The sequence below is a fragment of the Bacillus sp. LSHTCR4 genome (assembly GCF_057197025.1).
In genome coordinates this window covers 1,741,579-1,798,292 of sequence record NZ_JBXUNO010000001.1, presented here as the reverse complement: position 1 = coordinate 1,798,292, position 56,714 = coordinate 1,741,579, and the positions used below count along the sequence as shown (strand labels likewise).

At 34.0% G+C, this 56,714-nt stretch carries 63 protein-coding genes and 2 pseudogenes (1 of these 65 running past the window's edge); 44 read left to right on the top strand and 21 right to left on the bottom strand.

From position 1 onward, the window contains the following. Positions 1-57: 57 nt before the first annotated feature. The 3 genes from AC2CGR_RS09265 to dltD all read left to right on the top strand — a co-directional run bounded on the left by AC2CGR_RS09265 (position 58) and on the right by dltD (position 2,704). Positions 58-522 (top strand): helix-turn-helix transcriptional regulator, encoded by a 465-nt coding sequence (locus AC2CGR_RS09265; protein WP_061687061.1) that lies wholly within the window; start codon positions 58-60, stop codon positions 520-522. 37 nt (positions 523-559) lie between these two features. Beyond that, complete coding sequence (locus AC2CGR_RS09260; protein WP_484480762.1) at positions 560-940, top strand: ammonia permease; 381 nt, start codon at positions 560-562, stop codon at positions 938-940. A gap of 582 nt (positions 941-1,522) precedes the next feature. After that, positions 1,523-2,704 carry a D-alanyl-lipoteichoic acid biosynthesis protein DltD gene (gene dltD / locus AC2CGR_RS09255; protein WP_087963915.1) on the top strand — a complete coding sequence of 394 codons (1,182 nt, stop codon included), beginning with the start codon at positions 1,523-1,525 and terminating at the stop codon, positions 2,702-2,704. 38 nt (positions 2,705-2,742) lie between these two features. On the opposite strand, the gene AC2CGR_RS09250 is transcribed toward dltD, so the two are convergent. After that, positions 2,743-2,967, bottom strand: a complete 225-nt coding sequence (locus AC2CGR_RS09250) for a hypothetical protein (protein ID WP_000558703.1) — start codon at positions 2,965-2,967, stop codon at positions 2,743-2,745. Between the two features lie 140 nt (positions 2,968-3,107). Between AC2CGR_RS09250 and AC2CGR_RS09245 the strand changes: the two genes are divergently transcribed. Continuing rightward, positions 3,108-3,596, top strand: a complete 489-nt coding sequence (locus AC2CGR_RS09245) for a hypothetical protein (RefSeq protein WP_087963916.1) — start codon at positions 3,108-3,110, stop codon at positions 3,594-3,596. Between the two features lie 38 nt (positions 3,597-3,634). Here the strand turns inward: AC2CGR_RS09245 and uptA are convergent, their stop codons facing one another. Together uptA and AC2CGR_RS09235 are read right to left on the bottom strand one after the other, a co-directional pair. Next, on the bottom strand, positions 3,635-4,240 hold the full coding sequence (gene uptA, locus AC2CGR_RS09240) for an undecaprenyl phosphate transporter UptA (protein WP_016717719.1): 606 nt from the start codon (positions 4,238-4,240) through the stop codon (positions 3,635-3,637). A gap of 233 nt (positions 4,241-4,473) precedes the next feature. Beyond that, positions 4,474-5,238 carry a DUF1836 domain-containing protein gene (locus AC2CGR_RS09235; protein WP_000447235.1) on the bottom strand — a complete coding sequence of 255 codons (765 nt, stop codon included), beginning with the start codon at positions 5,236-5,238 and terminating at the stop codon, positions 4,474-4,476. 259 nt (positions 5,239-5,497) lie between these two features. On the opposite strand from AC2CGR_RS09235, the gene AC2CGR_RS09230 reads away from it, so the two are divergent. Together AC2CGR_RS09230 and AC2CGR_RS09225 are read left to right on the top strand one after the other, a co-directional pair. Further along, complete coding sequence (locus tag AC2CGR_RS09230) at positions 5,498-5,947, top strand: hypothetical protein (protein WP_000914477.1); 450 nt, start codon at positions 5,498-5,500, stop codon at positions 5,945-5,947. Continuing rightward, on the top strand, positions 5,935-6,243 hold the full coding sequence (locus AC2CGR_RS09225; protein ID WP_000447759.1) for a YxcD family protein: 309 nt from the start codon (positions 5,935-5,937) through the stop codon (positions 6,241-6,243). The genes AC2CGR_RS09230 and AC2CGR_RS09225 overlap by 13 nt, the downstream gene beginning before the upstream one ends. Before the next feature lie 24 nt (positions 6,244-6,267). Here the strand turns inward: AC2CGR_RS09225 and AC2CGR_RS09220 are convergent, their stop codons facing one another. The 4 genes from AC2CGR_RS09220 to AC2CGR_RS09205 form a co-directional block, all read right to left on the bottom strand. Continuing rightward, the gene (locus tag AC2CGR_RS09220) at positions 6,268-7,503 is read right to left on the bottom strand and encodes an NAD(P)/FAD-dependent oxidoreductase (RefSeq protein WP_087963917.1); all 1,236 of its coding nucleotides are present in this window, start codon (positions 7,501-7,503) and stop codon (positions 6,268-6,270) included. Next, on the bottom strand, positions 7,500-7,832 hold the full coding sequence (locus AC2CGR_RS09215; protein ID WP_131102380.1) for a (2Fe-2S)-binding protein: 333 nt from the start codon (positions 7,830-7,832) through the stop codon (positions 7,500-7,502). The genes AC2CGR_RS09220 and AC2CGR_RS09215 overlap by 4 nt, the downstream gene beginning before the upstream one ends. Then, a complete protein-coding gene (locus AC2CGR_RS09210; protein WP_000182227.1) occupies positions 7,829-8,101 on the bottom strand; it encodes a (2Fe-2S)-binding protein in 273 nt (90 codons plus the stop codon). Before AC2CGR_RS09210 ends, AC2CGR_RS09215 begins: the two co-directional genes overlap by 4 nt. Positions 8,102-8,176: 75 nt before the next feature. Beyond that, positions 8,177-9,838: a sigma-54 interaction domain-containing protein gene (locus AC2CGR_RS09205; protein WP_087963919.1), complete on the bottom strand. Its 1,662-nt coding sequence runs from the start codon at positions 9,836-9,838 to the stop codon at positions 8,177-8,179. A 180-nt stretch (positions 9,839-10,018) separates the two neighbouring features. Between AC2CGR_RS09205 and AC2CGR_RS09200 the strand changes: the two genes are divergently transcribed. From AC2CGR_RS09200 to AC2CGR_RS09170, 7 genes are all read left to right on the top strand, one after another. Beyond that, positions 10,019-11,194 (top strand): NAD(P)/FAD-dependent oxidoreductase, encoded by a 1,176-nt coding sequence (locus AC2CGR_RS09200; RefSeq protein ID WP_270185073.1) that lies wholly within the window; start codon positions 10,019-10,021, stop codon positions 11,192-11,194. Further along, on the top strand, positions 11,191-12,228 hold the full coding sequence (locus tag AC2CGR_RS09195; protein ID WP_270185074.1) for a proline racemase family protein: 1,038 nt from the start codon (positions 11,191-11,193) through the stop codon (positions 12,226-12,228). The genes AC2CGR_RS09200 and AC2CGR_RS09195 overlap by 4 nt, the downstream gene beginning before the upstream one ends. After that, complete coding sequence (locus AC2CGR_RS09190) at positions 12,225-13,166, top strand: proline racemase family protein (RefSeq protein ID WP_071725684.1); 942 nt, start codon at positions 12,225-12,227, stop codon at positions 13,164-13,166. The genes AC2CGR_RS09195 and AC2CGR_RS09190 overlap by 4 nt, the downstream gene beginning before the upstream one ends. 1 nt (position 13,167) lies before the next feature. Continuing rightward, a complete protein-coding gene (dapA, locus tag AC2CGR_RS09185; protein ID WP_270185075.1) occupies positions 13,168-14,085 on the top strand; it encodes a 4-hydroxy-tetrahydrodipicolinate synthase in 918 nt (305 codons plus the stop codon). Positions 14,086-14,103: 18 nt separating this feature from the next. Further along, a complete protein-coding gene (locus AC2CGR_RS09180) occupies positions 14,104-15,588 on the top strand; it encodes an aldehyde dehydrogenase family protein (protein ID WP_270185076.1) in 1,485 nt (494 codons plus the stop codon). 113 nt (positions 15,589-15,701) lie between these two features. Beyond that, positions 15,702-17,192 (top strand): alanine/glycine:cation symporter family protein, encoded by a 1,491-nt coding sequence (locus AC2CGR_RS09175; protein WP_270185077.1) that lies wholly within the window; start codon positions 15,702-15,704, stop codon positions 17,190-17,192. 102 nt (positions 17,193-17,294) lie between these two features. After that, a complete protein-coding gene (locus AC2CGR_RS09170) occupies positions 17,295-17,663 on the top strand; it encodes a carboxymuconolactone decarboxylase family protein (RefSeq protein WP_484480761.1) in 369 nt (122 codons plus the stop codon). 166 nt (positions 17,664-17,829) lie between these two features. Here AC2CGR_RS09170 and AC2CGR_RS09165 read toward each other — a convergent pair whose 3' ends face one another. Together AC2CGR_RS09165 and AC2CGR_RS09160 are read right to left on the bottom strand one after the other, a co-directional pair. Then, positions 17,830-18,126 (bottom strand): P-loop NTPase family protein, encoded by a 297-nt coding sequence (locus AC2CGR_RS09165; RefSeq protein WP_000398676.1) that lies wholly within the window; start codon positions 18,124-18,126, stop codon positions 17,830-17,832. Positions 18,127-18,187: 61 nt separating this feature from the next. Continuing rightward, positions 18,188-18,829 carry an HD domain-containing protein gene (locus AC2CGR_RS09160; RefSeq protein ID WP_000875117.1) on the bottom strand — a complete coding sequence of 214 codons (642 nt, stop codon included), beginning with the start codon at positions 18,827-18,829 and terminating at the stop codon, positions 18,188-18,190. Positions 18,830-18,934: 105 nt separating this feature from the next. Here AC2CGR_RS09160 and AC2CGR_RS09155 point away from each other — a divergent pair, with 105 nt between their 5' ends. From AC2CGR_RS09155 to AC2CGR_RS09140, 4 genes are all read left to right on the top strand, one after another. Next, a complete protein-coding gene (locus AC2CGR_RS09155) occupies positions 18,935-19,438 on the top strand; it encodes a GNAT family N-acetyltransferase (protein ID WP_001181846.1) in 504 nt (167 codons plus the stop codon). Between the two features lie 224 nt (positions 19,439-19,662). Beyond that, on the top strand, positions 19,663-20,328 hold the full coding sequence (locus AC2CGR_RS09150; RefSeq protein ID WP_087963926.1) for a lytic polysaccharide monooxygenase: 666 nt from the start codon (positions 19,663-19,665) through the stop codon (positions 20,326-20,328). 161 nt (positions 20,329-20,489) lie between these two features. Then, on the top strand, positions 20,490-21,419 hold the full coding sequence (ppaC, locus tag AC2CGR_RS09145) for a manganese-dependent inorganic pyrophosphatase (RefSeq protein ID WP_001992310.1): 930 nt from the start codon (positions 20,490-20,492) through the stop codon (positions 21,417-21,419). A 109-nt stretch (positions 21,420-21,528) separates the two neighbouring features. Beyond that, positions 21,529-23,175 (top strand): M3 family oligoendopeptidase, encoded by a 1,647-nt coding sequence (locus AC2CGR_RS09140; RefSeq protein ID WP_270185079.1) that lies wholly within the window; start codon positions 21,529-21,531, stop codon positions 23,173-23,175. A 19-nt stretch (positions 23,176-23,194) separates the two neighbouring features. Here the strand turns inward: AC2CGR_RS09140 and AC2CGR_RS09135 are convergent, their stop codons facing one another. Further along, the gene (locus AC2CGR_RS09135) at positions 23,195-23,392 is read right to left on the bottom strand and encodes a DUF4017 family protein (protein WP_087963928.1); all 198 of its coding nucleotides are present in this window, start codon (positions 23,390-23,392) and stop codon (positions 23,195-23,197) included. Positions 23,393-23,553: 161 nt separating this feature from the next. Here AC2CGR_RS09135 and AC2CGR_RS09130 point away from each other — a divergent pair, with 161 nt between their 5' ends. Further along, on the top strand, positions 23,554-24,759 hold the full coding sequence (locus AC2CGR_RS09130; protein ID WP_270185080.1) for a peptide ABC transporter permease: 1,206 nt from the start codon (positions 23,554-23,556) through the stop codon (positions 24,757-24,759). A gap of 20 nt (positions 24,760-24,779) precedes the next feature. Then, the gene (locus AC2CGR_RS09125; protein WP_087963930.1) at positions 24,780-25,229 is read left to right on the top strand and encodes a DUF6884 domain-containing protein; all 450 of its coding nucleotides are present in this window, start codon (positions 24,780-24,782) and stop codon (positions 25,227-25,229) included. 68 nt (positions 25,230-25,297) lie between these two features. Here the strand turns inward: AC2CGR_RS09125 and AC2CGR_RS09120 are convergent, their stop codons facing one another. The 4 genes from AC2CGR_RS09120 to AC2CGR_RS09105 form a co-directional block, all read right to left on the bottom strand. After that, positions 25,298-26,128 carry a DUF4352 domain-containing protein gene (locus AC2CGR_RS09120; protein ID WP_087963931.1) on the bottom strand — a complete coding sequence of 277 codons (831 nt, stop codon included), beginning with the start codon at positions 26,126-26,128 and terminating at the stop codon, positions 25,298-25,300. A 453-nt stretch (positions 26,129-26,581) separates the two neighbouring features. Next, entirely contained in the window at positions 26,582-27,034 is a 453-nt protein-coding gene (locus AC2CGR_RS09115; protein ID WP_000877590.1) for a hypothetical protein, read from the bottom strand. 140 nt (positions 27,035-27,174) lie between these two features. Beyond that, entirely contained in the window at positions 27,175-27,531 is a 357-nt protein-coding gene (locus tag AC2CGR_RS09110; RefSeq protein ID WP_033691758.1) for a hypothetical protein, read from the bottom strand. A 129-nt stretch (positions 27,532-27,660) separates the two neighbouring features. After that, positions 27,661-28,284, bottom strand: coding sequence for an acetylglutamate kinase (locus tag AC2CGR_RS09105; RefSeq protein ID WP_484480760.1), 624 nt, complete (start codon positions 28,282-28,284; stop codon positions 27,661-27,663). Between the two features lie 1,057 nt (positions 28,285-29,341). Here AC2CGR_RS09105 and recQ point away from each other — a divergent pair. The 3 genes and pseudogenes from recQ to AC2CGR_RS09090 all read left to right on the top strand — a co-directional run bounded on the left by recQ (position 29,342) and on the right by AC2CGR_RS09090 (position 32,790). Then, positions 29,342-31,459: pseudogene (gene recQ / locus AC2CGR_RS09100) on the top strand (DNA helicase RecQ). Between the two features lie 25 nt (positions 31,460-31,484). Further along, the gene (locus tag AC2CGR_RS09095) at positions 31,485-31,868 is read left to right on the top strand and encodes a gamma-glutamylcyclotransferase family protein (protein ID WP_087963936.1); all 384 of its coding nucleotides are present in this window, start codon (positions 31,485-31,487) and stop codon (positions 31,866-31,868) included. Positions 31,869-32,046: 178 nt separating this feature from the next. Further along, entirely contained in the window at positions 32,047-32,790 is a 744-nt protein-coding gene (locus tag AC2CGR_RS09090) for a class I SAM-dependent methyltransferase (protein WP_087963937.1), read from the top strand. A gap of 21 nt (positions 32,791-32,811) precedes the next feature. Here the strand turns inward: AC2CGR_RS09090 and AC2CGR_RS09085 are convergent, their stop codons facing one another. Next, entirely contained in the window at positions 32,812-33,678 is an 867-nt protein-coding gene (locus tag AC2CGR_RS09085) for a CPBP family glutamic-type intramembrane protease (RefSeq protein WP_087963938.1), read from the bottom strand. A gap of 365 nt (positions 33,679-34,043) precedes the next feature. Here AC2CGR_RS09085 and AC2CGR_RS09080 point away from each other — a divergent pair, with 365 nt between their 5' ends. The 9 genes and pseudogenes from AC2CGR_RS09080 to AC2CGR_RS09040 all read left to right on the top strand — a co-directional run bounded on the left by AC2CGR_RS09080 (position 34,044) and on the right by AC2CGR_RS09040 (position 41,418). Beyond that, entirely contained in the window at positions 34,044-36,113 is a 2,070-nt protein-coding gene (locus AC2CGR_RS09080) for a HelD family protein (protein ID WP_484480759.1), read from the top strand. A gap of 71 nt (positions 36,114-36,184) precedes the next feature. Beyond that, the gene (locus AC2CGR_RS09075) at positions 36,185-36,505 is read left to right on the top strand and encodes a DUF952 domain-containing protein (RefSeq protein ID WP_270185084.1); all 321 of its coding nucleotides are present in this window, start codon (positions 36,185-36,187) and stop codon (positions 36,503-36,505) included. A gap of 181 nt (positions 36,506-36,686) precedes the next feature. Next, a complete protein-coding gene (locus AC2CGR_RS09070) occupies positions 36,687-37,034 on the top strand; it encodes a PadR family transcriptional regulator (RefSeq protein ID WP_087953458.1) in 348 nt (115 codons plus the stop codon). Then, positions 37,021-38,031, top strand: a complete 1,011-nt coding sequence (locus tag AC2CGR_RS09065; protein ID WP_270185085.1) for an HAAS signaling domain-containing protein — start codon at positions 37,021-37,023, stop codon at positions 38,029-38,031. The genes AC2CGR_RS09070 and AC2CGR_RS09065 overlap by 14 nt, the downstream gene beginning before the upstream one ends. Positions 38,032-38,065: 34 nt before the next feature. Then, positions 38,066-38,578, top strand: a complete 513-nt coding sequence (locus AC2CGR_RS09060; RefSeq protein WP_484480758.1) for a GNAT family N-acetyltransferase — start codon at positions 38,066-38,068, stop codon at positions 38,576-38,578. Positions 38,579-38,740: 162 nt separating this feature from the next. After that, positions 38,741-39,518, top strand: a pseudogene (locus AC2CGR_RS09055) (serine hydrolase). Beyond that, positions 39,515-39,892: a hypothetical protein gene (locus tag AC2CGR_RS09050; RefSeq protein WP_087963941.1), complete on the top strand. Its 378-nt coding sequence runs from the start codon at positions 39,515-39,517 to the stop codon at positions 39,890-39,892. The pseudogene AC2CGR_RS09055 and the gene AC2CGR_RS09050 overlap by 4 nt, the downstream one beginning before the upstream one ends. Before the next feature lie 26 nt (positions 39,893-39,918). After that, on the top strand, positions 39,919-40,335 hold the full coding sequence (locus AC2CGR_RS09045; RefSeq protein ID WP_061687947.1) for a GNAT family N-acetyltransferase: 417 nt from the start codon (positions 39,919-39,921) through the stop codon (positions 40,333-40,335). Positions 40,336-40,611: 276 nt separating this feature from the next. After that, entirely contained in the window at positions 40,612-41,418 is an 807-nt protein-coding gene (locus tag AC2CGR_RS09040) for a GH25 family lysozyme (protein WP_087963942.1), read from the top strand. A gap of 66 nt (positions 41,419-41,484) precedes the next feature. Here the strand turns inward: AC2CGR_RS09040 and AC2CGR_RS09035 are convergent, their stop codons facing one another. Further along, a complete protein-coding gene (locus tag AC2CGR_RS09035) occupies positions 41,485-41,697 on the bottom strand; it encodes a DUF3006 domain-containing protein (protein WP_000820165.1) in 213 nt (70 codons plus the stop codon). A gap of 2 nt (positions 41,698-41,699) precedes the next feature. Beyond that, the gene (locus AC2CGR_RS09030) at positions 41,700-43,085 is read right to left on the bottom strand and encodes an S-layer homology domain-containing protein (RefSeq protein ID WP_087963943.1); all 1,386 of its coding nucleotides are present in this window, start codon (positions 43,083-43,085) and stop codon (positions 41,700-41,702) included. A gap of 430 nt (positions 43,086-43,515) precedes the next feature. On the opposite strand from AC2CGR_RS09030, the gene AC2CGR_RS09025 reads away from it, so the two are divergent. The 9 genes from AC2CGR_RS09025 to AC2CGR_RS08985 all read left to right on the top strand — a co-directional run bounded on the left by AC2CGR_RS09025 (position 43,516) and on the right by AC2CGR_RS08985 (position 50,562). Further along, on the top strand, positions 43,516-43,923 hold the full coding sequence (locus AC2CGR_RS09025) for a GNAT family N-acetyltransferase (protein ID WP_087963944.1): 408 nt from the start codon (positions 43,516-43,518) through the stop codon (positions 43,921-43,923). Positions 43,924-43,936: 13 nt separating this feature from the next. After that, entirely contained in the window at positions 43,937-44,290 is a 354-nt protein-coding gene (locus AC2CGR_RS09020) for an MmcQ/YjbR family DNA-binding protein (RefSeq protein ID WP_000648514.1), read from the top strand. A gap of 21 nt (positions 44,291-44,311) precedes the next feature. Beyond that, positions 44,312-45,019, top strand: coding sequence for a class I SAM-dependent methyltransferase (locus tag AC2CGR_RS09015; RefSeq protein WP_071715675.1), 708 nt, complete (start codon positions 44,312-44,314; stop codon positions 45,017-45,019). 65 nt (positions 45,020-45,084) lie between these two features. Next, a complete protein-coding gene (locus tag AC2CGR_RS09010) occupies positions 45,085-45,471 on the top strand; it encodes a ribosomal maturation YjgA family protein (protein ID WP_087963945.1) in 387 nt (128 codons plus the stop codon). Further along, positions 45,446-46,234 carry a phosphotransferase enzyme family protein gene (locus AC2CGR_RS09005; protein ID WP_240687569.1) on the top strand — a complete coding sequence of 263 codons (789 nt, stop codon included), beginning with the start codon at positions 45,446-45,448 and terminating at the stop codon, positions 46,232-46,234. The genes AC2CGR_RS09010 and AC2CGR_RS09005 overlap by 26 nt, the downstream gene beginning before the upstream one ends. Beyond that, on the top strand, positions 46,231-46,734 hold the full coding sequence (locus AC2CGR_RS09000; RefSeq protein WP_087963946.1) for a DNA topology modulation protein: 504 nt from the start codon (positions 46,231-46,233) through the stop codon (positions 46,732-46,734). Before AC2CGR_RS09005 ends, AC2CGR_RS09000 begins: the two co-directional genes overlap by 4 nt. Positions 46,735-46,880: 146 nt before the next feature. Beyond that, the gene (locus AC2CGR_RS08995; RefSeq protein ID WP_087963947.1) at positions 46,881-47,561 is read left to right on the top strand and encodes a formylglycine-generating enzyme family protein; all 681 of its coding nucleotides are present in this window, start codon (positions 46,881-46,883) and stop codon (positions 47,559-47,561) included. An 85-nt stretch (positions 47,562-47,646) separates the two neighbouring features. Next, positions 47,647-48,840: a macrolide family glycosyltransferase gene (locus AC2CGR_RS08990; protein WP_270185091.1), complete on the top strand. Its 1,194-nt coding sequence runs from the start codon at positions 47,647-47,649 to the stop codon at positions 48,838-48,840. A gap of 354 nt (positions 48,841-49,194) precedes the next feature. Next, a complete protein-coding gene (locus tag AC2CGR_RS08985) occupies positions 49,195-50,562 on the top strand; it encodes a lytic polysaccharide monooxygenase (RefSeq protein ID WP_484480757.1) in 1,368 nt (455 codons plus the stop codon). A 130-nt stretch (positions 50,563-50,692) separates the two neighbouring features. Here the strand turns inward: AC2CGR_RS08985 and AC2CGR_RS08980 are convergent, their stop codons facing one another. The 3 genes from AC2CGR_RS08980 to AC2CGR_RS08970 all read right to left on the bottom strand — a co-directional run bounded on the left by AC2CGR_RS08980 (position 50,693) and on the right by AC2CGR_RS08970 (position 52,221). Next, positions 50,693-51,127: a GNAT family N-acetyltransferase gene (locus AC2CGR_RS08980; RefSeq protein WP_087963950.1), complete on the bottom strand. Its 435-nt coding sequence runs from the start codon at positions 51,125-51,127 to the stop codon at positions 50,693-50,695. Positions 51,128-51,233: 106 nt separating this feature from the next. Next, a complete protein-coding gene (gene rpiA / locus AC2CGR_RS08975) occupies positions 51,234-51,896 on the bottom strand; it encodes a ribose-5-phosphate isomerase RpiA (RefSeq protein WP_131102364.1) in 663 nt (220 codons plus the stop codon). A 4-nt stretch (positions 51,897-51,900) separates the two neighbouring features. After that, positions 51,901-52,221, bottom strand: a complete 321-nt coding sequence (locus AC2CGR_RS08970; RefSeq protein WP_029438605.1) for a 2Fe-2S iron-sulfur cluster-binding protein — start codon at positions 52,219-52,221, stop codon at positions 51,901-51,903. A gap of 142 nt (positions 52,222-52,363) precedes the next feature. On the opposite strand from AC2CGR_RS08970, the gene AC2CGR_RS08965 reads away from it, so the two are divergent. Together AC2CGR_RS08965 and clpP are read left to right on the top strand one after the other, a co-directional pair. Further along, a complete protein-coding gene (locus AC2CGR_RS08965) occupies positions 52,364-53,050 on the top strand; it encodes an RNA polymerase subunit sigma-70 (RefSeq protein WP_087963952.1) in 687 nt (228 codons plus the stop codon). Between the two features lie 21 nt (positions 53,051-53,071). Continuing rightward, positions 53,072-53,653, top strand: a complete 582-nt coding sequence (gene clpP / locus AC2CGR_RS08960) for an ATP-dependent Clp endopeptidase proteolytic subunit ClpP (RefSeq protein ID WP_071725649.1) — start codon at positions 53,072-53,074, stop codon at positions 53,651-53,653. 46 nt (positions 53,654-53,699) lie between these two features. Here clpP and AC2CGR_RS08955 read toward each other — a convergent pair whose 3' ends face one another. Further along, on the bottom strand, positions 53,700-54,557 hold the full coding sequence (locus AC2CGR_RS08955; RefSeq protein ID WP_071725648.1) for a glycine betaine ABC transporter substrate-binding protein: 858 nt from the start codon (positions 54,555-54,557) through the stop codon (positions 53,700-53,702). A gap of 171 nt (positions 54,558-54,728) precedes the next feature. Here AC2CGR_RS08955 and AC2CGR_RS08950 point away from each other — a divergent pair, with 171 nt between their 5' ends. Both AC2CGR_RS08950 and AC2CGR_RS08945 read left to right on the top strand, forming a co-directional pair. Further along, a complete protein-coding gene (locus tag AC2CGR_RS08950; protein ID WP_087963953.1) occupies positions 54,729-55,934 on the top strand; it encodes a quaternary amine ABC transporter ATP-binding protein in 1,206 nt (401 codons plus the stop codon). Further along, positions 55,927-56,714, top strand: partial view of an ABC transporter permease gene (locus AC2CGR_RS08945; protein ID WP_001084762.1) — the 5' portion only. The gene runs 49 nt beyond the window's last position; only the first 788 of its 837 coding nucleotides appear in the window; the start codon lies at positions 55,927-55,929; the stop codon falls past the right edge of the window. The genes AC2CGR_RS08950 and AC2CGR_RS08945 overlap by 8 nt, the downstream gene beginning before the upstream one ends.

Genomic DNA, 56,714 nt, shown 5'->3' with positions numbered 1-56,714 from the left:
AGGTATAGTGTAAAATTACACTAAATAAAACATAAGTTACTTTCGGGGGTGAAGGAATTGAATAAAGAGCTTACAATCGAACTTATATCAACAAAAATAAAGTTAATTCGTACGGAGAAAGGATACACACAGGATAAAATGGCTGAAGTTCTTGGTATTTCAAAAAAAACGCTCGTTCAAATTGAGAAGGGACGAACAAATGCAGGGTGGACCAATACCGTAGCAATTTGTGCATTGTTTAGGGATAGCGAGGTTTTACAGTCTAGTCTAGGAGATGATCCATTAGTAGTCATTGCAACTTTAGCGCATAAAAACATGAACAACACCAAACAGAAAACACTGGGAGGAAAAGTCTGGTGGAAACAGATTCAAGAAAAAGGGAACTTTCGTTTACAACAAAATCTAATTAGTCAGCATTATCGTATTTTAGATAAACAAGATTATCGTTGGTTTAACTCGTTTGATTTAGAAGAAGCACTCAGTCACCTTGAAAAATTAGTAGCAGATTCAGAAAATCAATAGACTACCATGACCCAAAATAAATTGGAGGAAGTTACATATGCTCATATTAAGTCTTCTTTGGATACTATACACACCTTATCTCGTATTATGCGGATTTGCGGGTGGGATTTATTTAATAATATCAGGAGTCAAATATCATAAATTACTCGTGAGTATTATGGGATTACTCAGTGTTTCCTTTGTCATACTGCCTTATATTTTTTGGGGGCTGGGCGTTGAGGGTAGTCAGCATCTTGATATCCCAACCGAGCTATACTGGATTCTATTTTCTTTAACTGGGCTACTATCAGGGTTTATAGGTTTACAGTCAAAAATTAAAGGCATACGCAATATGGGATTTATTATTTTTACTAGTGGAATAATTGGAGTCTTTTTCTATTATTTAATGTCTATACCTGGTTCTATGTATATCAGATAGTTTTTTCTAAATTCGACTTATCTACTACTATATGATACTGAATTTAAAAGGATAGTAATAAAAAGGAGATGCTATAGCGTCTCTTTCCAACCACTTGGCCACTTGTCTAAGTGGTTTATTTTTTATAAAAAACGGTTTATAGATAAAGCGGCTAAACCTTTACATAACAAGCCCGGATGGTCGAAGGATTAATAAGATTTGTTGAATATGGGGAGTTAGAACAGAAAGCGAGGTTTTGCATATAATCATGATGTTGATTATAGTGGACGTATTTTATCTTATTTTGAATTTAATGTAGCACCTGATAGATTATAGACATTTTATATACTTTTTCATGTCTTAAAAATAAAATTATTAGTAAAATTGCAGTGTGAAATTTATGTAGAATCTTGTATAATTAACGTGTTTCTATGGAAACATTTTCTTGTGCTATTTATATAGGACTTAATAGAACAAGGAAAGAAATACATACATGTATATAATAAATAAATAGAATGGAACATGTATAGAGAAAAAGGAGAAAAAAATGACGTGTCAAAAACAAGGGTTACAATGTAATAGCGATAGGCAGAGGAACGAAAAATGAAAATGAAGCATGCCTTTGGTCCCATAATTTTAGCTTGTGTGCTTTTTTTCATTATCGTACTCATCCCATCACAAAGTTTAGTATCAATGATTAGTGATAAGAAAGTAGAAGATGCGGCAACTTCCTTACAAAAAGAAAAATTACAAAGTGTATTCTTGCAACAGAAGATGTTAGAGAATTCGCAGTATTTACCGATGTACGGTTCATCTGAATTTTTACGAATGGATGCATATCATCCATCAAATTACTTCAAAGTGAACCCTGTAGGCTTTACGCCATATTTAATCGGAATTGGCGGTACACAAAGTTTAGCTCATATATTAAATATGACGTCTACTATGGATGAGTTAGAAGGTAAAAAAGTAGTCTTTGTTTTATCGCCACAATGGTTTACAAAGACTGGGGTTTCACAGGGGGATTTTACGAACAATTTCTCCAAACAACAAGCATATCATTTTATCTTTAATGATAAAATAAATGTAGAAATGAAGAAGCAAATTGCAAAACGACTATTAGATTATAAAGTTGTTCAAGAAGATGATATATTAAAAAATTCATTAGAAGGTATTGTATATAATGATACGAAACATAATATAAAAGCGGGTTTAGTTAAACCACTTGCTTATATGCATCGAAATATTTTAGATCATAGAGATTTATTTAACTCTATATTTAAGATTGAGCCGATGAAAGAAAAAACAAATGTGGGACTACGTTCAATTTCTTGGGTAGATGCACGTAAACATGCGGAAGAAGAAGGGAAAGCGGAATCTACTACAAACACATTCGGAATTGAAAATCCGTATTACTATAAACATAATTTAAAGAAAAAATTAAAAGGTTTAAAAAACTTTAGAGCAAATGAATCGTATGAAGAATCACCAGAATATGATGACTTACAAATTGTTTTAAATATTTTTAAAGAGAAAAATGTCAAGCCGCTCTTTATTTCTGTACCTGTAAACGGACCATGGTATGATTATGCTGGCTTCCCTAAAGAACGCCGTGAAGTATATTATAAAAAAGTTCGGGAACAAGTTGAGAAAGCAGGGTATCCAGTAGTCGATTTCTCTGGCCATGAATATGATAAGTATTTCTTAAAAGATACAATTCATTTAGGGTGGAAAGGCTGGATTTACTTTGATGAAGCGGTGCAAAACTTTTATACTGAGAAATAAGTGTGGAGAAAAAGGAACGGCTATAAGCTGTTCCTTTTTTAGTATAGAGGATTTTGATGTGGGCAATTCGGAAAGGCATGTATATCTTGAATTTGTCTAAAATCATAATGTTTCATTGCAAACTGCGCTTGATAAAGGTATTCATATACATACAATTGACCATCATGCGCTGAACATAATACACCAGAGGTTCCTTGCCCATTAATAAAGGAAATACCGATAGGGCGTCCGATTAAGTATTGTATTTTTTGTTGCCAATGCATAGGGTAATCACTCCTTTTTGAGATAATATACGAAATGGATGAGTGAATTGTAGCTTATCCACATAATTATGAAGGCTTTTTATACAATTTCTAGAAGATATTAATTTGAATGAATTACAAGTGCGAGAAAGGAAGAAAGAATGAGGAAAGAGAACATTTTGGAAGAAAAATTACATGTAATAGAATGGTGTCAAATATTACAGCAAGTACCTGATGATATATGGTTTCAGGCATTAAGAGAAGGTTCATGGGCAATTGCGGATGTGATTTCACATTTTATCGTTTGGGATGTGTTTTTAATACAGGATAGAATTCCATACTTTATAAGTAGACAATCTGTACCAAATGTTCCAATAGATGTTGAGGATATGAATAAGGGAGCAATTAAATATGCAAGATCTGGTATTTCAAAAGAAGAACTATTAAATCAATTTAGTGTTACTCGTAAACAGTTAGTGGATGGAATTGGGCGAATTCCCACCAAATATTTTTATAATGACTACCAATTTGGCACTAAAAAAGTGAAATTAAATCATTACTTTTCATCACTCATTCAACATGACTTAAAGCACAAAGAAGAAATAATACAATTTCTAATAAAAAATCAAGCCTATAATAAAAACCGCTAACATTCGTAATGAATGTATAGCGGTTTTTATTTATATTTTTACGCAAGATTTTTACGCTTTTTTGTCCATTTTTTTATAACGAAGTATAAAAGAATAAGTATGACGCCACCTATTGCGAATGATTTCACATATGGTCCAGCAACATCGTTAATATTCTCCCAATTCTCACCTAGTTTTTCACCTAAATAAATGAAAATGATAGACCAAGGGATGATTGCGAGTGCTGTTAACGTAGTGAAACGTAGGAATGACATTTTTGTAATACCAGCAGGAATTGAAATCGCATGACGAACTACTGGAATGAAGCGCGCTGTGAAAATCACGCCAGTCCCGTAACGATTAAACCAATCTTCAGCTGCGTCTATTTGTTTTTTATGAATAAAAATATATTTTCCGTAACGTTCTAAAATAGGGCGTCCACCGTATCGTCCAATCCAATAAATAAAGATTTGAGCAATAACACCGCCAATCGTACCAAATACAACTGCGCCTAAAAATGAGATACTACCATTGAATACTAAGTACCCCGCATAAGCAAGGACAATCTCACTTGGGATAATTTCAATCATAAGTCCAAGCATAATGCCCCAATAACCTAGCCCTTCAAAAAATGTTAATACTGAATGAATAAAACTACTTACCATTGTTGCACCTTCTAATTTATGAATTTTTGAATATATGCCCCTTTATTTAACTACGTAAAAGGTTCACTATATGTAGATTATACCTTATTTATATAGGGGATTGCTATTTCAATTCTTTTATGTCCTTTATAAGTATTATAGTAAAGTATATAAGTTCAATTTTCATGAAGAGATAATGAAAAGTTTATTAAAAATTTCTCATAAAAAAATAGAAGCATTTCTGCCCCTATTTTTTACGGTTTCACATCTAAGTTCTGTAAAAATAAAGTTGCTGTTACGTAACGTTTCGCTAACATTTGTACATATGCGGTATGTACAGAGAGTGTGGCGATAATAATGGCGTTACGAATTGCTTCGCGTTGTTCGTTATTAACTTGATCGAACTTGCTTGCAATTTTATCAGCTCTTTCTTTTACGATGTTTTCAATTGTATGGATTGTATCTGTTGCATTTAATTGTAAGCAATTTCCTTGATTGAGTTCTTCAAATAGAGAAGAGTATGCTCCATATAAATGAACAGGATTGATTAAATCATCACTTCGATCGGCTGGGTCATTTACGATAAGGCGCAATAGCTTACGAATGGATTCAAAATCAAGTGCTGTTTTTAAATCTTCAACAATGAATAGTAAGGCTGCTTGTTCAATTGAATATTTTTTTCCTTTTTGAGGAGAGCCAATCATTTCTTTTATATCTCGTTTCACCCAGTTTTGCATGGCCGTTACTGAGAAACTTGTATTTTCAATTTGATTTCCAAGCGCAACGATTTCATTTAATGAAAAACCAACGTCCGTATCTTCAATCTTAATTAGTTTTTCAAAAATAGGTGAAAGTGCGGTAGTAATAAAAGCAGTTACGCTTTGTCCGCTTTCAATATCTTTTTTATGTGACTTTGCCCACGCTTCTTGTAAAATACCGAGAGGCTTTTTCGTATTCCATCCTCTTAATGATAGAAGAAGGGTAGCCATTTCGTTTCGTGTGAGATGAAATGTTTCCATCTTTTCACCTCCATAAATAATAAAAAGTTCTTATGAACCTATAATATGTTTTGTTTCATTTAAAGTCAATTCTGTTTTGCTTAATTTTTCCTTTGTCACCAAACTGTCGGAAGTAAATAACACTTGCATATTTCGACAAAAGTTCATATAATAAGTTCATAAGAACCTTTAAAATGTTTTTAAAAACAAATCTATCATTCTGAATTTACTAGAAAGGTAGATTTCACATATATCTATATAAAAGGAGAATGGATATAATATGTTGAAAAAACTTGTAGCAGTCATGACAGCATTCATGGTTATCTTTGGAGCTAGTAGCTTCATGTTTGTAGATCACGCAGCAGCGAAGAGTTACAAATCTGGTAAAAAATCATTTACACCAAGTTCAGGTCAAAAGTCAAAAGTTGATTTAAACAAAAAAGATTCAAATGTAAATTCTCAAAAAACGACTCCAGATTCAAAAACAAAAGCAACAAATACAGCACCAAAAAGTAATAAAGGAAGCTTTATGAAAGGTTTATTACTAGGTGGTCTTGGTGGTTTACTAATGGGTAGCTTATTTGCAAATATGGGAGCTCTTGGTTCTGTATTAGCGTTTATGGTAAATATGTTAGTAATGGCTGGTATTGTAATGTTAGCAATTCGTGCATTTAAATACTTCAAAGATCAACGTAAGAAAAAGGAAGATGAAGTAGCATGGAAACGATAAAAATTTCTGAACAAGAACTGATCAATGCCCTTTGCGTATATATCGCTGAAAAAAGACAAGTTGGTCCGGAAGAAGTTTTAGTTGAACTTATGTACGACGATGACTATGGTTTCTCTGCTGAAGTAGAGGTAAATGGTCGCCAGCAAATTTTAATTCAAGCGAACTTAATCGAAGCACTACGCTTATTGCTTGACAGAGAATATAATGTTAATTCATTTGCGGCAAGATTACAACTTGAATTAGATGATGAAGAAGGCATTTACGCATTGGCGAAATTTAATAACTCAGATGAGTAGAAAAAAGAGCTGTTGAGAGTATTCTCAACAGCTCTTTTTAGTATGTGCAAATGCAAGGGAATAATCACGCCAAATTTCATTCATCTTCCTTCTACCGACATCAACACCCTGGTTAAATTGAATGGCAGCTTCTTGACGTACGGCATGTACATGTTGGATTGCTTGTTGCAATTGTTGTTCAACTGAATGGGATTTTTTATTTGCCTGTTTTACAATTGAATATCCAGCAACAGTACCTTGTGCCATTGCAATTTTCCCACTTTCAATACCAGTTATATTGCCGGCTACAAATAAACCAGTAAGAGGGGTTTCCATTGTTTCAGAATGGAGAGGAACGTGCCCGCCTAATTCCGGAATGTAACGGAAAGGACAGCCAGCTACAGCGGCTAGTTCAGCAAGAGGATATAAGCCACCTGCAATACAAACGAAGTCTGCCTCATATATTTGTTCCGATCCAGTGATGATGTTTCCTTTCGTATCAATATTAGCAACGCGTACACCTTCAACTTGATCTGTTCCGATAATTTCAAGAGCTGCTTTTCGAAGGTGAAGAGGTGTACCGTTTATTTTCATTCCGCTGTTTGGATAGAAGGTTAATCCGGCTTTTCGAATCCAGTCATATTTCATAAAATGGCTACCTATGCGTAGAAAAGCAGAAGGAGCGAGATGAGCCGCATTTAAAAGAGAGTTTAAAACTTCTTCTGGTTCTCCAGCCTTTTGACTTAATTCACTTTTTTCAGGAAGTACGATATGTTCAACTTTAATGCCTGCTAATTGTAATTCATTTAAGATAGCGAATGACAAAATATTAGCGCCAATAATTACTCCTTTTCTCCCAACTTGAACGCGATGTACATTTGTCATTACTTGTGCTGCCCCAATCGACATAACTCCAGGAAGTGTCCAACCAGGGAGGGGGATAGAGTACTCAGCAGCACCAGTAGCAAGTAAAACGAACGATGCTTCTAACGTACCGATATTCGTATGTACGAACCAAGAACTTTCATCTTTTTCTAAATTATAGACGGAAATACCGCATTGAATATCAACTGAAAGTGATTCTGCTTCTTCACGAAGTCGCTTCGATTCTTCTATTCCGTTCCACCATTCTCCAGAAGGCTCTTGATGCAATTGTCCGAGCAACCTTCCGCCAGGTTTCATAAATTCATCAATAACAAGTACGTTTAGTCCAAAACGAGCACAAGAGATAGAGGCTGATAAACCCGCTGGTCCGGCTCCGATAATTATGACATCATTCATCGCTTTTTCACCATCTCTCTTACGATATTTGGATGCTGTTTTCCGCTATCAACTACCATACCTTTTTCTACAACAGTTAAGCATGCTCGTACGTTCGTTTGATTATTTACTGTGACGCGACATTCAGAACAATGACCAATATTGCAGTAAATACCTCGCGGCGTCCCGCTATCTTCATGCACTCTTAATGTTCTTATTCCGTTTGCAAGTAAAGCGGCAGCAATCGTTTCATGTTCATATGCTTCATATTGTTGACCGTTAAATTGAAAAGTGATGCGATTACTATTATTTAAATTTCCTAAAATAGGGTGATGTATAATTCTACTCATTTACTTTCACCTACCGATCCAAAAGTAACTGCTCGTACCGGTGGTTGATATTTCAATGGAATCTCCTTTGTAGTTACGCCTGGATTTGTATTTTCAATCATTCGATCTATCATCATTCTACATGTGCGGCCACCGCAAAATCCCATGCCAGCACGTGTTCTTAGTTTTAATTCTCTTGCCGAGCATTTATATTCAGCAATTGTCGATTGAAGTTGTTCGTATGTAACTTCTTCACATCGACAAACAATTAAGTGATCTTTATTCGTCATATGAATTCCTCCTCTAGTTCGGTTTGCACAAATTAAATAATGCAAAAACTATGCCAATATAGAGGAGGGAAACGGTTATTGCAACCCAAGTTTTTTTAAACGGTTATATAAAGTGGCTCTCGTAACACCAAGCTGTTTCGCACATTCTAATTTATTCCCATTTAAAATGCGTAAAGCCCTCTCAATGACTTTCTTCTCATGTTCATCCATCTCTTCTTGCAAAGAGAGGATTGTATGGTTGTTGCTGAGTAATAGGGAATGGGCCATATGATTGTCTAACGTTTCAGTTGTATGAAATGGTAAATATTCTTGTTTTATAATACCGTCAGTCGCAAATACGACAAGCCTTTCGACAACGTTACGAAGCTCGCGAATATTACCTGGCCAATTGTAATGAAGCAGTTCATGCATAATGCTGGAAGGTAAATCACGAATTGGTCTGTTATAGTTGATTGAAAAATCGTTTAAGAAAGAATAGGTTAACTCAATAATATCTTCGCGTCTTTCGCGTAGTGGTGGAATATGCAAGCTAACTACATTTAGGCGATAGTATAAATCTTCTCGGAACGTACCTTTTCTCATTTCTTCTTGTAAATCCCGATTTGTTGCAGCGATAATGCGGAAATCAATATGAATCTCTTTTTCTCCACCAACTCGGTAATACTTTCGCTCTTGTAGTACACGCAAAAGCTTTACTTGCATATCGAGCGGCATTTCTCCAATTTCATCAAGAAATAATGTGCCGCCTTGCGCGAGCTCTATTTTACCCTTTTTCCCTTTACTATTTGCACCAGAAAACGCCCCGCGCTCATAGCCGAATAACTCACTTTCAAATAGCGCTTCTGGAATGGCGCCGCAGTTAATTGAAACGAAAGGTGCTTTAGCTTCCTCACTTGCTTCATGAATCGCTTTCGCAAATACTTCTTTTCCAACACCACTTTCGCCGAGTATTAAAACAGTTGATTTCACCGAACAAACCTTTCTGGCTAATTGTATTGTTCTTTGTATTACTGGGCTCTTTCCATTCATCGCAAGAAAAGGATCTGATTCATCTTTATACTTTGCTACTTCTTGTTCTAATCGGTGCATTTCATGTGACATATTAAACAGTTTTTCATTTAAAGCGACTTGATTTGTAACATCTGTTTCTGAAACGACAGCTCCTATAATTTCATCGTTACAATAAACTGGATTTGAGTTAATTAATACGAACAAATCTGGCCGTGGTTGATGGAACTGAGCGATTATACTTTTTCCGTCATGTAATGATTGCAAAATTTCCAAATCTTTATAGTCAAAAAAACGCGTGATAGGTTGTCCAATAATTTCATTATGATTGACTGAAAAAATCTTTTCGGCGCCATCTGTCCAAGTACGAACATGTTCTTTCTCATCGATGACAGTAACGGAAGAATCAGTTGTTTGTATTACGGCGTTATAAAAAGATTGCAGTTCATTGTACGATTTAACAAGAAACGGAATGATTTGCTGAGCTGTTATACAGCATATAGGCTCTTTATTTTCGTTCATTATGATAACGACTATTTCATTAGAAAACGCGTCAATTAATGCGGTGAATGAGTCATCTTCATATATTACTGCACAGTTATATTCTTCTGCAGTAGAAGGGCGATAATAATACTTTTCGTTAACTTGCTGGATGTGTTGCAAGCTGCATGTATGATCAATGGATAAAATGTTTAGAAATTCTTTTATTGTGGGAAATGAGAATGCCATATTGTCCTCCTGTTATGTATAAAATTTTTGACAGTGATAAAAAAATAATACACCTATTTGCGATGAATTTAAAATATTTTTACAAATAAAAATATTTTTTATGAAATTTGTATATATGTACAGTTGGCACGTCAATTGCATGAAAGAAAGTGAGGGAGTAAAAAGAAGGGAGGATACTACGTGAGGCACTGTGACGTTTTAATAATAGGCGGTGGTATTATTGGCTGTTCTATCGCTTATTACACTTCAAAATACGGAAGAGACGTAACAATCATTGAAAAAGGAGAATTTGTCAGTGGGACGTCTTCACGATGTGACGGAAATATTTTGGCTATTGATAAAGACCCAGGGTTTGATAGTCAAATGTCGTTAGTAAGTCAAAAGTTAGTAACTGATTTAAGTGAAGAGTTAGAGCACTCATTTGAATATAGGGCGCCAGGAAGTATTCTCGTATGTGAGTCAGACGAAGAAATGGAAGCAGCGCAGCAATGGGTGAATCGCCAAAAAGAAGCTGGTTTACCGTTTCGAATGCTTGATAGGCAAGATATAAGAGCGGAATCGCCATTTTTTGCAGATGATTTATTAGGCGGATTAGAATGCGCAACAGATTCGACTGTAAATCCATATCTTCTTGCTTTTTCACTTCTTGCAGAATCAAAAAAATATGGTACGAAGGCGTTTAATCATACGGAAGTAAAAGAAATGAAAAAAGGTATAGACGGTTCCTTTATTGTAGAAACGACAAATGGGACGTTTACTGCGAAGCAAGTGGTGAACGCAGCGGGTGTGTGGGCTCCGAAAATCGGACAAATGTTGGATATAAATATCCCAATTGAACCGAGAAAAGGGCATATTATTGTAGCTTCAAGGCAACAACATGTTGGTTGCCGTAAAGTAATGGAATTTGGTTATTTAATTTCTAAATTTGGTGGAAAACGAAAAGTGGATGCTTTAACTGAAAAATATGGGGTAGCTCTTGTGTTTGAGCCGACAGAAAGCCAAAATTTTTTAATTGGTAGTAGTAGAGAGTTTGTAGGGTTTCATACGAGGATAAATAACGAGGTTATTAAATGTATTGCGAATAGAGCAATACGTTTTTATCCGAAAATGGCGGATATGATGGTGATTCGTTCATATGCTGGATTACGCCCGTGGACAGAAGATCATTTGCCGATTATTTCACGTGTGGAACATATCCCAAACTACTTTATAGCAGCAGGGCATGAAGGGGATGGAATTAGTCTTGCCGCAGTTACAGGGAAAGTGATTGAAGAGTTATTAAACGAAAAAGAAACAATCATTCCTATTGAACCACTTCGTTTGAGTCGTTTTACAGAAAGGGTGTTAAACGGATGAGGTCACAAAGAGTCTTTACCACAATTGATACACATACGGGCGGGAATCCAACGAGAACATTGATTAGCGGCCTGCCTAAGTTAATTGGAGAGACGATGGCAGAGAAGATGTTACATATGAAAAAGGAGTATGACTGGATTCGCAAATTGTTAATGAATGAACCGCGTGGTCATGATGTAATGTCAGGAGCACTATTAACAGATCCGTGTCATCCTGAAGCAGATATTGGTGTTATTTACATAGAGACAGGTGGATATTTACCGATGTGTGGTCACGATACAATTGGTGTATGTACAGCTTTAATTGAATCAGGTTTAATTCCGGTAGTTGAACCGATTACCTCGTTAAAGTTAGACACGCCAGCCGGATTAGTTGAAGTGGATATCTTTGTTAAAGATGGAAAAGCGAAAGAAGTCTCCTTTTGTAACATACCAGCTTTTTTACTAAAACACATTACTGTAGACGTCGAAGACATTGGAACTGTAGAGGCTGATATTGCGTATGGAGGGAATTTTTATGCCATTATCGATGCGAAATCAGTAGGGTTAGAGTTAGTACCAGAAAACGCATCTACAATCATAGATAAGGCAATTCATATAAGAAATATCATAAATGAGAAATTTGAAATCATTCATCCAGAGCATTCGTTTATTAGAGGATTAACCCATGTGGAGTTTTATACAGATCCTACTCATGAAAGTGCGCATGTGAAAAATACAGTTGTCGTTCCGCCTGGAGGAATTGATCGTTCTCCATGTGGTACAGGAACATCAGCGAAGTTAGCGGTATTATATGCTAACCAAAAAATTGAGATTGATGAAGAGTTTGTTCACGAGAGTATCGTTGGCTCTTTATTTAAAGGTTGTGTCATAAATACGACAAATGTTGAAAATATTGAAGCTATCGTAACGAAAATTACAGGTTCAGCTTGGCTTATGGGGATGCATAGATTTTTTTACAATGAAAAGGATCCACTGAAAGAAGGCTTTTTGCTAATTCCGCCGATGGAACATGAAACGGAGGATGTAAAATGAACATTCAAAAAATGTATACAGCAGTAGACGTACACGTAAATGGCGAGGCATTCCGTGTAATAAAAGATGTACCATGCAAGTACTACTACAATTTAGAACAATTAAACGAACAATTTTCAGGTGAATTAGCAGAAGAAATGCAGCTTTTATTAAATGAACCGCGTGGTTTTATCGGTTTAAATGGATGTATCGTCGTTCCTTCTATTCATACGGAAGTTGATGCAGCTGTATTATTTTTTAATCATGAAGGGTCAATCCCTCTTCATTACGGAGGTATTGTCGCAGTTATAACGATGTTACTAGAAAGCGGGTATTTAAAAAAGAGAGAGACGAATCAATACAAAATCGAAACGCTATCTGGCATATTTTCAGTCCTTGCGTATGTAGAGAATGATGAAGTTGTATCTGTTTCGTTTGAAAGTAAACTATGTTATATGATTGAGAAAAATTTACAAGTAAGTAATATAAGTTACTCACTCATACAAGCAGATAAAGTATATGCAGTTGTAGAAAAAGGTGCGTATTCACCAGAAATTCATATTGAAAACATTTCTGAATTGAAAAAATGGGGAGAAAGTACATTACAAGCTATACAAAAACAGTCGTTAATAAAGAGGCTTATTTTAGTAGATTCTTCGCAAAAAGAAAAGAACCATATAAAGTCGATTACCTTTCATGAAAATAACTTTATCGTACGTTCGCCGGGGTTTGTCTCTACTATTGTGTCTTATGTTCATGCGTTATTTAAAAACGATAATATAGCGGATAAACCTTTTATAAATGAAAGTATAAGTAATAGCTTTATAACAGTTGAAAAAGTGAAAAAGGAAGAAACGGGTTACATTTTCCGTTTTGAAAGTAGAGGTTTTATTACAGGGATGCAGACGTTTCTATTAGATTCTACAGATCCGTTTCCGACAGGATTTTTATTAAAATAACATGATAAAGGGAGAGATGAATATGAAAAAAATTAAAGGGGCATTTCCAGTATTAATCACACCGATGGATGAGTTTCAAGAAATTAATTGGAACGGTGTAAAACAAAACGTAAACTATTTTATTGAGCAAAAAGTGGCTGGCATTATTATTAATGGAAGCACAGGAGAGTTTGTTAGTTTATCAAAAGAAGAGCGATTTAAAATGGTAGAAACAGTATTAAAAGAAGTTGATGGTCGTATACCAGTTATTGTTGGAACTGCTGCGGAGACGACGAAAGAGACGATTGAATATACGAAACATGCAGAAGCGCATGGAGCGGATTGTGCGTTAATTATAAATTCGTATTATTGTAAACCGAAAGAAGAGGAAATATATTTTCATTTTAAAGAAATCTCAAACGCTGTAAATATTCCAATTATGTTATACAATAACCCGTTTACATCTGGTGTTGATATGAGTACAGAACTCATGCTACGTATTGGAAAAGACTGTGAAAATGTTACACATATTAAAGAATCTAGCGGAGATATTCGAAAAGCGAGAGATTTAGTAAGACAAGGCGAAGGTACTTTTCAAGTGTTCTGTGGATCTGAAGATTTAGTTATGGAATCTTATTTAGTTGGTGCAACGGGATGGGTTTCAGTAGCAGGAAATATCGTACCGGGACTTGTGACGAAAATGTATGAGCATTTTCATAATGGTGAATTAGAAAAAGCTTGGGAAATAAACGACGCTATTTTACCTCTTTGCGAGTTTCTTGAAGGATCAGGAAAGTATGTGCAAATCGTGAAACGATCAATGGAATTACACGGGCAAGCTGGAGGACCTTCACGTTATCCGAGACTCGGATTAACTGAAGAAGAAGATCAAAAACTTCAAACGATTATTTCAAAAATTGCAGCTCATGCAGCTGTTTAAATAAGGAGGAGAGCGTATATGTTAACGACAAATATTGAGCTGAAGCCAAAAGTGAAAGCGTTTTTAGACGAAGAGATTAAAATGTTTATTAATGGTGAATTTGTTCCTTCAATTAGCGAAAAGACGTTTGAAACATATAATCCAGCGACAGAAGATGTTCTTGCAGTTGTTTATGAAGCACAAGAAGAGGATATTGATACGGCAGTTAAAGCGGCACGATCTGCATTTGAATCAGGACCTTGGGCAGAAATGACTACCGCTGAAAGAGCGCACCTTATTTATAAATTAGCAGACTTAATAGAAGAGCATGGGGAAGAATTAGCACAGTTAGAAGCTTTAGATAATGGGAAACCATATCAAGTAGCACTGGATGATGATATTGCAGCGACTGTAGAAAATTATCGCTATTATGCGGGATGGGCTACGAAAATTATCGGGCAAACCATTCCGATTTCAAAAGATTACTTAAATTACACACGCCATGAACCTGTTGGCGTTGTAGGTCAAATTATTCCTTGGAATTTTCCGCTCGTTATGTCTTCTTGGAAAATGGGAGCTGCACTAGCAACAGGTTGTACAATCGTATTAAAACCAGCAGAGCAAACTCCTTTATCCTTATTATATGCAGCGAAACTTTTTAAAGAAGCAGGTTTTCCAGATGGTGTTGTAAACTTTGTGCCAGGTTTCGGCCCTGAAGCGGGAGCTGCAATTGTAAACCATCATGATATTGATAAGGTAGCCTTCACAGGTTCAACAGTTACAGGAAAATATATTATGCGTCAATCTGCAGAAACAATTAAACATGTAACGTTAGAACTTGGTGGTAAATCACCTAATATCATTTTAGAAGATGCTGATTTAGAAGAAGCGATTAACGGTGCATTCCAAGGTATTATGTATAATCACGGTCAAAATTGTAGTGCTGGATCTCGCGTGTTCGTACACCGAAAACATTACGAAACAGTTGTAAATGAACTCGTAAAAATGGCGAATAACGTGAAACTTGGAGCAGGTATGGAGAAGGAAACGGAAATGGGTCCACTCGTATCTAAAAAACAACAAGAGCGTGTACTACATTACATTGAACAAGGAAAAGCTGAAGGTGCTACTGTTGCTGCTGGTGGTGAACGTGCATTTGAAAAAGGTTATTTCGTACAGCCAACAGTATTCATAGATGTTACTGACGATATGACAATGGTTAAGGAAGAAATTTTCGGTCCAGTTGTCGTTGTACTTCCATTTGATACAACGGAAGAAGTAATCGAAAGAGCAAATCGCTCTTCTTACGGACTCGCTGCAGGCGTATGGACACAAAATATTAAAACAGGACATCAAGTTGCCAATAAATTAAAGGCAGGAACGGTATGGATTAATGATTATAACTTAGAAAATGCAGCGGCACCATTTGGTGGATTTAAACAATCCGGTATCGGTCGTGAGTTAGGTTCATATGCGCTTGATAACTATACAGAAGTGAAAAGTGTTTGGGTCAATATAAAGTAATAGAGAGTCTAACTGTTAATGAATAGAGATACGGACAACTGGAAGCTTTCATAATAGTTGTCCGTTTTCTTATATATAAAATAGTTTTCAAAAGAATGATAAGGGGGATTTGGATGGAGCAATTAATAGAGTGGTTAGTAGGACAAGTATGGAGTATTGGGTTAGTTATTTTCGCATTAGGAGCAGGTGTGTATTTTACAATTGCAACTCGTTTTCTACAAATTCGTTATTTTAAAGAGATGATTAAGCTATTATTTGAAGGGAAGAGCTCGGAGACGGGAATTTCATCCTTTCAAGCATTTTGTTTAGCTTTATCAGGTAGGGTTGGAATAGGTAATATTGCAGGGGTCGCGACAGCTATCGCTTTTGGTGGACCTGGAGCTGTATTTTGGATGTGGGTAATGGCTCTTTTAGGAGCAGCTAGTGCATTTGTTGAATCAACATTATCTCAAGTGTATAAAAGTAAAGTTGGAAATGAATATCGCGGTGGTACACCATATTTCATCGAAAAAGGCTTGAAAATGAAATGGTTTGCAGTCATTGTAGCAGTCGTTGTAACACTTTCATATGGCGTTTTATTACCAGGTATACAATCTAGTAGTATCGCAGTTGGATTCGAAAACTCTAACGGTATTAGCAAATATATAACGGGTATATTGTTAGTCATATTATTAGCAGCAATCATTTTTGGGGGCGTAAAGAGAATTGCAGGAGTTTCGCAAATGCTTGTTCCATTTATGGCAATTGGATATGTAATTGTTACATGTATCATATTAATTGCGAATGTAACGGAAATTCCAAGTATGTTTGCTTTAATTTTCACTAGTGCTTTTGGTGTAAATGAAATGTTTGGTGGAATCGTTGGTGCAGCAATTGCATGGGGCGTGAAGCGGGCTGTATTTTCAAATGTTGCTGGCGTTGGAGAAGCGACGTATAGTTCCGCTGCGGCTGAAGTATCTCACCCAGCAAAACAAGGGTTAGTTCAAGCGTTTTCCGTATACATTGATACAATTGTCGTATGTACAGCGACAGCTCTTATGATTTTAATAACAGGTATGTATAATGTTATACCTGAAGGGAAAAGCGCTATTGTAAAGAATATAGGAAATGTAGATGCTGGTCCAATCTATACACAACAAGCTGTTGAAACTGTTATGACGGGATTTGGACCATTATTCATTTCAATCGCAATTTTCTTCTTCGCATTTACAACTTTACTCGCTTACTACTATATCGCTGAAACGACACTTACTTATTTAGATCGTGAGGTTAAATATAGCTGGTTAAAACCAGTATTAAAAATTGGGTTTTTAATTATGGTTTATATCGGTAGCGTAGAATCGGCGTCGCTTTTATGGAATCTTGGAGATTTAGGAATCGGTAGTATGGCATGGTTAAACTTAATCGCGATTCTATTATTAAGTAAAATCGCATTAAAAGTGTTAAAAGATTATGAAGCGCAGAAAAAAGTAGGGAAAGATCCAGTATTTGATCCTAAAAATGTAGGGATTGAAGGTTTAACATTTTGGGAAGAGAGAAGTAAAGAGGTTCAAAGAAAAAACTCTAAAGAACAAGCGGTAGTGGATGATAGTCTGAAACTGTAGCTTAAATAAACTGAATATTCATTCTATTAAACGAGGTATATTGCCTTCTTTTCATCACATACTACAGTAGGTACAGATAATTTGAATGGAGGTAATAATAAGATGGAACACGAACAACATCATAGTTCAGTAAATGACGTTCTACATCATTATAAAGAAGGAATCGGTAGTTTTACAAACCAAATTCCTGAAATCGCTGAGACATATAATGTATTCACGCAAGCTTGTTTTCAAGAGGGTTCTTTAACAAAAAGGGAAAAACAACTTATCGCATTAGGAATTAGTCTAGCAACGCAAGATGAATATTGTACAGTTTATCATACAAAAGGGTGTCTTGATCAAGGGTGTTCAGATAAAGAGATTCTGGAAGCATGTGGCGTATCAGCAGCATTTGCTGGCGGAGCTGCCATGAGTCAAGCAGTAACTTTAGTGCAAGAGTGTTTAACAGAACTGAAAAATCAAAAGCATTGAATATAAAAGAGCGTTTTAAACTTTAGGTTTAAAACGTTCTTTTACGTGAGATTAAATTTGAGTATGAAAATTACCTTGTATGTGATGTATTAAAGTAAGAATTTTAAATTTAATGGGAATGAGGAATAACAACTATTTATTTAATTATTTAATTATTTATTTGTTTTTAAGTTTTCCGAAAAAGTTTCAATTGTTTCATGTAATCAATAGCTTTTGTTTTGTTCTTTTGTTTACATACATATTCGAATTCATTCTTATCTCTATAATAACTATTCATCATGTCTTCTGTAATAATTCCATCAGAAATCGCTTTTTTAATTGCGCAGTGTGGTTCATTTGTGTGGGAGCAGTTAGAGAATTTACATTTCTTAGATATCGCCTCTATATCCTCATATCCAAGATCAAAGTCGTCCTTATGATTTATTAAGTCAAATCCTATTTTGCTAATGATTAATCCCTCCACTTTTCAATGAGTTTTTAGAAGTACGCATACAGAGTTTATCGTTTTTTAAGTTATATGTAATTTAACATTCCATGTTTTTATAAATCGATTTTTCTACGTCAGGAAGAACTCTGTAAATGCTCTTACCGATTAAGGATTCTAATTCATTCTTAATTGTATAGAAACCTTTCCAATGTAAAGAAGAATGAGAGGTTGTTCCATGTCGTAAACCAACTGAAATCAATCTTTTTTCAAGAGTAGTAAAGCCATCCGCATCAGCAAGTGCGTCACAAAGGGTAATGACCTTATTGTATAAGTCGTAGTCACTATTTTCATTTAATATTTCAATTAATCGTCTTTTCATATAATCAGGAACAATGGGCCACTCCGCTGCTATATCTAAATGCTCATTTTTACACGGGAATGAATGTGTAACGCAAATAATCGCGTTTCCTTTATACCCTAAATCATTCATATACATATAACCATCATAGGAATGAATAACAGATTTAGTAAAACCTTTATACCTTCCTATATCATGCAGGAGGGCAGCATTATATGCTATGTCAGCATTTAGGTCATACCCATTATTAATAAGTTCTACAACTATCTTTTCAGTTGCAAGGGCAACATTACATGAATGTTCGAACCACGGACCTGGGTTTTGTTCATATGCCCACTCGAGTAATTCTCTTGCGTATGTCCTATCTAATATATACTTCATATAAGTATCCTTTCTCTAAAAAATTGTACTTTAAATAATTTCATCTTATTAATTCGTTTTTCCTTCCTTAAAACTTGGTACAATGAAATAAAAGGGGGATTAGTAATGCAAAATGTAGTAATTGGAGAGATTAAGCAAATAAAAGATGATTTGGGAGAGCTTTCTAACCTTTTGAAAACAGTTGTAGATGATGGGGCGTCAATTGGTTTTTTACCTCCACTGGAACAAAAAGAATCAACAAAGTATTGGCAAACTGTTTTAGCGCCAGAAGTGATCTTATATGTCGCTAAAATAAACAATAAATTGGCAGGGAGTATTCAATTACAATTAGTTACAAAGCCTAACGGAATTCATAGAGCCGAGATTTGTAAGTTAATGACTCATCCAAACTATAGACGTAATGGTATTGGACGTTTACTTATGCAAAAAGCAGAGGAGCGAGCAAAGCAAGAAAATAGGTCCCTTATAATACTAGATACGAGAGAAGGAGACCCTTCCAATAGATTGTATAAATCATTAGAGTATCAAGAAGTTGGAAAAATACCAGAATACGCAATTTCTCCGAGTGGTGATTTAGATGCCACAGTTATTTATTATAAAGTTTTATAAGTTATGATTAAAAAGCTATCATGCTCAAAATAATAAACCACAATTTTTAACACCGTCTATATTTCTCTAGCGGTGTTATTTGAATTTATTTAATGTACAAATTGAATTTGAGAAAGTTTTTAGAGGGTTCTGTTTGTATGGTCTTTCGCCTTATAATGGATGTAGAGAAGATGACTAGGCAACTATAGTTATTTTCGCTTTATAATGGGAAAGGGGATGAAGAGATGAAAACGAAAGGTTTACAGAAGGTGAAGAAAGTTATATTAAGTGGTGGGATATTACTTACAGGATTGTTAACTTTTGGTTTTTCAGAAAAAGCTTCAGCACATGGATACGTAGAATCACCAGCGAGTCGTTCTTATTTATGTAAGCAAGGGGTAAATGTAAATTGCGGTCCGATTCAATATGAGCCGCAAAGTGTAGAAGGAATAGGTGGATTCCCGCAATTAGGACCTTCTGATGGACAAATCGCAGGAGCTGGCCATTTCCCTGCTTTAGATGCCCAGACTGTAGATAGGTGGAAGAAAGTTACGTTAAATGGCGGGACGAATACATTCAAGTGGAAACTAACGGCTCCTCATAGTACGAAAGAGTGGAAATATTATATTACGAAGAAAGATTGGAATCCAAACAAGCCTTTAACGAGGTCTGATTTAGATTTAGTGCCTTTCTATGTGAAAAATGATGGAGGAGCTAGACCTGGAACTTCCGTAATACATGAAGCAAATGTGCCTACTGATAGAAATGGATATCACCTTATTTTAGCTGTGTGGGAAATAGCGGATACTGGAAATGCATTTTATCAAGTTATAGATGTTAACCTTGTAAATAACGGTTTACCATCAAATAACGTGCTAAATAATGTAGTGCGAGTTCCTACATTATTTTAAATAAAGTATACATTTCGATCATCTAATTCATTTTAGATTATCTTTTTTATGAAAAACGATGAAAAATATAGAAGAAAGTGCAATTATTTATAAAAAATTATGCTTTAAATATTGTCATATTTGCTTCTTTAAGATATCCTTTTCATGAAGAGGTGGAAAACATGGAAAAAGTACTAGTTTTCGGGCATAAAAACCCAGATACAGATGCAATTTGTTCTGCAATTGCTTATGCAGAATTGAAAAAAGAATTAGGAATGAATGCTGAGCCTGTACGTTTAGGCGAAATCAGCGGTGAAACTCAATTTGCGTTAGACTATTTTAAAGTAGAAGGACCGCGTTTTGTTGAGACAGTAGCAAGCGAAGTGGACAACGTTATTTTAGTTGACCATAACGAACGTCAACAAAGTGCTAACGATATCGAATCAGTTCGTGTGTTAGAAGTTATTGATCATCACCGTATTGCTAACTTTGAAACAAGCGATCCTATTTACTACCGTTGTGAGCCAGTTGGTTGTACAGCTACAATTTTAAACAAAATGTACAAAGAAAATGGCATTACAATTCGTAAAGAAGTTGCAGGTTTAATGTTATCTGCAATCATTTCAGATTCTTTACTATTCAAATCTCCAACTTGCACAGAGCAAGACGTAGCAGCAGCTCGTGAATTAGCGGAAATCGCTGGTGTAGATGCTGATAAATACGGCTTAGAAATGTTAAAAGCTGGTGCTGACTTAAGCGGAAAAACAATGGAGCAATTAATCTCTCTTGACGCTAAAGAATTCCAAATGGGTAATGCGAAAGTTGAAATCGCACAAGTAAACGCTGTTGATACAAATGACGTTCTTGTTCACCAAGCGGAACTTGAAAAAGTTATCTCTGCAGTAGTAGAAGAAAAAGGTTTAGATCTATTCTTATTCGTTGTAACTGATATCTTAACTAACGATTCTGTCGGTCTTGCGATCGGTAAAGCAGCAAACATTGTTGAGAAAGCATACAACGTATCTCTAGAAAACAATACTGCTACATTAAAAGGTGTAGTATCTCGTAAAAAACAAATCGTACCAGTATTAACAGAAGCATTCCAAGCTTAATATTATTGATTATGATTTAACAAAAAGGACAAGTAGTCGGATTGGCTGCTTGTCCTTTTTCTTTCTCTAAAAAACAGAAAATTTTAATTTTTAAATAGGAGGCTTGTGTATGCTTAATGATTTGGAAAGTAAATTACAGTCACTTTTAGAGCGAAATATTAATTCTGTTTTAGAATTAGAAAATTGGCTTTTAGAGGAACTACGTGTAAACGCTGAAATAGAAGAGGAGATTACAAGTAGTTTAATCGCCACGTATAGAGATACAAATGACAGAAATAAACGTAATTTAAATATGTATAATCAAAATACAATTCAACCACTATTAAAAAGATACAATGCAAAATTTGACCAGAAATTTAGAGAGTGTCAGTTTTCCGATTTATTAGATGAGCAAAAATATGGATTTATGAAAAAAGTAAGATTGGCAAAAAGTAAAATGTTTAATGAAAAGAACATTGCTCTTTCTATTAAAGAGCAAGAACTTATTACAAAATATAGAGAAATAATGTCTAACATATCTATTAATTGGGAAGGTGAACAAAAGACGTATGCATACGTAAAGGCAAAGCTAGATAAACCCAATAGAGCTATTCGCGAAAAAGCTTGGTACGCTTTATGTGAGGCAAGAAGTGTAATGAAAATAGAAATAGATTGTATTATGAATGAACTCATTCAATTGCGGAATGAGATAGCTTTACATGCAGGGTTTCATAATTATAGTGAATATGCTTTTAAACAAAAAAACAGAGATTACAGTATTGAAGATTGCTATAAGCTCCATGAATCTATAGAAAAGCATGTTGTACCAATTTGGAAACAGTTAGGAAGTATTTCTAAAAAGAATCTCGGTGTAAAAATGTATCGCCCTTGGGATCTTTCTCCATGTCATTTACCAAAAGTCCCTTTCCAAAATGCTATTGATTTATTGGATGGAGTGGAAGAAATGTTTCAGACGACAGATTTATATTTTTATGAGAAATTTATTCAAATAAGGAAAGCGGGATTGATTGACGTAGAAGAACGTGAAAATAAAGCACCAGGAGCTGCTTGTTTTACATTGCCTCATAGTAAAGAGGTTTTTGTGTATTCTAATTTTAGTCCATCTTTTTATGCAATTAATGCACTGATACACGAATTGGGGCATGCATTTCATTTTTATAAACAATTTAACAATGATAGTAGCATGCAGGAAAGATATCTGCGCGAAGAGGTGGCTGAGCTTTATTCACTCAGTCTTGAGTTATTAGTAATGGATAAGTTGAATATTTTTTATAAGCAAGAGGATGAATATAAAGAAGTGCAGCGCGTACAATTATATCGTGCTTTGTCTTTATTAATGTCGTCAATTGCAGGAGATATATTCCAGCATTGGCTTTATGCAAATCCAAACCATACACCAGAAGAGCGTGATAAGAAATATGCCGAACTATGCAAAAGGTATCAATATTCATCAGTCGACATTGCAGGATTAGAAGGTGAAATCGGTGCAAGCTGGATAGAGTCATTTCACTATGTTCAGTTTCCTTTTTATAAAATTGAATACGCAATTGCACAAATAGGAGCGATGCAACTGTTTCAAATATATCGAGAGGACCCAGAAAAAGCGATTGCTATCTTTAAAGAGGGAGCGAGTGCAGATTGGAACCTACCTATACAAGAAATATATGAAAAAACCGGTGTCACGTTTGACTTTTCAGAAGAAAGGATTGAAAGTACTGCATTGGTTATTTGGGATCTAATTAACGAATTAAAATAAAGGATAGCATTCGCTATCCTTATAACTGTTTATTTGTAGATTTTTTCTTGTTTATATAAAATGTAATAATAGCAGTAATGAGGAAAATAGGTATAGCATACACTTGCCCAACAAACAACTTCCAGCCAACATGATTATAGCCTTGAGATGCTGGAGCAAGCATAGTGATTATGCAAACAATAATATAGAGTACTAGTGCAGGGGTTATATTTTTCATTTGTTCACCTCCTTTTCAGAAAATCATCACATATATATTTATATAATACATTATAGTTTGAGATAACAAATATGTTTTTCTAATATTTATGTAAATAAAAGGGTTGTTTTTAAGTGGAATAGAATAGGTGTATGTAGAATGATATAGGGGTGTTACATATAATGAACAATATATTAAATCGAATAAAGAAAGATGTAAGTATAGAATTATTGAATACGCTATGGCCTGGTTTTAAGAGGGCTGCATTTGCACTATACGATGATGAGCATGTGTATGTATTTCATCATCCTCTATTTTTGAAAGATAATGATGAGTATAGTGTTTTAAAGTGGGATGAACAATTTAAAGGTGATACTTGTATTCTATTCAAAGATTATCCAACTGCCATCGTGAATATGAATAGATATAAAGATTATGCAAGTTTACTTGCGATTGTGGTGCATGAACTTTTTCATTGTCATCAATATTTGAATAAAGAAAGTAGATTTCCAAATGAATCTATAGGATTTCAATATCCTATAATAGAAGAAAACACAGAATTACGAAATAAAGAACGAATTTGTTTATATGATGCTGTTCATTGTAAATCTCAAGAAGAGAAAATTAATTATATTAAGCAATTTATTAAACTAAGAGAGCAAAGAGCTAGTGCTATGGGAGAAGATTTTATAACATATGAGCATATGATTGAAAGTATAGAGGGGCCTGCTTGGTATGTTGAAATGAATGCTTACAATGTAGTATGTAAAAATGATGAAAGCGACACAATACGAAAATATAGCGGACTCATTTTAGATGCATATGAAGCTAATTGTAACATTAGAAAGAGCTGCTATAGCTCAGGAATGCTTTTATGTTTATTATTAGATGAAGTCCTACCTGAATGGAAAAAGAGCTTCTTTAATAGTGATAAATCGTTATATGCTTTTTTAAAACAAAATATAAATGTGGATTTGAGTTTAAATAATGAAATTACAATAAGTAAAGAAACGAAGCAAATCCTTCATTTTGTTCAAGACGAAAGAGACAAGGATTTCAACCACTTTTATGAGGAGAAAGGGTATCATTTGTATATTATAGGCAATATAAAATTAAATTCGTTTAATCCAATGAATGTAAAGTTAAACGGAAATAAAGCATTACATAAAACATTTTTAAGTGTAGGTATACATAATAAAACATATATGATAAATCAGCCTGTTTTAGCATCTTTTGAAGAAGATTTTAAAAATATGACAAAAGTTCATATCATAATAAACGAAAAACCGAAAGAAACAAATAATGGATGGAACGTATTGGGGGTTGGAGATATAGAAGCTGAGTATGAAGAAGTAGAGGGTTCTATATTTTTATATTTAAAAAGTTAGAAATGAGGTAAGAAAAAACGATGAAAAGGTTATGCATAATTCCATGCGGAAAGAAGAAAATTTGGGATAAGTATCCTGATTACGGACCGATGGAGGCAAAAGATGTATATATTAGCCCATTCGGAAAAGCATGTCAGGTGTATGCAGCGATGTTTTTCGAGAATTGGGTTATATTATCGGCGAAGCATGGATTTTTAAGGCCAAATGATATTGTACTAGAAAACTATGATCTTGCATTTGATTCAAAGAGTGATGAGATTATTAGTATGGAAAAATTAAAACAACAAATGATTGAAAAAGACTTGCTTCAGTTTGATGAAATTGTTTTACTCGCAGGTAAGAAGCATAAGAAGGTAGTAACACAATTATATCCAGAAGAAATCATTACGTATCCGTTAGCAGGATGTAAAGGGATTGGGTATATGTTGCAGAGGTTGAAAGGGGCTGTAGGGGAAGGTAAGGAATTATAATAGAAAACTAATTCGTGTTTCTATAATATGAAATAAAATCGACTCTAAAAAAGAGTCGATTTTATTATTTAAAACTTAATTTGGTAATTAAATGGTTCAGGTTTTATATCGTAATTTTCACTTGAGCCTTCTAGTATTAGTTGCAATTCACCTTGCTCAATTGGGAGTTTAGGGAATGTTAAAACAGCATCACTAGTTACACCAGGCATCATACCTTGTGGAATTTTAGGGTATTTTGCTTCATAATTATCTTGGTATTCTAATTGTTGACCACCTACAATTAATTTAGAGTTAAAATCATAGAAATTAAATGCTGCAGTTGCATCATTTTTGGCTGTAAAATAAACTCGTGTTTCTTTATCAGCAATTTCAATTTTTTTAACAATCATTTTATAACCATTATGGTCTTGCTCTTGATTTACTTCAATTGTTTTTTTTGCTGGATCAAAAGCTGTTGCATAATCTGTTTTTTCGATACTTGTTGCAACAATAGTGGGGCCTTTTACTTTTCCACCAAATGCATTTTCACCTTCAAAGACGTCTTTTATTGTTCCCTTTACATGAATGTAATCTTCGCGTTTTACATCTAATTTAGGGTCTTTAAAAGCAATAATAGTGTTTTTGCTGTGCTCTTTATCAGCCCAAGCTTGAAGATATGTACCATCTTTATCACGTTCAGGCTCGACAAAGATTTGCGCATAGAAATCAACCTTTTTTCCTTTATACTCTTTAGGATTAGAGTGCATCTTTTCAAATTCTTCTTTTGATAATACCTGTGTCGATTCACGTGTCTCCTTAGTAGTTTTCTTTGATGTTGAATCTTTAGAGTCTGTATCTTTAGAGCATGCTCCCCCTAAAATAATAGCTCCACAAAGAACAGATAATAGAATTTTCTTCAAAATTTATCCTCCTACACATATAAAATATATTTTCGGTTTATAGTATAACAGATTACAAGTAATTATTTTACAAAAACTTTTAAAAAAAGTTATTTTTAGTAAGATTTACTATACTAAAGAGTCAAAACTAGACTAGCAAACAAGCATTTTTATACGTTTAAACATAGAATATGATGAATTCTATTTAGGAGGATGCATATTCATGGGGAATCATTGTAATTGCAGACGTTCATTTTGGGACGATTTAATGTTTGGAAGATGTAGATGTAGGGAGTGTCACGAATGTCGTTGCAAAGAGAAACCGCAGTGCGATTGTGAAGAGTGTTGCTGCAAGGAGAAACCGAAATGTGATTGTGAAAAATGTCATTGTAAAGAGAAACCGAAATGCCATTGTAAACGTGAAGGGTATTAATAATAAAAAGAGTACGTTAAGTACTCTTTCATTTTATAAGGTTATATTCCATCTTCAACAGATTTTTTTACAATTTTCCATTTATCCTGTTTTTTAATCTTTATAGCTACATGAGTTCCAGTAGACTCCTTATAAAAAATATATCCATTGTTTGCGTTCACATATGTCAATGGTTCACCTATGCAATCTCGTGAACAAGATGTATTGATAATCTCAATTAAGGATAGTTCGCTCGGATCTGTCCTACTTGCATCTATAATCGTATCAAGGTCTGTTTTACGATAACCTTGTAAGTTTACTTGGAAATTTTGTTCGATTTCTCCTGTAATACTAGTATTCATTACTTCAACTGAATTTTTCTTTTCTTGAAGAAATCCGTTTTCATAAAGTAATTTTGTATAACCAACCCATGCGATTAAAACTAGCATGATAAACATACTACATATTTTAAGTGTTCGAAGGCGTTTACTAACTATCGTTTCTGAGTATTTCATTCCGTTTAATCCTCCAATGTTTTTAATTTAAAGTATGCTTGGATACATATATTTAGAAGAGGATGATAGGTAACTAGTTCTGGATTCCAAAAAAGAAAGCATCCGAAGTTAGATGCTTTCTTTTTTAGTGTTTTTCTTCACTATCTGTTCGTTACTTGTTTCATAAGTGGCCTAATTTCTTTAACCGGTGGTTTTTTATCATATACATCAACGTAAGAAAAGTAATAATTTAAGTTTCTAAGAAGTCCTTTTCCTATTTTAGCGCTTAAGAATGGGAACACTTGTCCAGTATAATCGTCAAGAGATTTACAGTAGTATTTTTCATCTAAATATATACTGTATTTACATGTTAGTTCTACTAGTGAGTTTCCGTCATTATCAATTACTTCCTTAGAATCAATAATGTCTATTAATGCGAATTTTTCATTTAGATAAACTTTCTTCTTTTTCTCGTGTTTATTTGTAAGTATAAATACGAGACCAATGGCGTTAATCAAACTATTTCCTCCTATAAAAAACGGATATTAATAAAATATATCGATATAAGCTAAATGTAAAGAGCGGGGGTGAAATATCATTGATAGAAAGCTCAATAAGCCGATTTGATTTTTCAAATCGGCTTATTGTTATTGGAATACTTGCGGGAATTGCTTTACGATTGCGTTTGTTATCAAGTCGGACATTTCTAAAGCTTCTTTTTCAATTTTATCGTACAGTTTTACGCCTGCTTCATAATCTTTATTTAGGAACGCCAGTGCTTCTGCCTTAGTTAGTGCTAAATGTTCATAAAACATTTTTCTAAATTCTTCTTTATCTATATATGGGTTGATGCTAGTAAGAAACGCAACAATTTCATCACCGTTAGCGTACCATTTTTTCTCTATAGCGGTAGCCGCATTTTGATCACCAGCTTTTGCGGCTTTAACAAGATCCGCTGCAATTACTAAGTGTTCTTTAATGAGTGCACTATATTTTTTTACAGCATCCTCACCATAGAATGGTTCGAGCGATAGTCCCATATGTGTTGCATTTTGAAGAAGCCGTCCAACTGTAACGTTTATGTCTGGTAAATTGAAAACAATACTTATAATAGCTAATCTCGTCCAAGCGACATGTTGTTCCCATAAGGAACGCATATAACCTTTTAAAAAATTCTCGTTTTTACTAATTCGGTAATTACGTACAGATATATCAAAGTGTACATAAGGATTATGATAGGGGGAGTAATACGATTGCCAATAAGAATACATAAACGGTAACACTCCTTTGAACATGTATAACTCAAAGTATGATGGGAATTTATATTTAGTTACGTGTCCTCGTTTATTTTTAAAATCCGAGTGTTTTCATTATGGTATATATAGATGAAACGAATATAAAGTAAAAGAGGCTCTGCAAGGGAAGTCGCAGAGCCTCAAAAGGGTATTGCCGAGATGTCGGACTCGACTACGTAATATTATCATAAAATTCTATTAAAAAAACCTGGTAAATGTGTCCAATTGAAAGTGAGTCTTTAATAAAGTCAAAGGGATCTGCTTCCCGCGGCAGATCCCATTAACTAGATAATGTCGATGAGCAAAAACTCATCTGGAGTACCTTTATAGTAACAAGTGAATTTGATTTTGTGTATTGAGAAAAAAGAATTAGATATTTAAATGTTAAGTATTTATATTTTACCTTTTGTAATTATCACCATTTGTAGTGAGTGGATTATGGTTATAAAATGGTGATAAGATTTATAATTACATCTAAAAGTGTTATGAAATATATAAATTAAAAAAGACCCGCTTATATAAGCAGGTCAACTTAAGGGGTTTATCCAACAGAATATTTCATATAATACCAACTGTATTGCAGTAAGTCTATAAGGTTTATATTGAGAAAATTATTTTGAATGATCTATTTCGCACGTGTATTAACGTTTAAAAAGTTGAGAAAGAAAATGAAAAAGCTTTCTATAAGAAAATAATGGTTGGTACTTATAGTATGATTCATATTTCCACGCTTCATTATGTGAGAATTGGAGTTGGTTCGATATGGTTTTCTGTTTGATGGAACTCATATTACGGTGCTTCATATAGTAACCTCCTGAATTCATATGTATAAGATTAGTAGTATGCAAGGAGAATTAATAAAATGTGTATTTATTTTGAAATTCGTTATAATTACTAATCATTCTCAAAAACGTAAAGAAGCATAAAATAATGAAAAAGCAGGCTGATAGTCATGTATTCATCACTTTCATGATGCATAAGAGATGATATAATAGGAGTAGATGAAAGATAAAGAAAAGCAGGTGACTCTTTTTTGTTTACAAAAGCACAAGAACTTTTAGCGTCTTATTTCGGTTATTCGTCATTCCGAAGAGGACAAGATGAAACAATTAAAAATGTATTAGATGGGAAAGATACTGTCTGTATTATGCCTACAGGTGGTGGTAAGTCAATTTGTTATCAAATTCCCGCATTAGTATTTGAAGGAACAACGTTAGTTATATCGCCTTTAATATCACTTATGAAAGACCAAGTAGATACATTAGTACAAAACGGTATTTCAGCTACCTATATTAATAGTTCTATTTCGAATGCAGAAGCGAATCAACGAATTCAATTAGCGAAACAAGGCCATTATAAGTTACTTTATGTAGCGCCTGAGCGACTGGATTCAATGGAGTTTGTTGACCAACTTATCGATATGAAGATCCCGATGATTGCCATTGATGAGGCGCACTGTATTTCGCAGTGGGGACATGATTTCCGTCCGAGTTATTTACATATACATCGCATATTAGATTATCTTCCAGAAAAGCCGCTCGTATTAGCATTAACTGCTACGGCAACACCACAAGTTCGTGATGATATTTGCAATACGCTTGGAATTAATCAAGAAAATACGATTATGACAACGTTTGAGCGTGAGAACTTATCATTTTCTGTTATTAAAGGACAAGATCGTAATGCATATTTATCGGATTATATTCGTCAAAATCAAAAAGAATCTGGGATTATATATGCAGCTACTAGAAAAGTAGTTGATCAGTTGTATGAGGATTTAATGAAAGCGGGAGTTTCTGTTTCAAAATAGCATGCCGGTATGAGTGATAACGATCGAAATGAGCAGCAAGAACTCTTTTTACGTGATGAAGTGAGTGTAATGGTAGCTACATCTGCGTTTGGGATGGGGATTGATAAATCGAATATTCGTTATGTTATTCATTATCAACTGCCAAAAAATATGGAAAGTTATTATCAAGAAGCTGGACGTGCTGGACGTGACGGATTAGATAGTGCATGTATATTGCTGTATTCTTCTCAAGATGTGCAAGTACAGCGCTTTTTGATTGATCAATCGACCGGAGAGTCTCGTTTTTCAAATGAACTTGAAAAATTGCAAAATATGACTGATTACTGTCATACAGAACAATGTTTACAATCATTTATTTTGCAATACTTTGGAGAAGAACCGAAAGAAGATTGCGGCCGCTGCGGTAATTGCACCGATGACCGAGAAAGTATCGATGTGACGAGAGAATCACAAATGGTTTTATCTTGTATGATTAGGACGAACCAACGATTTGGTAAACAAATGATTGCACAAGTACTAACTGGATCTAAAAATAAGAAAGTCATTGAATTTAATTTTCATACTTTACCAACTTACGGACTTTTATCAAATCGTAGTGTAAAAGAAGTGAGTGAATTTATTGAGTTTTTAATTTCAGACGAGCTAATTGCAGTTGAACATGGTACTTACCCGACACTAAAAGTAACGGAAAAAGGGAAAGAAGTGTTACTAGGTAAAGAGAATGTTTTACGTAAAGAACGAGTAGAGACAAGACAAATTGTTCAAGACCATCCTTTATTTGAAGTACTTCGTGAAGTACGAAAAGAAATTGCGCAAGGAGAAGGTGTACCGCCATTCGTTATTTTCTCTGACCAAACGTTGAAAGATATGTGCGCAAAAATGCCGCAAAGTGACTCTGAACTTTTAACTGTGAAAGGGATTGGTGAACATAAACTTGTGAAGTATGGTTCGCACTTCTTACAAGCAGTTCAGCACTTTATTGATGAAAACCCAAACTATGCTGAAACTATTAAAACAGAAGTGGTGTCAGAGCGGAAGAAGTCAGGGAAAGCTTCAGCAAATTCTCATTTGGAAACGTATGAAATGTATAAACAAGGCATTGATCTAGATGAAATTGCGAAAGAACGTGGATTATCAAGACAAACGATTGAAAATCATTTAATTCGTTGTTTTGAAGATGGAATGGAAGTAGACTGGAACAGTTTTGTTCCTGCAGAATATGAACAACTGATTGAAACTGCTGTGCAAAATGCTGATGGTGGTTTGAAATCTATAAAGGAACAACTTCCGAATGAAGTGAGTTACTTTATGATTCGTGCTTATTTACAAATTAGAAAGTAGTGACATGTAAAGGGGATAGGGATTAATGCATTACGTTTTTGTGTATGGCACGTTAAGAAAAGAGCAAACGAATGCTCATTATATGCAAGGTGCAATATGCATTGCAGACAAAGCATGGACGTATGGGAAATTATTTGATACAAACGAAGGGTATCCAGCCATGACTTATTCGAGTGAAGAAAAGGTGTATGGTGAAGTTTATGAAGTAAATGATGAGATATTGCGTAAGTTAGATGAACTAGAAGAATATACAGGTAATGCGGAGACTGATTTATATGATCGAATCACGCAAACAGTATATGCTACTGATAGGGAAATAGAGGCGTATGTATATATCGCTCAAGATAAAAAGATGATATTGAAAGTGATTGATTCTGGAGATTGGGTGGAGTACCAAAAAGTAAAATAAGAGTAACTAAAGAGTAGATAGTGGATTCATCCATTATCTATTTTTTTATTTATACTTTTAAAATTCTTATTATTTTGATAAATTGTAAATATAGAAAAGAAAGGATGATTTTTCATGGGTGTCAGGAATTTAGTTTCCCACCTGTAGTAGAAAAATAACGTACAGGAGGAGAATAATAATGAACGAATTAAATGTAAAAGAATTTTATAAAAAACAATTTGAATTACTAAGCCATGATATAAATAATGAAAATTGGTTACAGGAAGTTGCTGAAGAAATTCAAGAGCAAGTGGGATATCCATTTCAAACGATGTTAGAACTAGGAGCAGGAAATGGTGGATTTGCAAGAGCTATGTCTAATTTGAATGTAAAAATGACTACTGTTGAGCTTGTACCAGAGTTAGCTATGTTTGCGAAAGAACATTCTACTAATGACATTGAGGTTCATTGCGCTGATTTTTATAAAATTAACTTTGAAGAAAAGTTTGACGTTGTTACTTATTTAGACGGATTTGGTGTAGGAACAGATGAAGAACAATTATTTTTATTAAAACGCATCAATAATTGGTTGAAAGATGATGGATGTGCACTTATTGATATTTATCAACCATTATATTGGGAAAAAGCAAATGGACAAGAAATGCCGATTTATTCTGCAATGCGAAAATATGAATATGATAGTGAAAATGCTAGGATGCTGGATCACTGGTGGGAAACGGATTCTTCAAATGACATCGTGACACAATCTTTACGTTGCTATACGATAGATGAGATTAGTAACTTATGCGCAGAGGCTCGTTTCAGTATAGTTGGGATTTTCCCAGGAGGAGCATATGACTTTGAAGAGAGAAAGTATAAAGAGCAAGCGTCTTTAAATGAATGTTTATCATATCGAATAAAAGTAAAAAAGAGTAGGGATTAACTCCTTACTCTTTTTTTGCTTTTATATTGTGAATAATTGATTGTCTTTCGTGTTTAATTTCCGTTCGTTTTTTATTCTTATGGTTCTTAGTACAATCCCAATTCCAAGAAATACAATAGTAGCAACGACTCCGCTAATAGGGTTTAACCAAAAATTACTGCCGTTGGTAAGTGTAATAATCCCTGTTATTGTAACTAAAACAGTAGGAACGGCATCTTCAATTGCATGCATAATAACGCATGGCCATACTGACTTTGTAAGTCTATATATTTCAACATACATAATAGACCAAGAAACCATAAGTATACAGCCTGATAAAAGCATATGTAACCTTGAAATAGATTCGAAATATTCATTTGGTAAAAAAACTAAATAATAAGCGGCATGCCAAAGAGCCCAAACTAAACCAGAAATAATATAAATAAACCAATCGTTTAACTTTAGTTCAATCAGTTTTGGAGTTAAATAACCGCGCCAAGAAAACTCTTCAAAAATATTTTTAATAAAGTTACCTATAGTAGACATGAGTATGAGTGAAAATAACGAGGACATCTCAAAACTAGTTATGTTAGCTACCCCAAAAATAAGTGCTAAGCTTATCGTTATTACTGTAACGAATGGATAAATTAGGAGGGCAACGAAATACCATTTAAAGTTTCCGTTCAAATTTAGTTTTAAACCAAAGTCATTCCAATCTCGGCTGATAATTCTAAGTAAAATACTTACGAGAAAGGGTAATATGAGCCATAATCCCATGCCTAAAGAGTTTCCTTCAGGCTGATCTGTTAGAAAAGAATCTAGAATTACCCCAACCCAGCCACTTGCCAATACAATGAACACAAAAATAAGTAAATGTAACTTAAGGGGGTTTCTTTTGGTAGCAGTCATTTTAAATAGACTCCTTTACTCTTATTTTTGACTTTTGTGACCTTGGTTATTTTATAAATGAAGTAATAGATTATTAGAAAAGAAGTTGGAGAGTATGTAAGGGGAACTTAGTTAGATAGTATAAAGTCCTTTTAATCAATAGAAAATAGCAGCTTTTGTATAAATCACTTTATTATATGTGTAGTTGTATGATCTAGATGTTATATATTCTTATCATGTAAAAATATCATTTGAATTTCAATATTAGAAAGGTGAAAAGTAAGTTTTTTCAGAAAAAACAAATTAAGTCCTTGACTTTATAATTGGATTTTTAATACAATTATATTTCGACTGAAAAATTAGAACGGACAGGAGGGAATCATCAAATGAACAACATTTTTGAAGAAGAGTTACAAAAAATGAAAGATACATTACGTACGATGGATGATCAATTAGAACAGCTTGAAAAAATTCCAGTTTATTATGGAGATGATTTTAAAGAACAAATTCTTGAAAGTATGAGAGAATCTAATAGGCAAAACTTACGTATCGGTGTACAAGAGCCGTACTTTGGAAGATTAGATTTTCAGGAGGATGGAAAGGAAGACGTTATGCCGATTTATATCGGTAAAGTAGGTGTTTCACATAAAGATACGATGAAACCAATTGTAATTGATTGGCGGGCACCTGTCGCAAGTATGTTTTATTCATTTACCGGCGGTGAAGAATTAGCGTTTTACCAATCACCGGATGGATTAGTAGAAGGTGATGTTTATTTAAAGCGAAATATCTCTATTCGAAAAAGAGAATTAGAACGTGTTGTTGATACATATGTAAAAGGAAATGAAGATGTCTCGCATGCCGATGATTTTCTTCTATATCGATTAGGTGAGAATAAAGATAATAAACTAAAGGATATTGTTTCGACGATTCAATCGGAGCAAAATGATATTATTCGTGCGGAAAGAAACTTGCCATTATTAATTCAAGGGGTTGCAGGGAGCGGAAAGACAACGATCGCTTTACACCGCCTTGCTTTTTTAATTTATGAATATCGTGAGCAATTAGAAGCTGAGCGAATGATTGTATTCGCTTCGAATAGTCTGTTTTTAGACTATATTTCGAGTGTGCTTCCTGAATTAGGTGTCGGGAATATTAGTCAAACAACATTTCCGGACTGGGCATTACGTACGTTAGATGATTCGGTGAAACTGAAGCAAACAGATGAAAAATTGAAAGAAGCCTTTTCTATTAATCGTGATGAAAGAAAGGTTATGCTTGGTAAATTGAAAGGTACGCTAGAATTTAAGTCCTTTATTGAAGAGCAAATGGTTCAATTCGAAAAAGAACTAGTACCAACAAGTAATTTTGAGGCATGGGATAACGCTGTTATTCCATTGGAAGATATAAAAAAATGGATGCAAGTTGAGTATAAACATTATCCATTAAAGAAAAGAAGAGAACGTTTAGTTGGCCGTATGAAACGCTGGATTGAAATTGAACTGAAAAAGTATGGAGAAACAAACGAGAAGAAATTATTAAAAAAAGAAGCGACAAAGAGATTGAACAGTTATATGAAGTTTTGGCCGAAAATGAGCTCACTTTCAATATATAGTTCAATATTGAAAAGTAAAGAAATACTCGAAGTATTACCTGAAGAACTTGTGAAAGAAACTGAAAAGAGTTGTCGTAAAAAAGAAGTGTATGTAGAAGATTTACCCGCTTTAATATACATACATCACCGCATCACAGGGATTGAAATTGGACAAAAGTTTCATCACGTCGTTATTGATGAAGCGCAAGATTTCTCACCATTCCAAGTTTATGTATTAAAAGAAATTACATTAGGTAATTCTTTCACTATATTAGGTGATTTATCTCAAGCGATTTATGATTACCAAGGGATTGAAGATTGGAGTGCTTTTAAGGAAGTATTCCAAGAAACAGGCTATTATGAACTGACGAGAAGCTATCGTTCTACAAAAGAAATTATTGAATTTGCGAACGAAATAATTAAAAATGCCGAGATTCCAGTAGGGCTTGCGACACCAGTTTTTCGTAGTGGTGAAGAGGTCAAAGTAATTCAAGCAGAAGATCAATTTAATGAGATTATGAAGACGTTAAAACATTTACAAAATGATGATGTGAAAACAATTGCGGTAATAGGAAGAACAGACGATGAATGTCGCGATATATATGAGAAATTAACAAAGGCAGGAGTAGCTGTAAACGTCATTGAAGCAGATCAAAGTAAATATGAAGGTGGTATTTCAGTAGTACCTGTATACTTGGCGAAAGGGCTAGAATTTGACGCTGTTCTACTAATTGATGTTGATGAAGAACATTACAAAAATACAAAACACGATGCAAAGTTACTATATGTCGGATGTACGAGATCACTTCATTATTTATGGATTTTCCATAGTGGTGAAGCATCTCCGTTAATTAAGAAATAAAAATTCAAGAGGCTTTTCTAATAATGAATAGAAGAGCCTCTTGTTTTTATAAAGAAATAGGAGAAATGATAATGATTACAAAAGTAATAACAAAGAGAAATTGGGAAATCGCAAAGATAAATGGAGAGATTAATGAAGTTTCACTAAAAGAAGAGGGGTTTATACACTGTTCATCTTTAGAACAAGCTTTAAACGTTGCTCAAAAACATTTCGTTCATGAAGAAGATGTTTTATTACTAACAATTGATCCAACTCTGTTAAAAGCAGAAACAAAATATGAATCTGCTTCTAACGGTCAAGAATATCCGCACGTATATGGAGTAATTAATGTTGATGCGATTGTAGATGTTGTTACATTACCTAAAGAAAACGGAGAGTTTACCTTACCATAGGTACAAAGATAAGAATGGTATAAACTAATAATTTAGCTAGAAAAGCACAAATCATATAGTTTGTGCTTTTTATTATCCGTTTTTTGGTAAATAATTGTTGTTTTTATCACACTAATACTGTACGATACATAGTATAAAACACATACTGTATGACATATAGTAATGAAAATGAGGTGAGTGAATGGATACTTTATTAAATTCATTAATTACTGAGCTAAGAAGAGGTACATTAACATTAGCAGTTTTAAGCCAATTAAGAACGCCACAGTATGGATATTCACTTGTCCAATTATTAGAGAAATCAGGAATCGTAATCGATCAAAGTACTTTATATCCACTACTTCGCCGGTTAGAAAAGCAAGAGCTAGTGACGAGTAGTTGGGATAAAACAGAGAGCAGACCTCGTAAGTATTATGTTTTAACTGAATACGGATTAGAGATATTCCAGCAGTTGAGAAAGGAATGGATAAAGGATTCGAAAGAACTTTATAACTTATTAAAGGAGGAGGACAAGAATGAATTTGATTAATATTTATGTCGAGGAAGTAGCGAAGAGATTACCTGAAAAAAATCGTGAAGATATTATTCTTGAGCTACGGTCAACAATTGAGGATATGTTGCCTGATGATTATAATGAAGATGATGAAAAAAGAGTTCTTGAAAAATTGGGGAGTCCGGTTTCATTAGCTAATGGATATTTGGATAGACCGATGCATTTAATTGGACCGCGCTATTTTGATGTATATACGACATTATTAAAAATGATCATTCCAATTGCAGCCGTTATCGCCCTCATTGCAATGGTTGCAGAAAATTTTTTAAGTTATACTGGTGATCAAGCAGTATTAAATGTTATTTTACAAGTAATAGGTAAAGGCATTGGAGAAATTTTTGAAGTAGCCCTCCATGTATTTTTCTGGTTAACACTCGTATTTGCTATTTTAGAAAGAACGGATAAAAACAAAGATACCGAGCCGTTGACGACAAGTTTAAAAAAGTGGACGCCAGATGATTTGAAAAACATTTCGCATATTCCGAAGAAAAAAGCAATCTCCAAGTTTGAAGTTTTTGGAGGGTTAATGTGGACGGCAATATGGGGGACACTTTATTTTTATGCGAATCATCTCGTTGGCGTATACAGTGGTACGGGAAGTGGATTGAAGTTTGTCGCACCAACGTTTAATCAAGATGTGTTACTTCAGTATTGGCCAATCGTTGTGATGATAATTGTTTTGGAAATAGCTATATCTCTTTATAAGTTAGTACAGGGACAATGGACGAAAAGATTAGCAATCGGGAATACTATTCTCCAAATAGCTGGAACGATAGTATTCATTATAATTGTAGTAAATCCCCACATATTTACCGATGGATTTATTACGTTTGTGGCAAATGTGTTCACTATTTCTCCAGAAGAACTTAAAAAGTGGCTAATTGGTGGGGGTATTCTCATTTACGTTTTATCTGCTGTATTAAACATTTATGATGGCTTTCGAAAAGCTAGTATTCGTGTAACAAATTGGTAGTTAAAAAGAGAACGTATATGAAAGGAAGAAAACGATGATAAGGGAAGCAACGGAAAAAGATGTAATATACATTTTAGATATTTATAATGATGCGATACTGAATACAACGGCTGTATATGCATATAAATCTGTAACCCTTGAAAATAGAATAGATTGGTATGAACAGAAAAAAGCTGATGGTTATCCGATTTTTGTATACGAACTAGATAATAAAGTAGTAGGATTTGCGACATTCGGTCCGTTTAGAGCTTGGCCTGCCTACAAATATTCAATTGAGCATTCCGTGTATGTTGATAAGAAATATAGAAAAAGTGGGATTGGAACTTCTTTGATGAGAGCATTGATTACAATTGCAAAAGAAAGAGAATATAGGACTTTAATTGCTGGAATTGATGCAGAAAATGAGAAAAGTATTTCTTTACATGAAAACTATGGATTTGTTCATGCTGGGACGATTAAAAAAGCAGGTTATAAGTTTAATAAATGGCTAGATTTAGTTTTTTATCAATTGGAGCTTAGCGGTCCTAAAGCGCCCACGGAAGAATAGATAATTGTATTTTGCCTAGTATTTATTTTAGAAAGGTAGCATGGAGAAATTTCATGCTATCTTTTTCTTAATGTAATAACCGATTTAATCTGCTAAAAAGGGTTTTTACATTCTATATTGAATTATTGAAGGTGATAAAACGATATGAAATGAGGAATGAAAATGGAAACTGTCATTCGAAAAATGAAAGAGATACAATCTAATCATGTTGGGATAGCTATTTATTCTACAAAAAGCAACCGTATAGTTGCTTCATATAATAGTGAATTAAATATTCCGTTAGCATCGGCAACAAAAGTAGTAATCGGATTTGTAGTTGCGCAAATGGTGAAGGAAAATAAATGTAATTGGAATGATATACTTCAGCATGTTAAATTTAATCCCAATGAAGATAGTGCGCAGTTATATCCACATTTACAAGGAAGAAGAACTTTAACACTTAGTAAAGCAGTAGAAGTAATGATAGCATGTCATGATAGTTACGTTGCACAATCAGTTGTAATGTACTGTGGTGGATGGGATGCTGTGAAAACGTATGCCCAAACGTACTTTTCAAAAATTCAAATACGAAAGGACGCTAGAGATGAGAAAAATGTTGGAGAATTAAATGAAGTTCTTTCACTTTTAGTACATATTTTTCAAGGTTATAAATCAGAAGCAGAATTATGGGAACCAATTATTAGCGGCATGGTAAGGCAGCAAGGTGAATATGAAGGAATACATTCATATCACTTAGCTCATATGACAGGTGGACTATCTTCAGCTACTATAAATATTGGTATAATAGGAATATTTAACGAATTCCCGTTTCTTTATGTTATTGGAGGAAAAGATTTACCTAATCGACGTGAAAATAAAGAGGTAGATGAAGCTTTTGCGGTAGCTTTGAAGTACATATACAAAGAATATAGTCAAAGTTATGCTAGGAGTGAGTAATTGAAAAGAAACTTAAAGACATCAACAATCATTATATTAATAGTAACAATCATCGCTTTGGAAGTTGGAATCGCGATTTACGATCATACTTTTTCGTTATATACAATTTACTTTGCAGCGATCCTTATTTGTATTGTATTACTTTTGGGTACACGTATTTCTAAAGAGAAAGAAAGTGCAACAAAAATGAGACGAAGTAAAACAGCACTTCTATTTTGGCCATCTATTTTACTATCTATTGCTTCTTTTGCAGTTATAAGTTATATAAGAATAGGCTATGTCTCTGTACCAGGGATAATTAGTTTTTCATGCTTTGTTACATATGGTGGATTCGTATTTATTAGTATTTTAAAGAGGAAAAGTAAAAATGAAAGGTAACTTACTAAGTTGAAAGGAAGGAATATATGAAACACATAAAGAATGGTACTCGCGCTGAAGGAGAATACATAAAAAATAAAGTCATTCAATATAACATGTCTATTTTAACAGATGAAGTAAAACAGCCGATGGAACAAGTAAGTTTTGTTGTGAAGGATGAGGCTGGGAAAATCTTTGGCGGCGTAACAGGTACGATGTATTTTTATCATCTTCATATAGATTTTTTATGGGTTGATGAATCAGTTCGTTATGATGGGTATGGTAGTCAATTATTACATAAAATTGAAGACATTGCGAAGGAAAAAGGTTGTAGATTAATATTATTAGATTCATTTAGTTTTCAAGCACCAGAATTTTATAAAAAGCACGGCTACCGAGAATATGGTGTTGTTGAAGATCATCCTAAAGGACATAGTCAACACTTTTTAGAGAAGAGGTTATAGTATCCGTGTTCTACAAGAAAAGTGGATTTTAAAAGCATCGCCAACAAGGTGATGCTCTTTTTAGTTTATAGAAACTAATGAATCTGATGCAATTATGGGAACAAATAGTTCGATTTGTATTATAATAATTTTCTTTTGTTATATAAATAAGTTACTGTCTTTGTAGAAGGTAGTAACTTATTTACTATGTGCACTAACAAACAGTATTGAATTTTTTAAAGGGAAGAGCAATAAGACGAGCTCTGAATATAATAATGTTATAGGAGGTGTAAAGTAATGGGTTACATTGTAGATATTTCAAAATGGAACGGTAACATTAACTGGGATGTAGCAGCTCCACAATTAGATTTCGTAATCGCTAGGGTACAGGATGGTTCAAATTATGTAGATCCTTTATATAAAAGTTATGTTCAAGCAATGAAAACAAGAAATATTCCGTTCGGTAACTATGCATTCTGCCGCTTTATTTCAATTGATGATGCGAAGAAGGAGGCACAAGATTTTTGGAATCGTGGTGATAAGAGTGCTACCGTTTGGGCTGCTGATGTAGAAGTGAAAACAATGGATGATATGAGAGCTGGTACACAAGCTTTTATCGATGAGTTACGCCGATTAGGTGCTAAGAAAGTTGGCTTATATGTTGGGCATCATGTATATGAGCCTTTCGGTATGGCGAACGTAAAAAGTGATTTTGTATGGATTCCTAGGTATGGCGGTAATAAACCAGTATATCCTTGTGATATTTGGCAATACACCGAGACAGGTAATGTACCGGGTATCGGTAAATGTGATTTAAACCAATTGATAGGAAATAAACCACTTTCTTGGTTTACTGAATCAGTACTAAAACAAGAAAACATACAAGCACAAGTTCCTAAACAAAATATTATCCAATCTGGAGCTTTTTCACCTTATGAAACTCCAGATGTTATGGGAGCGTTAACTTCTTTAAAAATGACTGCTACCTTCATTTTACAATCGGATGGTTTAACATATTTTGTTACTGAACCCACTAGTGATACGCAATTAAACGCAATGAAAAGCTGGCTTGATCGAAAAGGATGGTGGTATGAAGTTAAATAATAAAAAATAACTAGCTACTATTTGTACAAAAAAAAGAGCCTTCCGGTTTTGGAAGGCTCTTTTTTACTATTCAAATAGCTTATTCATTAAATCTTGTATTTCACGTCTTCTTTTATCCGTTTCGTCCTTATCAATTGTATACGTATCACCCTCAATTATAAGAACATCCCCCTCTTTTGCAGTGGGAGGGAGTTTGGATTTAGGTACATCCATTGTTACGTTATTCACTTCAATAACTGCTAGTTCGCCCTCAAAACGGTCAATAATACCTCTTTTCATAATTATCTCTCCGTTCTTACAGAAATGTTAGAACCATCACTCGTAATAATTACAGTTCCATTTAAATCAGTTCTATATACTTTAACAGACATTGCATTTAACTTTGCTAAAGTTTCCTGTGTAGGATGGCCATATCGGTTACCTGTACCTGCACTGATCACAGCGATACTTGGTTTCACTGCATCTAAAAATGGCTGAGAAGAAGATGTCTTACTTCCATGGTGGCCAGGTTTTAATACATCGGATTTTAGGCCGGAACCGTACGTTGCAACCATATCTTTTTCACTTTTAGATTCAGCATCACCAGTAAATAAGAAAGATTTGCTGCCATGTGTTACTTTTAATACAGCACTCCACTCGTTTAGATCGTTACCGTATTCTTTAACAGGAGCTAAAAATTGTGAGTTTAAACCATTGATTGGTAAAGTTACTCCAGACTTCGTTTCTTTAATAGTTAACCCCTTGTTAGCTACTGCAGTTAAAAAGTCTTTAAACGTTTGTGTCGTATGACTTACTTTAGGTGCGTAAACGTTTTTTACATTCATAGAATATAAGACTTCATCTAATCCGCCTACATGATCAGCATCAGGATGAGTGGCGATCATATAATCAATAGTTTGGAATCCTAATCCTTTTAAATAATCTGCTACTACTTTACCTTTTCCGTTGTTACCACCGTCAATAAGAATCGTTTCTCCACTTGGCGATTTAATAAAAGTAGCATCACCTTGTCCTACATCAATATAATGAACTTCTAACTCTCCTTTAGGCTTAGGAAGAGCAGGACGAAAATTTGGTTCTAATACACGAGCCAAGAATGCAGCGAATTGCTCACGAGTTACTTTTACACCTGGACCAAATGTACCATCAGGCAATCCAGTGGTAATATTATTTTGAGCTAAAATTTTGACATAATTGTAACCCCAATGAGTAGATGGAACATCGGGGAAATTGACGTCGGCACCTGTAGGTTTTAAATCAAAAGTTTTAACTAAAACCTTTGCCATTTCTGCACGAGTTAATGAGCGATCAGGGAAATAATTCGTTTCACGTTGTACAATGTTATTATGTGCTAACTTATGTACAGAATCATAATAATAGATACCTTTGGCTACATCGGAAAAAATATGATTATAGCTAGATGGTTTTTCTAATTTTAATGATAAATCTAGCATTAAGGCCATTTGTCCACGAGTTACATCATCGCTTGGTTTAAAAGTTCCTTCTGGCGTACCTTTAATGATCCCTTTATCCGATAAATAGTTAATTTCTTTAATTGCCCAATGATTAGATTGGACATCAGGGAAAGATTTAGCACTTGTAAGATTTGGAATGAACAATGTTAAAATCATGACAAATGTTGTTAGTAATAAACTAAACTTTTTCAAAAAATCGCCTCACTTAATGTATTTTTTATCTTATTAACTTTACCATTTCTTACAAGTAATTCAAAGTTTAATAGTTAAATATCTTATTAGTAAGTGTGTGTATTTACGAATTCATCAAATCTAAACATAGTGATGAAATAGAGCTAGGAACTATATATATTGCAATTGTAAAATCTATATTATAAATTAATCTTATGAAGGTTTGGTAACAGATTGTACTACAGAACTATAGTGAAGGAAAGAACGTAAGGGAAAATACATATGAGGAGAAACTGCATTTTGTAGACGTATTGAGGGATTCGCTGATATTTCATTGTAGTTACGTAATGAGAAGTGCAAACAAGTATGCAAGCGAACTTGCTTATACTAAAGTGGGTTATTCGTAAAATTAATTATAATAATATATATTCTATTTAATGGGAGAAAGAAAATGTACACTTATAAATTACAACATGATCAACCAATATGCGCTGGAAAAATAAAGATGCTTTACAATTCTGTCGGTTGGTGGCCAGAAAGAAAAGAAATCGATATTGATAAAATGTTAAAGAACAGTATAGCGATTGGTGTATGGGAAGAAAATGAGTTAATTGGGTTTGCTAGAGTTGTTTCAGATGGTGTCTTCCGAGCATACATAGAAGATGTTGTTGTGCATGAGAGGGTAAGGAATAAAGGCATTGGAGAGAAGATGCTTACAATGTTGCTTGAAGAAATATCTCATATCGATATTGTGAGCTTATTTTGTGGAGAGAAGCTTATAAAGTTTTATGGTCAAAAACAATTTCAAGCGACGAAACAAATTGTGATGCATCGTAATCAAATAGTAAAAGAAATATGAGGTGTGAATGAGAATGAAGGCAACAAGAGCATATTGTGTATCGAAAAGAAAAGCGACAGAAGATTCTCCTGATGGTTGGAATGCAACATGTATGAGGCTAAATAATAAAATATTTGCGATATTGAACCATGAAGAAGGCGAAAAAGCGACAATTACATTAAAATGTGATCCAGAACTTGCGCTAAGATTAAGAGAAGAGTATCCAGAAACAATCATTCCGGGGTATCATATGAATAAAAAACATTGGAATACGGTGTATATACATAAAGATGTAGAACAGGTACAAATTAATAAGATGATTGATTGGTCGTATGATTTAGTTCTACAATCATTTTCAAAGAGAAAGCAGCAAGAGTTATTAGATTAATATGTATAAGGGGTGGATGTATTGAAAGACACGATCAAAGATACATATGATAAATTAGCGAGTACATATAAAGAAAATCTAGATGTGGCAAATCCATATAACAGCTATTATGAAAGACCAGCGATGATGGAGATGGTTCCAAAGAAATTAGAAGGGAAGAGTATACTAGATGCCGGATGTGCAGCTGGATGGTATACTTCTCAATTTGTAGAAAGAGGAGCAAATGTTACTGCAATTGACGTAAGTTATGAAATGGTAAAAGCTGCAAAGGAAAGTATGGGGGATAAAGCAACGTTTCTTTGTCATGACTTGCAAGAAGTATTACCGTTTGAAGATCATACTTTTGATGTAATTGTAAGTTCGTTAACTCTTCATTACTTAGAAAATTGGAATCAAGTATTTCAGGAGTTTCGTCGAGTACTGAAGCCAGGTGGAGAATTTATATACTCCATTCATCATCCTTTTATGGACTTTACAAAGTTTACTTGTAAAAATTATTTCGAAAAACAATTATTAGTAGATACTTGGGTTAAACCAAATATTACAATTGAAGTTGAATTTTTTAGAAGGTCACTTCAAGACATTATTAATGAAACAACAAATTATTTTATGTTAGAAAAAATGGTCGAACCAAGGCCAGTTGAAAAGATGAAAGAAGTAAATGAAAAATCTTATTACTATTTAAATACAAATCCACATTTTCTTATTGTTAAAGCAGTTAATAAATAGCTAGTAAAATGATTATATTTTACTAGCTATTTTGCAGTTATAAATGATGAATTAGGAGTTTTGAAATGAATACGAAACGAAATAGATTACTATACGCAATGTTTACAATCCTTGTTATTATTTTAGGGCTTAGTTCAAGAAAATTTGCTTTTGCGCTGCCAGCTCTATTAAATGATTATTTAGGTGATGCTTTATGGGCGTTAATGATTTTCATTGGATTTGGATTTTTATTTCCTAAAATAGAAACGAAGAAATTGGCTTTTATTAGCTTAATGTTTTGTTACGGGATTGAAGTGAGCCAATTATACCATGCTGAATGGATAGATAACGTTCGTGCAACGACTTTAGGTGGACTCGTATTAGGTTATGGATTTTTGTGGAGTGATTTGGTGGCTTACACAATTGGTGTTGGGATTGGAATGTTTTGTGAATTTATGTTACGGAAGAAATAAGAGATTTGAAAAGGGGGTTAAAGTACAAAAGTTAGTGGAAACGATTAATAGTGAAAAGTATGTATTTTATAAAGAGAAGTATTATTGTTTGTACGAATATGTTGCTGGAAGTGTACTTGAAATAAAAGATACAGAAAATCTGAAAGAGCTAGGAAGTACAATTGGAGAAGAAATAGCTAATCTACATCAAGCACTTAATTCGGTGAATAATAATAAAGAGTTAGTAAAAAGAGATTTGTATAAAGTAGTATACGGATGGGCTTTACCTACTTTAGAAAAGAACGAGTATGTTCATCAGGATGTAATTCGAAAAATGAATCAAATACATACAGATTTTAAGGAAAAGGTTCACCCATTACGAAAACAAATCATTCATCGCGATATGCACTTATCGAATGTAATCTTTAAAGATAATAAATTTCAAGGATTTATAGATTTTGAACTTTTAGAAAGGAATGTTAGAGTATTTGATTTATGCTATTGTTGTACGAGTATTTTGAGTGAGTTATATAACGATGAAGAATTAAGAGGAAAGTGGCAACATATCATCAGCAAAATCTTTGAAGGATATAATAAGCAAAACATTTTAATGAAAGAAGAACTACAATCTATTTGGTATGTCATGCTTTCAATTCAAGTTATCTTTATTACTTATTTTGTTCAGTTAAAAGATTTATTAAAGTTAAATGAAAGGATGTTTTTCTGGATTTTTGCTAATAAACAAACTATTGAAGAATTAATAGAAAGGAGTGTGCAAATATGAGAAAAATAATATTAATAGGTTCTGGTGGTTCAGGGAAATCTACATTGGCAAAACAGCTAGGAAATAAACTAAATATTAAAGTACATCATCTTGATGCACTATTTTGGAAACCGAATTGGGAAGGGGTACCGAAAGAAGAGCAAAGAACAGTTCAGAATGAATTAGTTAAAGAAGATGAGTGGATTATTGATGGGAATTATGGTGGGACAATGGACATAAGAATGAACGCAGCTGATACAATTATCTTTCTTGATATTCATAGAACGATATGTGTTTATCGTGCTTTTAAAAGAGTTGTACAATATCGGAATAAAACAAGACCGGATATGGGCGCGGGATGTGAAGAAAGATTTGATTTGCAATTTTTTAAATGGATATGGGAATATCCTAATGTTAAACGACCTACAATTATAAAAGAGTTAGAGCAATTGCCAGAAGAGAAAAAGGTTATTGTTTTAAAATCTTCAAGTGAGGTTCGGAAGTTTTTAGAACGCATATAATAGCATGTGACACAACACTTCTTTGTGGATATTAAAGATTAGTTTAATAAAACTAATCTTTTTTTACTATGATGTATTTAAACATTCCTGAAAATTGTATTTTGTAATAGGAACCTATGTAAAAATAATGCTTGGAGGAATAGTAAATGAATAACGATTTAATTCAAAGGATCGATTCATTAATGGTCAATATTCCAAAAGGAGAAGTAGTATTAAGAGATGATCGAATAAAGAAAGAATGGCAAGTGCAAATCAAACCATTTCTTCTTGCAAAGTATGTTGTAACGATGGAATTATATGATGCTATTATAAATAGTACATGTAATGATTATAAAAATAGCAATAAGCCAGTTGTAAATATTTCATGGCATGATGCAATTACTTTTTGTAATTCACTCTCTAAAACAGCAGGGCTTACAGAGTTTTATTCTATACAAGATGATGGGAAAAAGGTTAGTTGTAACTTACATTCAAATGGCTATCGATTACCGTCTGAGGCAGAGTGGCAATACGCATGTAAAGCAGGTGCGCCAGGATATACATATGGAGAACTTCAGAAAATAGCATGGTATAATGAAAATTCAAACGGACAAATTCAAGACGTTGGTAAAAAAGAGCCGAATGCATGGGGACTTTATGATATGTTAGGGAACGTTTGGGAATGGTGCTATGATTTGTATGATGAAAAGGTGTATGGATCATACCGGATTTTTCGAGGTGGCAGTTGGGCTGAAGAAGCTAGAGGCTGTGGCGCGACTTGTCGCCGACGTAGCCATCCTACATTTCATATAGATGATCTTGGTTTTAGGCTTGCAAGGTCAATTTAATAAAAGAATAGTATAAAACAAAGATTTTGGAGAGTATCCATATTTTTAATATGATAGAAAAGATTTGACTTAAGGAGTGTTTAAAGTGGCACGTGTTTTATTCATTAATACTGGATCAGAAGGACATATAAATCCAACGTTGCAAGTTGTAGAAGAATTAGTTTCGCGCGGGGAAGAGGTAGTTTATTTTTCAATAGAAGCATTCAGAGAACGTATTGAAAAAACAGGGGCTATTGTAAGAACAATTGACGACCAAAGGTTTATAAAAGCTTTTCTTTCCGGTGGCCGAAATTATTTGCAGGAAAGAATAAACGGCCTTCTACATACAGCAGATATTATTATACCAAGTGTTCTTGAACAAATTGAGGGAGAACATTTTGATTATATGATTCATGATTCGATGTTTGGTTGCGGGCAAATAATTGCTCAAATTCTCAATCTTCCTGCCATAAATTCCTGCACATCTTTTGCGCAGGATGAAAGATCATTTAAACAAATGTTAGACCACCTTTCTAAAAATATCCCGCTGGAAATTCAGGATAGAATACATAAAGATTTTCAAAACTTAACAAAAGGAATTGCAGAAAAATATAATGTAGAAATAAACTCACCGTATGAAGTTTTTTGTAATCCAGCATCACTCACTATTGTGTATACGATTAAAGAATTTCAACCTTTTGGTGATACGTTTGATGAAACATATAAATTTGTAGGCCCATCTATTTCTTCACAAGTAAAAAATGAAGACTTTGATTTTACTTCAATTGAAGAAAAAAGCCCAATTTATATTTCTCTAGGCACTGTTTTTAATGAAGCGCTTGATTTTTATAAACTCTGTATGAAGACGTTTGAAAATAGTGAGCATACTATTGTGATGTCTATTGGTAATAAAACGAAAATAAGTGATTTAGGTACTATTCCTAAAAACTTCATTGTGAAAAGCTATGTACCACAAACTAAACTACTTGCATATACAAAGTTGTTTATTACACATGGCGGAATGAACAGTACACATGAAGGATTAAATAACGGGATTCCACTCATTGTAATTCCGCAAAGTGCAGATCAGCCAGTAATCGCAAAGCAAGTAGAGAATCTAGGAGCTGGGATTAAGTTATCTATGAAAGAATTAACTGTGGAACAACTACGTGAAAGTGTAGAACTTGTATTAAATAATCCATCCTATAAAGAAGCTACATTGTATTTGAAGAAGTCTTTCCAAAAATCTGGTGGCTATAAGGAAGCTGTTGATGCGATTTTTACATATATAGGTCAGTGATAAATGAAAGATTATACATGAGAAGAGTGTCTATATGAAATGATATAGACACTTTTCTATTATATGTTGCAAAGAATCAATTTTATTGAAAGGTTAAATATTCTGTTTTACAAATTCAGCCGATAGTTTTACGTGTTACTAATGATTTCATAGTTCCTGCACAACTTCTGCACATACTTTGTTAATTTTTATGTCATGATATATTCATTAAGTGAAATATTTCACTTAATGAATATATTTTCACTGCGGTGTATGTATAACTAACACATACATCGATACAAGATTCTCCTTTGTTATTCTTTTACATCAAAGCCCACATTACACTACGAAGTATAACAAGAAGGGGACAGGAATATGAAGAATCGATTTTTAAAACAACTACAAAACATGAAAATGAACAAAAAAAGTCTAGGAGCTGTTGCATTAACAGCTGGAATTATTGGCACGACACTTATTCCTCAAAACGCATACGCGCACGGTTTTGTTGAAAAACCTGGCAGCCGATCTGCTTTATGTAGTCCAACCTATGGTGCACTAAATGTAAATTGCGGAAGTGTTATGTATGAACCACAAAGTTTAGAAGCTCCAAAAGGCTTCCCACAAGGTGGCCCAGTTGATGGACAAATCGCTTCTGCAGGTGGTAAATTTGGTGGTGTGTTAGATCAACAAACAGCAGATCGTTGGTTTAAAAATACAATCACTGGTGGAGAAAATACATTTACTTGGAAGTATACAGCGCCTCATTTAACGAGCAAATGGCATTACTATATTACAAAAAAAGGATGGAACCCAAATAAGGCGCTCACAAGAGCAGATTTTGAACCAATTGGAACTGTACAACATGATGGGTCTGCAGCCTCAAATCATTTAACTCACAAAATCAATGTACCTACTGATCGTAGTGGATATCATGTGATTTTAGCAGTATGGGATGTAGCCGATACAGCAAATGCATTCTATAATGTTATTGATGTTAATCTCATCAATAACGTAAAACCAGATACAGAGGCTCCAAGTATTCCAAATGGAATTCAGGCCCAAAAAGTAACAGCGCATAGTATTGAACTAGCATGGACCGCTTCTACGGATAATGTAGGGGTAAAAGGATATCAAATCTTCCGTAACGGAGAGATGATTGACACAGTACCGGGCACTCATTATATTGATAAAAAATTACAACCAAGCACGGAATATTCTTATACTGTAAAAGCGATTGACGCGGCTGGAAATGCTTCGAAAGAAAGTGCAAAGCTTACAGTAAAAACGGCAGTTGAGGCTCCTGATACAGAAGCACCAACACAACCAAAAGGATTACATAGTATGGGAACGACAGCGTCAAGTGTGGATTTAATGTGGAGTCCATCTGACGATAATATTGGTGTAGACCATTATGATATTTATAGAGAAACAGAAGGTGCAATGAAAAAAATTGCAACATCTAATACAACTTCTTATATGGATAAAAATTTACTCTCTAATACTACTTATAAATATGTAGTGAAAGCTGTTGATAAAGCTGGAAATGAATCTGTACAGAGTGATATATTCACAATTACTACAAAAACTGAAAGCGCTTCATACGAAGAATGGGATGCAACGAAAGCATATGAAAAGGGAGATAGAGTTCTATACGAGGGAAAAGTATATGAAGCAGTTCAGAGTTATAAAGGAAATGGGGATCCAAACTGGATTTATGCCTTATCATTATGGAAAACAGTATAAGCTTTACTAAGGTATGAACTAAGAGATAATGGGCTTTGATGCAAAAGGACATCTTGAGAATTCATTTTTCTATTAATAAAAAAGGGTAGTATATGAATACGTAAAGTAGTTTCATATACTACCCTTTTTATTATGATAACATTTTTGTCATAAGTATATGCGGAATACCGTCTTCCATAAATACATCAGAAGAAGTTTGATAACCTAATTTTTTATAAAATCCTTCAGCTTGTGTTTGGCCGTGTAGTTTTACTTTTGCATTTTCTTTTTCACGAGCAATTTCTTCTAACGCTTGAATAATTACTTTTCCTAATCCGTATTTACGATAGTCTTTTAAAATACAAATACGTTCTAATTTTCCAGTTCCATCAACAAATCGTATGCGCCCTGTACCAACAGGAAGCTCATTATAATAAACTAAAATATGTTTACACTTCTCACCGATTTCATCGAATGTATCGAATTCATCTTCAAGAGGGACATTTTGTTCTTTTACAAATACTTCTTTTCGAATGTAGAAGGCAGTTTCTAAATCTGTAAGTTCTGTTATGAGTTTGGAGTACAATTTGTTCAGCCCTTTCTAGTGTAATGTGCTTTTGTTTTCATAGTATATCATAATGATACGTAATAAAGAGAAAATATAAAAAGCTGACTGTAACAGTCAGCATTCATTATAATTCCTGTATCCCGTTTTTTGTTCCAATTATCACCTTACTAGTCATATTAACAAACAATCCTGTTTCAACTACACCAGTAATCATTTTTAATTGCGTGTGTAAATTGGCAGGATTAGTTATGCTATGAGGAAATACACAATCAATAATTATGTTATGGTTATCGGTAATAAACGTTTCATTATTTTTTAAACGTAACGTTGTTTGACAACCTAACGCTTGAATTTTACTTTCGGTTTGTTTCCATGAAAAAGGTATAATTTCAACAGGTAATGGGAAAGTACCTAAATGCGTTACAAGTTTCGATTCATCAGCAATGATAAGTAGTTCTTTAGAGGAAGAGGCAACGATTTTTTCGCGAAGTAATGCGCCACCGCCTCCTTTTATAAGTTGTAAATTTGAATCAATTTCATCCGCTCCATCAATTGTAAGATCAAGATTTTGTACGTCGTTTAACGAAATTAGAGGGATATTTAGTTGATGTGCTAATGTTTCAGTTTCTTTTGATGTCGGTACAGCTTGAAATGATAATCCTTCTTTTACACGCTCACCTAATTTTTGTATTGTCCAATATACAGTAGAACCTGTACCAAGCCCAATCTTCATGCCATCTTTTACAAAGTTAGCAGCATATTCACCAGCGAGCTGTTTTAAATTCATCGCTTTACTCCGCCGGACGCGGCCCAGCATCAAGACCTGAATTTTCAACTGTAAGTACCGGACGAACGACTATATCCTTATGTACATGCATTTGACAAGATAATCGTAAATGATCCTCAATCCCTTTTTCCGTCATCGCATTTTTTTCATTCGCACTCGCTTCACAAAAATCACCCGCTATAATTTCTACTCTACAAGTTGTGCAACGTGCTTTTCCGCCACAACGATGGAGTATGTTTACACCGTTGTCTTCAATCGCTAATACTAATTTTGTGCCTTCTTTTACATCAAAAGTTCCCGTACCTTCAATTGTTAATTTTGGCAAATTTGTTCCTCCTCACGTAAAATTGTACATAACATATTTATGACCGCGAATTATTGAACATAAACATAATTTTTTTATATCCCCGTAACTTTTTTTAATGTTGAATCGTTTATTAAGTAAGCGCTGAAAAGGAGTGGTTATTTTGTGCACAAAAGTAACTCATATTTTAAAAAATCATATCGATATGAATCATTCAAATATAAACTTTTTAATTGAGCAATATGGAGAGTTAAAAAGATACTGTACTTTTTTAACGAAAAACAAATGGGATGGGGAAGATCTTGCCCAAGAAACAGTGTGTAAAGTACTTCAAAAATATAGAAATAAAGATATTTGTATGACACTCGTCTATAAAATAGCAAGAAATCGTTGGTTAGATCAGATGAAGTCTAAGTCTGTTCATGAAAAAATAAGAGAACAAATCACTTTTGAAGAACCACAAGAGAATATTGCAGATTTGCATGAAATGGTAGGGAAAGTATTATCTTCATTAAATGTACAGCAATCCACGATTTTATTATTAAAGGATGTTTTTCAATATAGTATCGCTGATATTGCTAAAGTATGTTCCGTATCGGAAGGGGCAGTAAAAGCTTCTTTGTTTCGTAGTAGAAATAGGCTGAAAACTGTAAGTGAAGAAGGGATTGAGATCGTTGAATTCACAGATGATATGGAAGTTGTAGTAACGTCTATTCGAGAGGAGAGACCGGAATTATTAACAAAGCTTCTTCCGACAATAGATTTTACTAAGTTACCATCTAAACAGCCAGTCTTATTATTTAATGCGAAAAACCCTTCTTCATACAGTTGTATGCTTTTAGCAGCATAACAATTATTGGAGGGATATAAAATGAATGCAATTCCATATGTAGTGGAACAAACGAAATTAGGAGAACGTTCCTATGATATATATTCAAGGTTATTGAAAGACCGTATTATTATTATCGGTTCAGAAATAAATGATCAAGTAGCAAGTAGTGTCGTAGCTCAATTATTATTTTTAGAAGCAGAAGATGCAGAGAAAGATATATTTTTATACATTAATAGCCCCGGCGGATCAACGACAGCGGGATTTGCTATATTAGATACAATGAATTTAATCAAACCTGATGTACAAACGCTATGCATGGGCTTTGCAGCATCATTTGGTGCATTGTTACTATTATCAGGTGCAAAAGGAAAACGATTTGCACTCCCAAATAGTGAAATTATGATTCATCAGCCGCTAGGTGGCGCACAAGGGCAAGCAACAGAAATTGAAATAACAGCAAAAAGAATTTTAAAATTAAAGCATGATATTAATAAAATGATTGCAGAAAAAACAGGGCAACCGATTGAAAGGGTAGCACATGATACAGAAAGAGATTATTTTATGACCGCAGAAGAAGCGAAGGCATATGGGATTGTAGATGGTGTTGTTACGAAAAAATAAGATAAAAACAGGCTAGAGGATATGCGAATCCTCTAGCCTGTTTTTATTAATCTTTTACCCATTCATTAACTAGCACTTGATTCTTCTTAATCCATTTTCGCGCCGCTTCTTCGGGATCTTTCGTTTTATTTAACTCGACCATTAATGTACCAAGCTGTTCATCGTTCATTTTCCATTTGTCAAAGTATTTTATGATATCCGGATGATCTTTTTCGAAACCTTTACGAACAGAGTAATAAATGTCATCTTTTTCACCATATACTTTCTTAGGGTCTTTTAAGTATTTTAAGTCAAATTCTGAAAAGCCCCAATGCGGATTCCAAAGCGTAACAGCGATTGGTTTCTTTTTCGTATATGCTTTCTTTAATTCACTCATCATCGCAGCTTCAGAAGATTGGACAAGTTTTAGTTTTATATCATATTCCTTCATTGCTTTATTCGTTAAATTCATAAGACTACTACCGGGTTCTATACCGACAATTTTGTTATCTAGTTCATCTTTATGAGCATTTAAATCCTCGATACTGTTTATGTTTTTCATATAAGATGGTACGACAAGACCAAGTCCGGTACCTTCATACCATTTTGATTTTAAGACAATATCATCTTTATAACGATTGTTTAGCGGTTTATCCGTAACGGGTAGCCATACTTCTAAATTAGCATCAACATCACCGCGAGCGACACCAGTCCAAATTGCCGCTTTTTCTAAATACATGAGCTCAACTTTATAGCCTTTTTGTTCTAATAGAACTTTCCACATGTTCGCAGTTGCAATGTTTTCTTTCCAACTTGTTACACCAAGTTTAATTTTCCCTTTCGAATTTGCATTTGTTGCATTACATGAAGTGAAAATCATAGTAATAAATAATGCAAGGCATATAAGCCATATTTTCTTTCGCATTGAAAACCTCCTAAGAAACGTTTGCCTTTTTAAATAAATGTATAAGTAAGCATTCTTATTATGAACGGAAACGAGAATTTTAAAGAAATCTTATGAATGTCATTTTTATGTAATATTTCTTTGTAAAATCGCAACACTATGTGAATAGATGGGTAGAAAAGGAGTAGTGACATGGATAATACAAAGGTGCGTGTTGAAAACGTAACAAAAGTATTTGGGAAACACCCGCAAAGAGCCCTTTCCTTATTAAAAGAGGGAAAAAGTAAATCAGAAATTTTGAAAGAGACAGGAATGAACGTTGGTGTGAAAAAGGCAACGTTTGAAGTATATACTGGAGAAATTTTTGTAATTATGGGTTTGTCTGGTAGTGGGAAATCTACGTTAGTTCGTATGTTAAACCAATTAATTAGACCAACAGCGGGGCATATATACATAGATGGTGAAGACATCGCAACGATGGGAAAAGAAGAGTTACGAAGAGTGAGAAGAACGAAGATGAGCATGGTCTTTCAGAAATTCGCTCTATTCCCGCATCGTACTGTTTTGCAAAACGTGGCATACGGATTAGAAATACAAGGAGTACCAGTAGAGGAACGAGAGAGAAAGGCGTTAGAGTCTTTGAAATTAGTTGGCCTAGACCATCATAAAGATAATTATCCAAGTCAACTTAGTGGTGGTATGCAGCAGCGTGTTGGCATTGCAAGAGCGCTTACGAATGATCCGGATGTTTTACTTATGGATGAGTCATTTAGTGCGTTAGATCCACTTATTCGAAAAGAAATGCAAGATGAGCTATTAGAATTACAAGACAAAATGGAAAAAACAATTATTTTTATTACGCATGATTTAGATGAAGCCCTTCGAATTGGTGATCGAATTGCGTTAATGAAGGATGGAGAGGTTGTCCAAATTGGAACACCGGAAGAAATTATGATGAGCCCTGCCAATGAATTTGTAGAGAAATTCGTGGCGGATGTGAATTTAGGAAAAGTAATTACAGCGGAATCTATATTAAAACGACCGGAGACATTATTAATTGATCGTGGACCACGTGTAGCACTTCAAATTATGAGGAATGCCGGAGTTTCTACTGTATATGTTGTAAACAAAAAGTATGAATTTTTAGGTATATTAACTGCGGATGATGCAAGTAAAGCAGTTCAAAAACAGTGGCCAATTGCTGATTTATTACTTACCGATATTCCGCATGTGTATTTAGATACTTTACTTGAAGAAACGTATGCGAAAATGGCGGAGATGAAATATCCGTTACCAGTAATCGATGAGAAGAAAAGGCTAAGAGGAATTATTAAACGTGAAAGTGTCATTCAAGCTCTTGCAGGTAATATTGAGGAAGAGGTGAAAGACGATGAATAGTATACCACGTATTCCTTTAGGGGAATGGGTCGACTCATTTGTTGCAAGTTTATATGAGCACTTTGAAGGCTTATTCCGAGGGTTCTCTTATATTATCGGCGGATTCGTTGATTTACTCACTAATTTTTTAACAATAATACCAGCCATATTGATGATTATCATCCTTTGTTTCCTCATTTGGTACACAACAAGAAAAGTATCTTTAGTCATTTTTACACTGATCGGGTTATTGTTTATTTTAAATATTAACTACTGGGCACAAACAATGCAAACATTAGCTCTTGTACTTACATCTGTTATTATTTCAATCATTGTAGGTATCCCAATCGGTATTTTAGCTTCGCAAAATGAACGGTTTTCAAAATTTTTAAAACCGACATTAGATTTTATGCAAACCATGCCGGCTTTCGTATATCTTATTCCCGCGATTACATTTTTCGGAGTAGGTGTGGTACCGGGGATTATTGCATCAGTAATCTTTGCAATGCCACCGACAATTCGTTTTACTGATTTAGGAATTAGACAAGTTCCAGAAGATTTAATTGAAGCAGCGAATGCATTTGGCTCAACCGCATCACAAAAATTATTTAAAGTACAATTACCACTCGCAACTGGAACGATCATGGCTGGTGTGAATCAAAGCATTATGCTTTCTTTATCTATGGTAGTAACAGCATCTCTTGTAGGAGCACCAGGTCTTGGGGTTGATGTATACCGCTCTGTAACACAAGTTAATATCGGAATGGGATTTGAGGCCGGACTAGCTATTGTTGTCATTGC

Excerpts from the sequence above, each read along its gene's own strand:
- AC2CGR_RS09070 (WP_087953458.1), top strand. The coding sequence starts at position 36,687 with ATGGATACTTTATTAAATTCATTAATTACTGAGCTAAGAAGAGGTACA.
- AC2CGR_RS09215 (WP_131102380.1), bottom strand. The coding sequence starts at position 7,832 with ATGAGTAGAATTATACATCACCCTATTTTAGGAAATTTAAATAATAGT.
- AC2CGR_RS09245 (WP_087963916.1), top strand. The coding sequence starts at position 3,108 with ATGAGGAAAGAGAACATTTTGGAAGAAAAATTACATGTAATAGAATGG.
- AC2CGR_RS09170 (WP_484480761.1), top strand. The coding sequence starts at position 17,295 with ATGGAACACGAACAACATCATAGTTCAGTAAATGACGTTCTACATCAT.
- AC2CGR_RS09205 (WP_087963919.1), bottom strand. The coding sequence starts at position 9,838 with ATGGCATTCTCATTTCCCACAATAAAAGAATTTCTAAACATTTTATCC.
- clpP (WP_071725649.1), top strand. The coding sequence starts at position 53,072 with ATGAATGCAATTCCATATGTAGTGGAACAAACGAAATTAGGAGAACGT.
- AC2CGR_RS09065 (WP_270185085.1), top strand. The coding sequence starts at position 37,021 with ATGAATTTGATTAATATTTATGTCGAGGAAGTAGCGAAGAGATTACCT.
- AC2CGR_RS09190 (WP_071725684.1), top strand. The coding sequence starts at position 12,225 with ATGAACATTCAAAAAATGTATACAGCAGTAGACGTACACGTAAATGGC.
- AC2CGR_RS09025 (WP_087963944.1), top strand. The coding sequence starts at position 43,516 with ATGTACACTTATAAATTACAACATGATCAACCAATATGCGCTGGAAAA.
- dapA (WP_270185075.1), top strand. The coding sequence starts at position 13,168 with ATGATAAAGGGAGAGATGAATATGAAAAAAATTAAAGGGGCATTTCCA.
- AC2CGR_RS08950 (WP_087963953.1), top strand. The coding sequence starts at position 54,729 with ATGGATAATACAAAGGTGCGTGTTGAAAACGTAACAAAAGTATTTGGG.
- AC2CGR_RS09220 (WP_087963917.1), bottom strand. The coding sequence starts at position 7,503 with ATGAATGATGTCATAATTATCGGAGCCGGACCAGCGGGTTTATCAGCC.
- dltD (WP_087963915.1), top strand. The coding sequence starts at position 1,523 with ATGAAAATGAAGCATGCCTTTGGTCCCATAATTTTAGCTTGTGTGCTT.
- AC2CGR_RS09235 (WP_000447235.1), bottom strand. The coding sequence starts at position 5,238 with ATGGAAACATTTCATCTCACACGAAACGAAATGGCTACCCTTCTTCTA.
- AC2CGR_RS09150 (WP_087963926.1), top strand. The coding sequence starts at position 19,663 with ATGAAAACGAAAGGTTTACAGAAGGTGAAGAAAGTTATATTAAGTGGT.
- AC2CGR_RS09090 (WP_087963937.1), top strand. The coding sequence starts at position 32,047 with ATGAACGAATTAAATGTAAAAGAATTTTATAAAAAACAATTTGAATTA.
- AC2CGR_RS09095 (WP_087963936.1), top strand. The coding sequence starts at position 31,485 with ATGCATTACGTTTTTGTGTATGGCACGTTAAGAAAAGAGCAAACGAAT.
- AC2CGR_RS09125 (WP_087963930.1), top strand. The coding sequence starts at position 24,780 with ATGAAAAGGTTATGCATAATTCCATGCGGAAAGAAGAAAATTTGGGAT.
- AC2CGR_RS09045 (WP_061687947.1), top strand. The coding sequence starts at position 39,919 with ATGAAACACATAAAGAATGGTACTCGCGCTGAAGGAGAATACATAAAA.
- ppaC (WP_001992310.1), top strand. The coding sequence starts at position 20,490 with ATGGAAAAAGTACTAGTTTTCGGGCATAAAAACCCAGATACAGATGCA.
- AC2CGR_RS09075 (WP_270185084.1), top strand. The coding sequence starts at position 36,185 with ATGATTACAAAAGTAATAACAAAGAGAAATTGGGAAATCGCAAAGATA.
- AC2CGR_RS08985 (WP_484480757.1), top strand. The coding sequence starts at position 49,195 with ATGAAGAATCGATTTTTAAAACAACTACAAAACATGAAAATGAACAAA.
- AC2CGR_RS08995 (WP_087963947.1), top strand. The coding sequence starts at position 46,881 with ATGAATAACGATTTAATTCAAAGGATCGATTCATTAATGGTCAATATT.
- AC2CGR_RS09115 (WP_000877590.1), bottom strand. The coding sequence starts at position 27,034 with ATGAAATACTCAGAAACGATAGTTAGTAAACGCCTTCGAACACTTAAA.
- AC2CGR_RS09175 (WP_270185077.1), top strand. The coding sequence starts at position 15,702 with ATGGAGCAATTAATAGAGTGGTTAGTAGGACAAGTATGGAGTATTGGG.
- AC2CGR_RS09060 (WP_484480758.1), top strand. The coding sequence starts at position 38,066 with ATGATAAGGGAAGCAACGGAAAAAGATGTAATATACATTTTAGATATT.
- AC2CGR_RS09080 (WP_484480759.1), top strand. The coding sequence starts at position 34,044 with ATGAACAACATTTTTGAAGAAGAGTTACAAAAAATGAAAGATACATTA.
- AC2CGR_RS09210 (WP_000182227.1), bottom strand. The coding sequence starts at position 8,101 with ATGACGAATAAAGATCACTTAATTGTTTGTCGATGTGAAGAAGTTACA.
- AC2CGR_RS09160 (WP_000875117.1), bottom strand. The coding sequence starts at position 18,829 with ATGAAGTATATATTAGATAGGACATACGCAAGAGAATTACTCGAGTGG.
- AC2CGR_RS09140 (WP_270185079.1), top strand. The coding sequence starts at position 21,529 with ATGCTTAATGATTTGGAAAGTAAATTACAGTCACTTTTAGAGCGAAAT.
- rpiA (WP_131102364.1), bottom strand. The coding sequence starts at position 51,896 with ATGAATTTAAAACAGCTCGCTGGTGAATATGCTGCTAACTTTGTAAAA.
- uptA (WP_016717719.1), bottom strand. The coding sequence starts at position 4,240 with ATGGTAAGTAGTTTTATTCATTCAGTATTAACATTTTTTGAAGGGCTA.
- AC2CGR_RS09260 (WP_484480762.1), top strand. The coding sequence starts at position 560 with ATGCTCATATTAAGTCTTCTTTGGATACTATACACACCTTATCTCGTA.
- AC2CGR_RS09180 (WP_270185076.1), top strand. The coding sequence starts at position 14,104 with ATGTTAACGACAAATATTGAGCTGAAGCCAAAAGTGAAAGCGTTTTTA.
- AC2CGR_RS09020 (WP_000648514.1), top strand. The coding sequence starts at position 43,937 with ATGAAGGCAACAAGAGCATATTGTGTATCGAAAAGAAAAGCGACAGAA.
- AC2CGR_RS09000 (WP_087963946.1), top strand. The coding sequence starts at position 46,231 with ATGAGAAAAATAATATTAATAGGTTCTGGTGGTTCAGGGAAATCTACA.
- AC2CGR_RS09250 (WP_000558703.1), bottom strand. The coding sequence starts at position 2,967 with ATGCATTGGCAACAAAAAATACAATACTTAATCGGACGCCCTATCGGT.
- AC2CGR_RS09035 (WP_000820165.1), bottom strand. The coding sequence starts at position 41,697 with ATGAAAAGAGGTATTATTGACCGTTTTGAGGGCGAACTAGCAGTTATT.
- AC2CGR_RS09040 (WP_087963942.1), top strand. The coding sequence starts at position 40,612 with ATGGGTTACATTGTAGATATTTCAAAATGGAACGGTAACATTAACTGG.
- AC2CGR_RS09010 (WP_087963945.1), top strand. The coding sequence starts at position 45,085 with ATGAATACGAAACGAAATAGATTACTATACGCAATGTTTACAATCCTT.
- AC2CGR_RS08955 (WP_071725648.1), bottom strand. The coding sequence starts at position 54,557 with ATGCGAAAGAAAATATGGCTTATATGCCTTGCATTATTTATTACTATG.
- AC2CGR_RS09230 (WP_000914477.1), top strand. The coding sequence starts at position 5,498 with ATGTTGAAAAAACTTGTAGCAGTCATGACAGCATTCATGGTTATCTTT.
- AC2CGR_RS09135 (WP_087963928.1), bottom strand. The coding sequence starts at position 23,392 with ATGAAAAATATAACCCCTGCACTAGTACTCTATATTATTGTTTGCATA.
- AC2CGR_RS09195 (WP_270185074.1), top strand. The coding sequence starts at position 11,191 with ATGAGGTCACAAAGAGTCTTTACCACAATTGATACACATACGGGCGGG.
- AC2CGR_RS09155 (WP_001181846.1), top strand. The coding sequence starts at position 18,935 with ATGCAAAATGTAGTAATTGGAGAGATTAAGCAAATAAAAGATGATTTG.
- AC2CGR_RS09225 (WP_000447759.1), top strand. The coding sequence starts at position 5,935 with ATGGAAACGATAAAAATTTCTGAACAAGAACTGATCAATGCCCTTTGC.
- AC2CGR_RS09105 (WP_484480760.1), bottom strand. The coding sequence starts at position 28,284 with ATGTATTCTTATTGGCAATCGTATTACTCCCCCTATCATAATCCTTAT.
- AC2CGR_RS09085 (WP_087963938.1), bottom strand. The coding sequence starts at position 33,678 with ATGACTGCTACCAAAAGAAACCCCCTTAAGTTACATTTACTTATTTTT.
- AC2CGR_RS09130 (WP_270185080.1), top strand. The coding sequence starts at position 23,554 with ATGAACAATATATTAAATCGAATAAAGAAAGATGTAAGTATAGAATTA.